This window comes from Proteus sp. G2674, assembly GCF_009915195.1.
Taxonomy (GTDB): Bacteria; Pseudomonadota; Gammaproteobacteria; order Enterobacterales; family Enterobacteriaceae; genus Proteus; species Proteus mirabilis.
The window spans coordinates 1-57,671 of the sequence record NZ_JAABLS010000010.1 but is presented as its reverse complement, the minus strand read 5'-3'; the positions used below and the strand labels follow the sequence as shown (position 1 = coordinate 57,671).

Below are 57,671 nucleotides of genomic sequence, written 5' to 3'. Positions count from 1 at the left end.
TCCATCCCTTCAATAGAAGATAGTCGTTGGCGTGGAAAATAAATAGACTGCTCTTTACTGGCCGTCGCTTTTCTCATCGTATTATTTGAGTTTAAAAAGCCTTGCATCCAACGTTGCATATCTGCAGGCGTAGAATAAACACCACCACTTCCGGCGGCGGCGATAGTCTCAGAACAAGGGCTGGGTCTATAACCAATTAATAATCGCTGACATTGTGTGCTATTTGGCGTTAACGTGGTATCACGCATTCCCGCAGGTTGTGTCACATACTGTTTTAATAGTTGAGGATAGTTTTTACCAGAGGCTTTCACTAATGCATCTGCTAATAAATCATAAGCCAGATTAGAATAAGAGGCAGATTGTCCCGCCGGTGTTGTTAAAGAGGCTTTTTTTAGCCAGTTCCAGCGATCGCCATGGGTTGGCCAAATAAAAACCGGTCTACCCCATTTTCCGCCGGGTTGTTCACGAGGAAAACCACTGGTATGGGTAGCTAAATGATAAAGACGAATAGGAGATTGATTGTTCACTAATGGAATATCGACACCATAATAACTATATTTTTGCAGAGGATCAGTAACCAACAACTTGCCATCATCTTGTAATTTTAACATCACTTCACTCGTCATTAATTTAGTAATAGAAGCAATACGTATTAATGAGTTCATTGACGGGGTTTGACGGCTATCGGGGCTTGTAGTACCAAAAGCACGATTAAGAGATTGCGTATTGTTAATCATGACAATCACCATCCCTTGAGGGTTACTCTTTTGATAAATCTGCTGAGCATACTTATCAAAAATCTCCCGACTATTATTCGCCTTTGGTGATAAGGTGGTTGGCCATTGTGACAATTCAGGCACATTATGTTGATTAAACTTAGCGGGTAACGTTGGCGTTACCGTTGCTCGTTGACTACAGGCATTGAGCGTAAGTAGTGCAACAGGAATGAGGAGATATTTTAGGAGATGTTTTTTCATTTTATGATCAACATAACGAGTAAGGTGAAAGAAAAGAGAACAAAATAAATCAGCCATAACATAAATGGATGATTGTTTTATCGCGTTACTTTTTGTTTTTATTTATCATTTTTAGTACAGCACCTAAAACAAGCCCAATAAAAATACCGGCCATGATCCAGCTAACAATACCCATACCATCCCCTTTATAGCAGATTTAAACCAAATTTTGATTATATTATCAGAAATAAGAATGTCTATCAGAGCAATAGTGGGTTAATGAAAAGTTGATGTAAAATAGGCTGAAGGACTTCTACAAAGAGATTTTTTGTGAAGGACATCATAAAAATCTTATTATTGGTTGTTTTTTGTACATAAAAAGGGTGGAAAAAACAGGAAAGTATTACAAAGGTGTTACAATCCCCCCTAAATTTTGCCTATTTTTACTTTATTATTAGTTTTTCTTTATTATTCGGTTAATAGTTGTTTATCAAGTAAATGTTAATTAATGGATTTATATTCCTTAAATTGATTAGTTTTAGATTTTATATTCTAAATCTATATTTAAATTATCCATTTTTAAGGTTTTTGTAAAGATACTCACTCTGCGTGTTATACTTTGTAATACTTTAATTGTTGTGAAACATACAAATAAAACTTAATATAATCTCATCAAATCGACAGCTAAACACTAAATGCGAGTAAAGACGTATTAACAAAATTAACAAGGGAAAATGGTTAAAGAGAAATAAAACATAACAAGATGAAAGGAAAGCGAATAAATAAAAAGAGAGTAAAATATCGCCGTAATAAAATAATAATGAATTAATCATCAGTATAAATAAATCTATTTTAATAGAGGGCTTTTTATTTAAAGATAAGACTTTTATTTAACTAAGTATTATTATCTTAAAAAATAAAAATAGTTTAAATAACAGTAAGTAAATCAATAGATAGGCAAATAAAGCTATTTATTAACTATATAGTAAAGAAATAGTTAGAGGCTATCTATTTTAAATAACAATATATATTAAATATAACACTCTATTTAGAATAAAAATTCTTCCTTACACCAGGGAAGAAAAGGGCAGTGACATTAAAAAAATAACGATAGTCATAAAAATAAAATTAAGCCCTTAAATTGCAGTACCGTCGGATCAAAACACTAACCCAGTTTTGATCCTTTTTTTATATCTCGTTATATATAATTTAATATATCGATTTTATCTACTGCTCAGTTATAACGATGACAACAGAAGATAATCCATTATGCACAAATAAATGAAGTCAGTGTGCTAAGAGACTTAGGGATTGAGACTTGTTAAATTCAATGTTGCTTATCGATAGATGAATGTTACAAGTTTGCCCCATTCATAGAAGAACGATAAGATAAATGCACTTTTTTTCGCCAATCAAACTGAAAACCAACAATAATTGTTGCGAGGGTTCCTCACGCAAGTATAATGAACCTGTTTTCCAAACACACTTCAGTGCCGGAGTGGCGGAATTGGTAGACGCAGTTGATTCAAAATCAACCGCCTTCGGGTGTGCCGGTTCGAGTCCGGCCTTCGGCACCATAAGAACATCAATGGACGTCAACAGACGTCTTTTTTTGTATCTAAAATCCAGTGTTTGCAAGGTTCCTCTCGCATTTTAACTCTACCAACGTATACTCAACTCAACCGACATCAAGTTAATGATGTGGGTACATTTGCGGGTATATGCCGATTCGATAAAGTTTTGTACCCGCAATTCGGCTGCGAGGATAGTTAAAATGGCACTTTCCGATACTAAGGTTCGTTCTGTAAGATCAATGGTATTGTGAAGATTTATTTTGAATTGTATTAGAAAAAATGTGAGTAATATTTTTAATACACTAAGTGCAAAACAGTAATTAACTATTCTAAAACAAGTAATTAAAGATAAAATCTAAACCTTACCTAAGAGAGCTAGAATCTCTTAACTAACTTAATGACATCTGATGAGAATTCTTGTAAAATAATTCCCATTTCTTATTCTTATTAAATAGTAATAAATAAAATAAAATCAACATGTTAAATATAATTGATACTCTAACTAATGTTCTACAATCCGATGAAAGACTTGTAATTGATGGCAAACTTGCCAAGAATAAAATCGTTGAACTAGCATTGAATCTTGATCCTTCGTTACTGAAACTACTTTTGTCTGATGAGCAACTAAAAAGTTACTTCTTCCAAGATGTTTATGATATGTTGATTTTCGATAAAGTAGCGTTTCAACGGTTTGTTAACAATAAATCTTTTTTACCAGATAGTTACACTCAATTTAAAAACAAAATTGGGATAGCCTCAGATACGCATTACTTATCTGAAAGTAATGATGTTGTAATAGCATGGCCATATAAAGATTGCATTCTTGCAGGAGGTCAGACAAAGGAAGATCAAAAAAGAAATGAAATTTTTTGGAATGAAATACTTGCCCCTGAGCAAGTAGATACCCTATTAGCACCGAAGGTACTAATTAATTTTAAAAAATATGAAAAGAAAGCTCAATACACAGATTTCAATTTAGTCGGGGATGAAAATCTAATATTGAGAGGTAATAATCTCTTAGCATTACATTCTCTTAAAAATAAATTTCGTAACAAAGTTAAACTTATATATATCGATCCACCATATTTTTTTCATGCTCAGAAAAAAGAAGATACCTTCCAGTATAACTCTAATTTTAAACTTTCAACTTGGCTTACATTTATGAAAAACCGCCTCATAGTTGCAAAAGATTTATTGGCGGATGATGGTGCTATTTTTGTGCAAATTAGTGATGATGGTGTGGCAGAATTACACCTTTTAATGAAAGAAATTTTTAACACAGATCAAAATAATTTTATCAATAAAATTACAGTAAGAACTAAGTCTCCATCAGGTTTTGGTAGTGTAAATCCAGGTGTTTTTGAAACTGCTGAGTATATAATTGCATTTGCTAAAAATAAATCTAAATGGACTTATACCAGACAATATGTTCCTTGTTCCTATGATTCCAATTATAAATTTTACATTGACAATGTAGAAGATAATCCAGAAGAATGGATTATTACAGATGTTGCTGATTTTATAGCAAAGGAAAATGGATTTGATAATAAAAAGGAAGCTATTCAGGAATTAGGTGTTGCGAATTTTGATAATCTGATTGCTGATTTTTCAATTAAAAATGCACATAAAGTATTTAGATATACTGAAATAGGAAACAAAGCTGGGAAGTCGTTGGTTGAACTACGTGATTTAAGTAAAAAACAACCAAATAAAGTATTTAAATTTGAGAGGGAATCTCACTATGATGTTTATGTATTAAATGGTCGAGAAATAGCTTTCTATAATAAAAAAGTTCAAGTCTTAGATGGAAAGAAAACACCTGTAATTCAACTTTCAAATATTTGGAGCGATATTGCATATGAAGGAATTGCTAGTGAAGGTAAAGTTACTTTAAAGGGGGGAAAAAAGCCTGAAAAATTACTCAGAAGAATAATTGAAATGTCTACACAAGAAGGTGATTATGTTCTTGACTATCACTTGGGAAGCGGAACAACTACTGCTGCTGCTCATAAACTGAATAGGCGTTATATAGGTATAGAGCAACTCAATTATGGTTCTAATGATTGTCTTGTAAGAATGAATAACGTAGTCAATGGCGATACAACAGGTATTTCCAAAGAGGTTGGTTGGCAAAATGGTGGTTCTTTTGTTTACTGTGAATTAGCGGAATTGTCTTCAAAATATTCTAATCGAGTAGAACAAGCTCACAGTTCAGGTGAATTAATAGCTATTTGGAATGAATTAAAAGAAAGTTCAAACCTTTCCTATAAAATAGATCCTAAACAATTTGATAAAAATATTTCATTATTTAAAAATCTTTCTTTTGTAGATCAACAACGCTTTCTTATTGAAGCGATTGATAAGAATCAACTGTATGTTAATTATTCTGATATTGAAGATGAAAGTAATGCAATTTCAGAACTAGATAAAAAATTCAATAAACAGTTTTACGGAGCATAAAGACTATGGAAATGCTTCACGAGACTTTTAGCGCACTTAAAAGTGCTCTTGGTGAAAACGTTTTTTCTGAGCTTGTGCCAGACTATATCAAAGATAACTTAAATCCTAACTTTGAACTACGTCCATACCAAATGGAGGCATTTGGACGATTAGAGTTCTATCTTGATAAATACCAAAAAAGACCAAAAAATGGGCCAATAAATGTGTTATATCATATGGCGACTGGTTCTGGTAAAACATTGATTATGGCGGGTGAAATACTCACTCTTTATAAACGAGGATATCGTAATTTCCTTTTCTTTGTTAATAGCACCAACATCATTAAAAAAACGAAGGAAAATTTTTTAAAAAAAGGTTCATCGAAATATGTTTTTAACGACACCATTAATATTAATGGTGAACAAATCAATATAAAAGAAGTTGAAAACTTTGCTACAACTAACTCTAGTGATATAAATATTGTTTTTACCACAATTCAAAGTCTTCACGCTATAATTCTTAACCCAAAAGAAAATGCTCTTTCTATTGAAGACTTCGAAGATAACAAAGTAGTTTTGATTTCAGATGAAGCACATCATATAAATGCAGAAACAAAAAAGAAAAAAAGCAAAGAAGAGCAACATTCTGTTGATAGTTGGGAAAACACTATTAGAGGAATTTTTACAGCCAATAGCTCTAATATTATGTTGGAATTTACTGCTACAGCAGATATTGCCGATCCAAAAATAAAAGAAAAATATCAAGATGTTGTTCTTTTTGATTACCCTTTAAAGAACTTTAGGGAAGATCTTTATTCTAAAGAAGTCAAAGTATTACAATCAGATAGTGAACCATTCACCAGATCATTAAGAGCCATTATTTTAAGTCAATATAGACGTAAGGTTTTTGAGAAGCATCAAATTATTATTAAACCTGTTATTTTGTTTAAATCTAAAACAATCTCTGACAGCCAGGCTTTTCATAAAGAATTTCTAGAGAAAATAGAAATAATTGATCAAAATGATTTGGAGGCTATTAAGAATACTTCAATTGAAGGTGATGTGATTTACAAAGCTTTTCAATTTTTTGAAAAGAATAATATCAAGTTGGATTCATTGGCTTTAGAGTTGAAAGAAGACTTTTCTATTGAGAAAACGATTGAAGTAAATAGCAATAAAGGAGAATATTATCAAATAGAACTCAATTCATTAGAAGACTCTGATAATGAAATTCGAGGAATTTTTGCAGTTAATATGCTGAATGAAGGGTGGGACGTTCTTAACCTATTTGATATAGTTCGTCTATATGATACTCGTAATAAATGGGGTAAAACAGCAACGCAAGAAGCACAGTTGATTGGTCGTGGTGCTCGTTACTGTCCATTTAAAGTTGAAGATGAACAGCCTTTATATCAACGTAAATATGATATTTTAGATGATACAGTGGACGCTCACGAATTGAAAATTTGTGAAGAACTTTACTATCATTCTGCACATAACCCTGAATATATTAGTGACTTAAACATTGCTCTTCAAGAAATAGGCATTAAGCCTAAAACTCGAAAAGAATTACCATTAAGAGTAAAAGATAAGTTTAAGGAAACATCACTTTATAAGTCTGGTTTGATTTATGTAAACAGGCGTATTTCATACGACCGTTCTAAAGTTAAAGGTCTAGATAGTTCAATTATTAATACTAATTACTCTTATGCTATTAAAACCGAGCTCTCAAATGAGCTCATTATATTTGAAAATGCCACTGTTAAACATTTAAAAGTTAAACGGAAGCGTGTTAACTTAATTGATATGGGGAAGCAAGTTATAAGAAAGGCAATGGCTACCATTCCTACTTATAAATTTAATGAATTAAAGTTATTGTTTCCCAAATTAAAAACAACAGATGAATTTATTATTTCAAGCGATTATTTAGGCTCAATTTTGGTGGAGATTAGCGGTCGAGAAGATATATTAGAAAATATTCCGCAAATTGAAAAACTAAATTTGTGTAAAAAAGTCCTAAGTAAAATTTCTGAACAGTTAAAAGTTAACCGCATCGACTACGAAGGAACGAAAGAATTCATACCAAAAACTATCAATGAATTGTATAGTAAAGATAAAATATTAAATATTTCAAATGATGGTTTGACAGAGCAAGAATTTGGTATTGCTCAAAGTGAAACAACAAATGATAAACTGTTTTTGGACCTTTCTAAATGTGATTGGTTTGTTTTCAATGAAAATTATGGAACATCAGAAGAAAAGTATTTTGTAAGATACTTAAATACTATGATTGTTGATCTAAAATCAGTTTATGATGATGTTTATCTTTTTAGAAACGAAAAACATTTCAAACTTTATACGTTTGATGATGGCCGAGCTTTTGAACCTGATTTTCTTTTGCTCTTAACAAAACAAGAGCAAGAACTTGAATTGACTTATCAAGTATTTATTGAACCTAAAGGTGCTCATTTATTTGAAGGTGATGCCTGGAAGCAAAAATTTTTACGTGATTTAAAAGCGACACATAAAATAGAACAAGTTTGGAAAAGCAAGGAGTTTATAGTTTGGGGGCTACCATTTTACAACCATAAGTCTTCTAAATCAGATTTTATTCCGGAATTTGAAAAATTATTAAAATAGTAGAGTTTCACAAAAAATGTGTTAATTATAACCTCGATTGACATTTAATCTTAAAGATCAAGCTTATTTTTTAACACGTTATACGGTGCCTTACCAGCATGAGCTGAGTGGGAGCGATGACAATTATACAATACCTCCTATTCAGCTAATTTTTCATGTGAATCGATATCATCCTTATAATTGATTAATTGATAAAAATTCCGGCTTATCTGTTAATTGAGCGCTTACGAAACATTTGTAGAAGTCAGCCTCTAACACCATGCAATAAAAGAGTCTTTTGCAAAAAAGGTTGATATGGTCATTAGATTTTATATATCACAGTTTGTATTGTAATAACCGAGCCAAGATACAGTCTCTTCTTGATAAGAGAGTTGTAAATATTGAGTGATATTGATAAACACTTAACATCAACTCGCTAATTCTATAGCTTAAACACTTGCTCACGATGCCAATGGATAAATGTATCCTTCGGATGTTCTTTTGTGTTTTTAGGTAGGCCAATTACCTTATTTGAAAATTGCCAAAATAATTGCTCTACCATTTGATTACCATTCACACCGCTAGAAACTAATAATTTCATATTATCATCAATACTGATTGCGCCCATATCAAAGGCAGAGTGGTGTAATGCGCATAATGCCAACCCATTATTGATAGTACATGGGCCGCCGAATTGCTTCCATTTTATATGAGCGGCTTCTAGGCCAACCACGGCGCTATCATAACGTAGATTATAACCGCATATAGCACACTGATAATTGTAAGCACGTAAGATATTTTTTCTAAAAGTGGGATCTCGGTTTTGGCGAATTTCTTGTAGGGGAAAATCAAGGCGGTTAGCAATAACTTCTTGTACATTATCAGGGAAGTGTTCACTTAAAATCTGTTGTGCTAGCTTATTGATTAAACTTGGCTTTTTTATAAGAAGCTGATAGCTTTCTTGGTCAAATCCACCTAACACATTTTGCTGAATTAATTTATTTTTCGATGGTTGCTTATTATCTTTTGATAGATCGCTCTCTTTTGGTAGTTGCAACTCCCAAAAACCATCGCGAACTAATCGCCAGAAAGGCAGATTTGGATAATGCTCACGGCGAGATGGGCCAAAATTCATCAATAATTCTAATAACTGTTGATGAATTTCATTACCATAATTAAATAGTCGTGGATGGCCTTTGCGGTACTCGGAAAGCGCTAATAAGAGTAACAGTGGTTTATGGGGCGCTCTGTTATCACCTTTACGCCAGATCGTGATATTAGATATTTTCTGTTGTAGGATTTTTTGAGTATACATGGGTATTTTAGATAATAAGTGAATGGCTGAATGATAGCGAATGCGAAAGTTTATTAATATAGTCGCATAAAATCTTATTTTATAGAAGAAGCACAGAAACATGTTTAATTATTCATAGATGTTATAATAACATTGTTTTTTAATTTCTTTGCAACATCTTGATACTTAACGTAACAATAGTGATTTTAATGCCTCAAACATCTTCCTCACTCTATTAAATACAATATAAAAATAAAATGGTAAAACTTCCTCTAATCGCTAATTTTTTTTGATTTTACCATTAAAAATGGTTTTATCTTTATTTTAAAGATCCTAATAGGTAAATCTGTTTTATTATAGAATAACAACCATTCTTACATTTTGTACTATTTTTAGTCGTATTTAAAAAAAAAGCAAATAATAGACTCAAAATATCTATAAGTAAAAATAGCTAATTATTCTATTCTTTGAAATGCTTATAAGAAAGCATTTTTATGCTATGGTAGTATTATAAGTAATATCATATTTGATATATTTTTATAAATATAGTTATTGGTGGAGATTATTTTTATCTTTAAATTTAAAATATATTTTTATTTATACATGCAAGTATTAATTTTTTAACATTATATTAACTGTAAATTAGGCTTTTGTTTAGATAATAATCTTTATTAAGGTAAATTATTAAAATTTAATACTTAAAAAACGCATTTATAGGTATATCTATCTAAGTATTGTTACTACCGATCAATGCTTGTTTTTTGATAGCTGTTGGCTATCGTAATCTTTTTATTGATCGTTTTTATCAATTTGTACTAGAATCATCATTAGGGTTACCTGTCATTGAGGGGCGTATATGATGATCAATACAGTGGTAGGGAAAAGAATACAAAATAGAAGAAAAGAATTAAATATATCAAGTTCGAAAATTGCATTACAGTTAGGGATGACAGAGCAATATTATCTAAAATTAGAAAATGGTTATACTAAGATAACCGTTGATGAATTAATATGTATTGCGATTATTTTGAAAGTGTCACCACAAAGTTTATTACTAAAATCAACTGTTAGTCAGCAAAATAGGGATAGCCAATTAAATAATTATTATCACTAATAATATTATCACAATAGTGCTTTGTTAAAAAATACTCATATAGTAGTAGTTTATTGAGTAATATAGTAATGATAAGAAATTACTTCTAGGCATCTTTGATATTAAAATATAAGTATATATCTTTATTGAACGTCATAAATCAATAATTTATGATGCATATTTGATCGTTTTAAAATGTTTTCTATTACTACTCTATAGTGTTAAAGCTTTGTTTTTATAGTATAAAATCAGGTCTAATGTTAAATGAAATAGTAATTAAAAGTCGTGATAGATGGCTAATCGTCACTAAAGTGAATTAATAATAACCTTCTATCTTATACTGATGGCATTTAACATCGCTGATGCGTTTTATTTTCGCTATCTACTAAGATGTATAACCGATTTTATTATTTAAGATCACAGTGATGGTTTAATTATTAGATTTATTAGTCAGTTAAGCCACGATTTAATAACGTGGCTTTAGTTTTATATGAGTTATTTCGTTATTGGTAAAAACTCACGTCCATAAAAACAATGAGTTGCATTACCTCGGATCACTCGGTGATGAGCTAGGTGCCGCTGGTTATTAAATGAAGCTTGCTGTTGGGATAGATAATGATTTAGATGCCAAGCAATAAGCTGTTTCGCTAATTTTTTATTAGCATGTTGGCTTCGCTGAGACTGGATCTTGACGCTAATGCCTGTTGCAATATGCGTCGCTCTGACAGCTGAACTCGTTTTATTAACATGTTGTCCTCCGGGGCCATTGGCGCGCATGGTTTCAAATAAAATTTCTGTGTCTTGGATTTCTTGTGGTGGTTCAAAATAAGCGATACCGATAAACCAATTTTTGCGTTTATGTTTAGGTCTTAAAGTACTTGTACATTGCCATTGCACTGTGCCTGACCATTGTTGTGCGATAGCTTTAGCCTCTGCACCTTTAAGCGAGACTAATACTGACTTTAAACCATAACGCGATGGCTCTTGCTCAAGAATTATCACATCAACTTGCCGTTGCTCTGTGACGGTTAGAAAATAATTCAATGTTTTTTCTACCGCTATACAGCATTCTTCGGGGCCTTGTGCTGAAGAAAATTGTAATAACATTATGCTATCTCCCCACTGGTTTTATAAGTAATAACCGGTTTTAAGCGGGCGATAACCTCAATTAAACCAAGACTCCTCATACTTTCTATAACAGTTTCAATTGATTTATACGATTGAGGCGCTTCCTCATAAATTAATTGTTTATTAGCACAAATAATACGGCTACCTAGTGCTGTGCGTGAGAGCTGTAATGGCGTAAATCGATGTGATAAATGGCCTTTACACTCCGTTCGCATCCACTTTCTACCCGCACCATGTGGTAGAGAATGAAGGCTTAATTCAGAGATAATAGGCTTAACGAGATAACTGTGATCACCACGTGAACCAGGAATAACCACAATATCGTGATGAGCGGGAGTCGCCCCTTTGCGATGTAACCATCCCTGTTGATTATATAATTCGCAAGGCTCTACCAGATTATGGTTAACATCAGTAATAACCGTTCCTTGTGTATGAATTTGTTCCATCATTCTATGGCCAATCAAGTGGCGATTGAGCTTAGCATAATTAAGAGCATGGTCATGGGCTTGTAAGTAGTCATTGGCAGCGTCTGTATTCGCGACCAATCCTTGATGGCCAAATTGCTCTGTGTGAGCACGTAAAATAGATTGCCCTAAACCACGTGAACCACTATGCACCAATAGCAATAATTGTTTTTTATTAATACCACTGTTTGTAAACAATGCTTGATTAATAACTTGGTCAATTTGTTGGAATTCAGCAAAATGATTTCCACCACCAATAGAGCCTAATGAGTGAGCAAATGGATGATTTTGCATATCTGCAGGTAAATTATCTATCAACCATTCGATGGGCGCGATATCACTCATTTCGCTCAATTTTTTTTCTATTTTATCTAAATTGAGTTTGCTATGGTTAAATTCTGTTTGAAACAGTGTCATACCACAGCCAATGTCATTACCTACTAAAGCAGGGTAAAAACGGTTAACAGAAAAAAAAGCTGCTCCAATGGGATAACCACGACCGGGGTGTAAGTCTGGCATGCCAGTGACATAAGCCATTTCAGGAAGTTGAGCGGTTGTTACTAGTTGTTGGATTGCTTTACTTTCAATCCAAGTTTTATCTGAGGCGATATAACAAACGCGATCAGATAAATAATGAACACACTTGTCCATATTCCAATCCATATATTGTAAAGGATAAAAAATAACGTGATTGGCGGACAGTAAAAAGAAAGGATTACTTTTGAGATTGTCCGCAAAGAGTATTCATATTTGTTGTTGTCATGGGATACCTCCTTGCAGTTCTGTGAAATGGAAAATAATAAATCACGCAAATAGTAATCACTTTTTTTCACTTTAGCAATTAAAAAAGTAGCGTGATTTTTCTTTCTGTTTACCAAAAAAAGTAAATTAGGGAACAGTGAGATTTTTCTTTTGGGTTAATAAATAATTTTAACTGAGCTTTTTCGGCAATAGGCTTCGTAATCATCTGTTAATTTTCTATCGGTGATCACGACATCAAATTGCGCTAAATCACCCATATTGCCTGTGGCGGTTTCATCGAAGGCGTGGTATTTGGTGAGTAAGATCTTGCGAATCGATTTATCCATCGCTTTTCTCTTCATATGAAGATCATCGATGTTGTAGCAAGAAACACCAAAATCGAGGTGGACACCCTCTGCGGAAATAAAGGCTTTTTTCGGATTTATGTTATCAAGGTAACAAGGCTGGAGGGGATTATAAAATGAGTCGCTTTTAGGGCGATATTCGCCACCACACAGTAGTACGGTCGCATTTTTCTTTCGGCTTAATGCCAGAAAAACGCGGTGCGAATAACAAATACCAGTAAAGTGTAAACTCTCAGGAATAAGCTCAATTAATGTCGGAATAAGTTGGCCATTATCAAAAAATAGTACATCACCTTCAGACACCATGCCCGCAGCAAGATTAGGAATATGTAATTCTTGGGTTTGATCTGGGGTGATAATATCACTAGTCGATGTGATTAGGTTGCTATGAGGTTGTGCCAACGCGACAATATAGCCACCAAGCAGTGACATCGGATAGGGGTTTTCAACATCTGAACTGAGATCACGACGAATGGTCATTTCAGATACTTCAAGGATCCTCGCGGCATCTTTGAGATGGATGCGGCCTGAGCGTTTTATGCATTCGCTAAGGCGACGCAAACGTTCATGCTGTTTGGTCTCTATCACCTAAGGATCCTTCTATTATCGAATAGCGTATCCTATATAACGATACGCTAGGCTATTAGTAATTTGATTCTGGTGCATCTGAATCTGTTACAATCGCAACACTGGCACTTGCACCAATACGTGTTGCCCCCGCTTTGATCATCTTTAAGGCTGTTTGGCGATCACGTACACCACCTGACGCTTTTACGCCCATTTTGTCACCGACAGTTTGACGCATTAAAGCGACATGGTGTTCTGTGGCACCCATTGTACTGTATCCAGTTGATGTTTTAACAAAATCAACACCGACTTCGCAACACATTTCACAAACTAAACGTACTTCGTCGTCAGTTAATAGGCATGTTTCTAGAATAACTTTTAGTGTTGTATTTCCGCAAGCGGCTTTTACCGCGGCAATATCTTGTTTTACAAAATCAAAACGACCACTTTTTAACATGCCAATGTTGATAACCATATCGACTTCTTGAGCACCTTGGCGAATAGCTTCTGCCGCTTCAAATGCTTTGGTTGCTGTTAGGCCTGCACCAAATGGGAAGTCGATAACACAGCATACTTTAACATCACTTCCGGTTAGGCAAGTTCTTGCTAAAGGGATATAAGAAGTGTTAATACACACAGAGAAGAAACCGTGTTCAACAGCTTCAGCACATAATTGTTTGATTTGTGCTTCAGTTGTATCTGCAGCAAGTAGAGTATGATCGATATAATTAGCTAATGGACGCATAATCGTTTCCTTAAGAGAAGATTGTTATTTATCACTCATGTTAGTTTGGCAACATAATAGTGAGCTTTTAACGGGATAACAATCACAAATGATATTTAAATAACATGATATTGTTATATATCTATCTAAATGTAACTATTCTAACATTTTAACTTTTTCATTAGGGTGAGAGGGGCACTATGGATATCGCAGTGATTGGTTCAAATATGGTGGATTTGATCACCTATATAGATAGGATGCCAAAAGAGGGAGAAACCCTTGAGGCGCCAGCATTTAAGATTGGTTGTGGCGGGAAAGGGGCAAATCAAGCGGTTGCCGCTGCAAAATTAAATTCTAAGGTGATGATGTTAACCAAAGTGGGGGATGATATTTTCGCAGATAACACCATCATGAATTTAGAGTCTTATGGTATTAATACTCGTTATGTTGAAAAAGTGCCCGGAACCACCAGCGGTGTTGCACCTATTTTTGTTACCTCTCAATCATCCAATAGTATTTTGATCGTAAAAGGCGCGAATCAGCATCTATCGGCTGAAGATATCGATAGAGCCGCGGTGAGTTTAAAAAAATGTCGTATGATTGTGCTGCAATTAGAAATCCCGCTTGAAACGGTCTATCACGCGATTGAGTTTGGTAATAAACATCATATCCCAGTATTGTTTAACCCGGCACCGGCATCGAAAGCTTTAGATCTCACTATCGCCGCACAATGTGATTTTTTTGTCCCCAATGAGACCGAGCTGGAAATTTTAACGGGTATGCCAATTAATACGTTGGATGAAATTCGAGAAGCAGCCTACTTTTTACTCGAAAAAGGGTTTAAAAATATCATTGTTACATTAGGTGAAAAAGGGGCGTTATGGGTGAATGGGGAAATTGAGAAATATATCCCCGCCATTGAAGTTAATGCCGTTGACACCAGCGGTGCTGGAGATGCTTTTATTGGCTGTTTTTCTCATTACTATGTGCATACCGGCAATATTGAAGAAGCGTTAAATAAAGCGGTTATGTTCTCGGGTTTAAGTGTCACAGGAAAAGGCACTCAATCTTCTTATCCTAGTATTGAAGAATTTAGCGAATTTTTAAGCTCAGCAAAGTAGCCATCAATGAGCCACACCTCTCACAGCTCTCCTGTTTAAAATAAGGAGAGCTTTATTATCAATAAGTTATCTTTTTTACATCGCGTTAAGTTTGTTTTTAGTTGAATGTTTTTACGGTATTGTGATTTTGTTCACAAAATAGTCATCAATAAGATTGAATTAAAATTTCATTGGATGTAATTTTAATTGAAATACTATTTCATTAAGGTTATTACAATGAAAGATGATGCATTGAGTTTATGTCTTCAAAATGAAAGTAACCAAGAGACCACACAATTTTCTGAGCTAAGTACCTTAGCGTTAGTTTCGTTAATTAATAGTGCCGATATCACCGTGGCCTATGCCGTAAAGAAAGAATTACCCGCAATCGCGAAAGCCGTAGACAAAATTTGTGAACGTCTACGTCAAGGGGGACGCATTTTTTATGTCGGCGCAGGAACAAGTGGTCGATTAGCGGTATTAGATAGCGCGGAATGTCCGCCTACTTTTGGCGTTTCTCCCTCACTGGTACAAGCCATTATTGCTGGTGGGCATGATGCTATGCTCCAAGCCGTTGAGAATATTGAAGACAATCAACAAGCTGCTATCGAAGAGTTGCAACGCCGTGAGGTAAATTCTAACGATGTCGTTATTGGTATCGCTGCCAGTGGCCGCACGCCATTTACAGTGGCTGCATTACAGTATGCAAAGCAGATCAATGCATTAACGCTCTCAATTACTACCCGCGGTAAAGGTATGATGAGTGAAATAGCCGATTTATCCATCGCGCCAGATGTCGGCGCCGAAGTGTTAACAGGCTCGACAAGAATGAAAAGTGGCACGGCTCAAAAAATGATCTTAGGTATGCTAAGTACCAGTGTGATGACACGTTTAGGTAAGGTGCATAAAAACCTGATGGTCGATGTCGTGGCCAGTAATGAAAAATTACAGCGACGTGCTGAAGGTATTGTGAGTGAAGTGTGTGGGATCACAACACAAAAAGCGGCGGAGTTATTAAAAATGGTCAATTATCATCCGCGAAAAGCCATTTTAATGTATGAGCTTCATCTGAGTGTAGAGAAGGTTGAGCAAATGACACAACGCTATCCTTACCACTCTTTACAACAACAGTTAGCCCTATTTAATGAATAACAATATCAGTCAATCCTCTGAACTCTAGCAGGCACAATTATGGCTAATAAAATAGAACATCTCGACACCTTAGCATCAGAAATAGAAAAACAGGCTGGTGGGTTCAGCAATATCGCAACCTTAACACATTGCATGACCCGTATTCGTTTGATCTTAAAAGATAGTTCGCTATTTAATACCGAAGCATTAAAACAAGTCGACGGTGTCAAAGGCGTGGTATTTAATGGCGAGCAACATCAAGTCATAGTAGGAATGGGAACGGCCGCCAAAGTTTATTCAATCATGAATAAACGTATGCAAAAAAACACAGATAATAGCGAAGAAACCCCTGCGTCAACACCAGTGAAAAAAGGGTTTTCCATTCGTCGTATGCTAAATACGTTGGCGGCTATTTTTGTTCCTACTATCCCAGCATTAATTGGCTGTGGTTTAATTATGGGGCTAATTAATATTATCCGTTTAGTGGCTCCCGGCTTAGTTGATCAGTTTCCTGAACTCTTTAAGCTATTTAAACTGATCGGAAGCACCGTATTTGCTTATCTCTCTATTATGATAGGTATAAATACGGCTAAAGAGTTAGGGGCTTCAACCTCCATAGGTGCTGTTATGGCGGGATTATTAGCCATGCCGGGACTGGCTGATATCACATTATTTGGTGAGAAATTACAGCCTAATAGTGGTGGGATCTTCGCGGTCTTAATGGTGGTGGTATTCTCTTCAAAATTAGAGCTATGGTTTCGCAGTATTGTAAAAGAGAGTCTTGATCTTATTTTAACCCCCTTTGTCACTATTTTAGTTTCTGCGTTAGTGGCAATTATGGTATTCCAACCTATTGGTCATTATCTGAATCAACTATTAGCGCAAGGCGTCTCCTTATCACTATTAAATCATGGTGGCGGTGCGGTTGTGACAGGCGCAGCGTTAGGGGGCAGTTTCTTATTCTTATTACTAACCGGTCTACACCAAGGTTTAATACCGATCCACACTGAAATTTTAAATACCTTTGGGTTAAATTACCTATTCCCTATTTTAGCAATGGGCGGAATGGGGCAAGTAGGCTCTTGTTTCTGGGTTTATTTACGTACTAAAAACCAACGCTTAAAGAAAACGTTAATGGGTGCATTGCCTGTCGGCATTTTCGGCGTGGGTGAGCCTTTATTATTTGGTGTCTCTTTACCTTTAGGTAAGCCCTTTATTGCAGGTTGTATTGGCGGGGCTGCGGGTGGTGCATTAATGGCTTATTTTCAGGTTGGGATCATTATTCCATTTGGTACTGCTGGGTTATCATTAATTCCACTGGTGGGGGATGGGCAGATCATCAAATTCCTTATCGCAGTATTGGGGGCTTGGGTTGTCGGTTTTATTGCCAGTATATTAATCGGATTTACTGATCCAGAAAAATAAGTCAGAAGAAGAAAAGAAAAAGGATAATAGAATGTCAACACTGACTAAGAAACTTGAAAGTTTGCGCTTACAAGGCAAAGGGACAGAGCAACGTCTCGCCCACTATTTATTAGAAAATAGCGATAATATTGCCAGTATGAATGCCGCAGAATTGGCACAAAAAGCCGGTGTCAGTAGTGCTTCTGTTATCCGTTTTTCCCGCCAAATGGGGTATGGCGGTTATCCTGAATTTAAAATTGATTATCTCTCAGAAGAAAAACAACAAAAAAGCAGTAGTGATATTCTTTATGCCAATTTAGCCAAAACAGACTCGACAGAGCAGATTATTGCTAAAACAGGACATCTATTTACTACCGCCATTCAGGATTCGATAGCGTTACTGGATGCGGCGACGATAGATCTACTCGCTGAGAAAATGATCAGCGCTAAACGGATCGTTTTATTTGGTGTCGGTGCATCTGCGATCGTTGCGAGCGATATCTTCCATAAACTGATCCGAGTGAATAAAAACACCTTATTTAGTGCAGATCTCCATGCGCAACTTGCTTATTCAGCGAATTTATCCGCGGATGATCTGGCGATTGCTGTTACTGCAAGAGGTAATACTGCGGATATTAATCGTATGCTGAAAGCGGCAAATCAAGAAGGCTGTATCACAGTGGCTTTAACACGTTTTGGACAAGATGAAGCTACGCGCTTAGCGAATTACACATTACCTTATTTTTATGATGAGCAACATTCACAATTGGGGGTGATCACACCGCAAGTATTGCAAATGGTCGCTTTTGATGTGCTGTTTTTTAAATATATGACACTGGCAAAAGGCTCAGCGGAAAAAGCGCTATTAAAAGGGCGACAAGCTGTAATGCAAGGAAATCAATAATGTTATTTATCACCATATTAGCTGTTGGTGCGGCGATTGGCTTAATTATTAGCACAACGGGGGTAGGTGGTGGTGTTATTGTTTTACCTATATTAACGTATTTCTTTGGTATGAATGCATTAATGGCGGTGGCAACCGCAAATTTACTTTCAATGTTGATGAAAGTGACATCCTCATATATGCATTTCCGTTTGGGGAATATTCCCTTTAAACGAGCCATGATAGTCCTTGGCATTATGTTGCCAAGTACTTTTTTAGCGAGTTTACTCGTCAATTATTTAGGTTCATTAGCGCAATATCAGCAGCAAGTTGAGTGGGGGATTAATGCGCTGGTGGTGGCTGCCATTATTTTTTCTCTCTTTTTGTTTATTCAAAGAATGTTTTTCTCTTCACCTGTGATAGCTAAACAGATAACCCCATTAGCGCCTCTTAATATTAAGGCACTGTTATTACCGGCGATTGCAGCAGGTGTTGTTTTAGGTGCCACAGGGGTCGGTGGTGGTGTGGTGGTGTTACCTTTATTATTGCGTTACGCCAATCTATCGATAAAACAAGCGATAGGTACTTCGATTTTTACAACCACCCTATTATCAGGCTCTTCTGCATTAGCTTATATGCAAGATGGTCATACCGATATTCATTTAGCATTGCTGCTGTTTCTTGGCTCTTTGATCTCCATTCCTCTATCAAAATGGCTATTAATTAAAATGCCGGATAGGGTATTTCAGTATGCAACGTTGTTTTTAATTTTATGCAGCGCTTTCATGATGTTGGCGAGATTGTTTTAACTGATAGCCATACTATGGCATTGCGTCGATTCTTTATTCTTGGTTGGTGTTTTTTTCTAGTTTTTTATGCTGTTACAACACGGAGTTACTACTTGGATTAACAAGTGATCTAGCTCTCGTTTTGAGTGGTGATAAAAAATAAACTGAAAAAAAAGGTTGTTAATTTATAGAAGTTATGTTTTTTTAGATACAGATAACAGACAAACACATCATTACATTAATTGATAGGTAACCCATGATCATCACTACTCTACTACAAACTCTACGACTAACAGCGCACATCGCGGCTGTGGTTGTTGTGCGTGTGGTGGTGGTCGTCGGCAAAGCGCCGTAACGGGTCCGAATCAACACAGTTTCGCAACCCCGCCGGCGTATTAACCGGGCGGGGTTTTTCATATCTACCGCCCATAAAGTCCGGCTTAGTAAAAAGGACACAGAACAATGGGTGCTCAACAAGATAATGCCACAGGAAAAACTTTCACTGGTGCGCAATTAATTGTTTATTTACTGGAACGGCAAGGTATCACTACGGTTGCGGGGATCCCCGGCGGAGCCGCTCTTCCTTTGTATGATGCATTAAGCCAAAGTCAGTCTATTCGCCATATTTTGACACGCCATGAACAAGGGGCGGGTTTTATTGCCCAAGGTATGGCTAGAGCAAATGGTCAGCCTGCGGTGTGTATTGCCTCAAGTGGACCGGGGGCGACAAACTTAGTTACAGCCATTGCTGATGCAAAATTAGACTCAATTCCTTTGGTTTGCATTACGGGGCAAGTCTCTTCTGCCATGATTGGGACTGATGCGTTTCAAGAAGTTGATACCTATGGGATGTCTATTCCTATTACCAAACACAACTATTTAGTCCGCGATATCGCACAGTTGCCGGAAATTATCTGTGATGCGTTTCGTTTGGCAATGTCAGGTCGCCCTGGACCTGTATGGGTTGATGTACCTAAAGATATTCAACAAGCGACTATCACCTTAGATCAATTGCCACCGATACCACAAAAAGATGCAGCTCCAGCCTTTAATACCGATTTGGTGATCCAAGCCGCGCAAATGATTAACCAAGCGAAAAATCCTGTGCTTTATTTAGGGGGCGGTATTATTAGCTCTGAAGCGTGTAAAGAAGCGATTGAGTTGGCGGAGAAAAATAGCCTACCCACCACGATGACGTTAATGGGATTAGGTTTAATGCCACCAACACACCCGCTATATTTAGGGATGTTAGGTATGCATGCGGCACGGAGTACCAACTTTATTTTAGAAGAAGCCGATCTACTGATCGTATTGGGGGCGCGATTTGATGATAGGGCAATTGGTAAAGCAGAAAAGTTTTGCCCCAATGCGAAGATCATTCATGTTGATATTGATAGGGCAGAGATAAGTAAGATCAAACGTCCTGATATTGCCATTCATGCAGATGCTAAAGCGGTGCTGTCGCTGTTATTACCTTTAATTAATATTAATCAGCGCAACGAATGGATAGATAGAGTCAATACCTTAAAACAAGAATATCCCTTAGAAATGAAAAACTCACACAATATTCTTAGCGGTTACGGCATCGTACTTGCTGCGGCAAATTGTGTTGATGATGAAGCGATTATTACCACCGATGTAGGGCAGCACCAGATGTGGGTTGCTCAAGCTTATCCACTGAATCGACCGCGCCAATGGTTAACATCAGGAGGCTTGGGGACGATGGGATTTGGGTTGCCGGCAGCGATAGGGGCCGCATTGGCAGAGCCAAATAAAAAGATCCTCTGTTTTTCAGGGGATGGTAGCATCATGATGAATATTCAGGAGTTAGCAACAGCCGCTGAGCATCAGTTAGATGTAAAGATTATTTTGATAAATAATCAAGCATTAGGGTTAGTACACCAACAACAAACACTCTTTTTTGATGAGCGTATTTATGCCGCAGCCTACCCTTATCAAACGGATTTTATTCGTATTGCTCAAGGATTTGGGTTGGATACATGTGATTTAAATCAAGAAGCAGATCCTCAGGCGGCGCTACAAGCGGCAATTGCTAAACCTGGGCCTTGTTTAATTCATGCCATGATTGATATTAACGAAAAAGTATTTCCAATGGTTCCGCCGGGGGCGGCAAATATCGAGATGATAGGAGCTTAATTTATGTCACTACAATCACAACCTATCGCACTAGAACTTATTGTTCGTAACCATCCCGGTGTGATGACCCATATTTGTGGGCTATTTGCGCGTCGTGCATTTAACGTCGATGGTATTTTATGTTTACCAATGAAAAACAGCGATAAAAGTCGTATTTGGTTATTAGTACAAAAAGATGAACGCTTAATGCAGATGGTGAGTCAAGTGGAAAAACTTGAGGACGTAAAAGAAGTGCGTTTTAGTGATGATCTGCGCGTTTTTGAACAGATGGAAAGTTATTTAAATTAATCGCACTGTTCTGGCTCTTTTTAGGCACGAGAGAGCCAGAACCTGAATATCTAATGATGATTATCTTCCAGATGTTGTTTATCCTCGCTTTCCATCTGTAAGGTAATATGATTGATATGAAATTGTTCACGTAGTTGCTTATCAATAGTAAGGCGTAATGCTTCACTATCTACATTGGGTTGATAGACAATATGACCACTGAGGATCAACTTGCTTTGCGTCAGTGCCCATAAATGCAAATCATGGGAGCTAGCCACCCCTGCGGTATTATTAATGGTGTCTGTTACCTCAGTTAAATTAATGCCTTTAGGCACGCCTTCTAATAAAATATTCAGGCACTCTTTTAATAAGATCCACGTGCGCGGAAAGACCATAAAGCCGATTAATACCGCAATAATTGAATCAACTAATTGCCAACCGGTTAGCCAAATAATTACCGCCCCAATAATGACGCCCACTGAGCCTAACATATCCGCCCACACTTCAAGATAAGCCCCTTTAACGTTTAAGCTTTCATCTTTTGCACTGGTGAGCATTTTCATTGAGATAAAATTAATGATAAGCCCTGCGATTGCCACAACAAGCATACCCATAGACTGAATGTCAGGAGGGGAAGAAAGTCGTTGATAAGCCTCATAAAGAATATAAAAAGCCACCGCCATTAAGATCAGTGCATTCATCGCAGCAGCCAATATTTCAAAACGAGCATAGCCATAAGTTCTGAATAGATCTGCTGCTTTTCTACCTGCGTGGATCGCGATAAGAGCAAGTAAGAGTGCAAATGCATCTGTCATCATATGCATTGCATCAGAAATCAAGGCTAAACTTTCTGTTAAGTAGCCACCAATAAACTCAATCACCATAAAAGAGCCTGTTAATGCAAAAGCAATTAACAGACGTGATTCAGGTAGCGCTTTGACATCACCGTGCTCGTGGCCTGCACCCATGCTATTTATCCCCGCCATTATTAATAATACTTAGAATAATAGTTTAAATGGCGGTGAAATATAATGGGTATTTGTCTTAAGGGCGATGATGATAGTGTTGTTGATTGGGGCTAGACATGATAACTGATGCACGCATATGGCCTTCCACACAAATATAAGAGTGTGGCGCATTACCATGAAAGGCATAAAAATCGCCGGTTTCTAATAATACGGTTTCATCGTTAGCAAAACGCATCATCAGTTTGCCAGAATAGACCATAATATGCTCTTGGGTGCCGTCGGCATGGGCTGGGCTATTAATAATTGCCCCGTGCTTCATCTCAATATGCCAAATTTCAGTAATATTGCCGATGCCAATACGGAATTTAAATTCTTGTGCATAGTCGCCAACGATAGGCTTATGTCGCTCTAAGCGAGGATATTCTTCGCGGGTAAAACTAAATAAATCACCTAATGGAAATCCAAGGGCTATCGCGATAGCTTCTAAGGTATCGATGCGAGGATTAGAATCGCCAGACTCTAATTTGGACAATGCCGCTTTAGATATGCCTGATTTTCTTGATAACTCATTAAGTGACAAGTTTCGAGATTGTCTTAACTGCTTAACCTTATTACCAAGGTATTCGTTTGTCTTTTTCGGTGATTGTGGGTTCATTGCCAATTCAAAATATTGTCAGTTTAAAAGTATAATTTCCTGTAGATGATAACATCAATTCTTCACAGACGGGAAAAGCACAGACTATTTAGACAATATTTTGTGAACAGGGTGCGCGTATCAGGCGATATTTTAAAGCATGTTTATCTATTTCTTATCCCCTATAATAAGGCAATATTTTCCATTTATTCAATATTTACTATGATGAGGTTTCTACAGCGCGTAGAAACAAAATAATATGTTGCAACAAAATTATCGTCAGTCCGAGCTTTTTGCTATTACTACTATTACAGTCAGTATTGCGGTGATAGGGATTGTTATTGGATTAACTATTCCGATGGTGGCTTTACGGCTAAACTTGGCGGGGATCAGTGAATCTATTATTGGTCTGATTTCAGCCGCACCTGCGATGGGAATGTTAATCATCTCACCCTTTGCACGCTATATTGTGCAATGGCTTGGTAAACGTTTAGCGATGTTATTAGCAACGATTATATCAGCCATTAGTCTATTGCCTTTAATGGGGAGTTTGCCATTAGAATTCCTGTTCCCATTACGACTAATCACCGGGATTGCCAGTGGTGTGATGATCTGTTTGGGGGAGACATGGATCAATGAACTTGTACCGGATAATAAGCGAGGTCGTATTTTAGCGATTTATACGACCGTGTTTACTATCAGCCAGTTGCTAGGCCCTTCAATTATTGCGTTATATGGCGTTGCTGATAAAACACCGATCTTAATTAGCGTACTGCTTCATATTATCTCTATCGTGCTATTTTTAATGATGGATCAGAAAGTGGGCGATAAATTAGCTAAAGACTCAGAAGAGTCGCACTTTTCTATTCTTCGTTTTATTAAAGTGGCGCCTGCGATATGTGGTGGCATTATCTTTTTTGCATTTTTTGATGGCACAGTGTTGTCTATGTTCCCTATTTATGGGCTAAGTGTTGGTCATAGTGAAGCGATTGCCGCCATGATGATCAGTGCTATTTTGGCGGGAGATGCCATAATGCAAATGCCATTTGGTTGGCTTGCTGATCATATGAATAGAACACGGCTATACCGAATTTGTGGTGTCATTACATTATTAGCAAGCTTATTATTGCCCATTGCTATGCCACATATTTTAGTTATTTGGCCACTATTATTAGTGCTTGGTGCAACGGCGGGAGCCATTTATACCATTGCATTGGTACAAATTGGGCAATACTTTTCAGGAAATGATCTGATGATAGCAAATGCTTCAGCGGCGATGTTATGGGGCATTGGTAATCTTTCTGGTCCCATTTTAGCCGGTGCTATGTCTGAAATCTCTCCATCTGCGTTACCTTTTTTATTGGTGGTTATGACGGGATTATTTTTAGTTTCGACGATGGATCGCTTTAACTTGCATGTCGACACTCTAAATCGTCATACATCATAATTGCATGCTCTTTTTTACCTTATTGTAGGTAAAAGAGGGCGCTATTTTCATTAAATTAGACAATAATTTCCTGCTGTTTTATCACCCATTCAATTATTTTTTCTTTTATTATCTTTATTTTAATAATCAATGCGATACATACTATTCAAAGGTTTTTATTAGTGATTTATTAAGAATAATCCAGAAATAATAAAATGAAATAAGAAAGATTTGCCAAATGGCACTATTTTCATCTAGTTTTATCACAAGGAGGTGTATGTTTTTCAAGCAGAGTGTGATGAATACTGAGTCAATATTATCGCCAAACAAGGGAAGATGCTGTTAAAACAGTAAGTTCAAAAATGATAAAAACATAAGAAATATTTAATTAATATTTATAGTATCAAACCAAGCATTGTTAATATAAACATCAATGATATTAATAAAAACAGTTGATTATAAGTACGCTTCACCTTTTAGGGTGATAACGTTGCTAAAACAGTTTAACCAGAGGAGAAATATATCACTATTCTCCTCTTTTCTTTTTTCTGCGAACACTAGAATGTCTTTTTATGACATTTTTGCTAAAAAAGTATTTTTTTTCTTGATTCTTACCCTAAAAGCACCAGATAATCGTTTGCGTCAAATTCTCTCACTCTATCCACATTAATAAACAAACGTTTGCTTTTTCACTCCTCTGATGATTTTTTTACCATTGGAGGTGATAATAATTTTAGACGTAATCGTTTTCGTTGGGGAGGGTGAACTGTTTTTTATGTCAGAGGAATGTAATGTCTGCTAATCAATCAGCAACCACAGGTAAACTGGATAATTATTTTAAGCTTACCGCCCGGGGCACTACGGTTCGTAAAGAGATGATCGCCGGTTTAACAACCTTTTTGGCGATGGTCTATTCCGTTATTGTCGTACCCAGTATGCTAGGACAAGCGGGGTTCCCCCACACGGCGGTATTTATCGCAACCTGTTTAGTGGCAGGATTTGGTTCTCTGTTAATGGGATTGTGGGCAAATCTACCTATGGCGATTGGTTGTGCCATTTCATTAACGGCATTTACCGCCTTTAGTTTGGTACTTGGTCAACATATCTCTGTACCTGTTGCTTTGGGGGCGGTGTTTTTGATGGGGTGTCTATTTACCCTATTTTCTTTAACAGGGATCAGAACGTGGATCTTAAAAAATATTCCGATTGGTATCGCTCATGGCGCCGGGATTGGTATCGGGCTATTTTTACTTTTGATCGCAGCCAATAGTGTTGGGTTAGTGGTGAAAAATCCATTAGCCGGATTACCTGTTGCGATGGGAGAATTTACTTCTTTTTCAGTATTAATGTCATTGGCTGGTCTTGCTGCTATTTTTGGTCTAGAAAAACGTAAAGTTCCCGGTGGTGTGTTATTAGTCATTATTGCGATTTCGATTATTGGATTGATTTTTGATCCTAACGTGAAATATCAAGGGTTCTTTAAAATGCCACAATTAGGCGAAGAGGGCCTTGCACTATTATTTGCCATGGATATTAAAGGCGCATTACAACCACTTGTTTTACCTAGTGTATTAGCTTTAGTGATGACGGCTATTTTTGATGCGACAGGAACCATTCGCGCAGTGGCGGGACAAGCTAATTTACTTGATAAACGAGGACAAATTATCAATGGTGGTAAAGCGTTAACTTCTGATTCCGTGAGCAGTATATTTGCTGGGGCAATTGGTGCAGCACCTGCAGCAGTATATGTTGAGTCTGCAGCGGGTACTGCAGCTGGTGGTAAAACAGGGCTCACCGCAACTGTGGTCGGTATTCTCTTTTTATTGATCCTCTTTTTATCACCACTATCTTATTTAGTTCCCCCCTATGCGACAGCCCCTGCATTAATGTATGTTGGTTTATTGATGTTAGGTAATGTCACTAAGTTAGATTTTAGTGATTTTGTCGATGCGATGTCAGGTATGGTGTGCGCGGTATTTATCGTATTAACGTGTAATATTGTTACAGGCATTATGTTGGGTTTTGGCTGTTTAGTGATTGGCCGTATTTTTGCCGGTGAGTGGCGTAAACTTAATATTGGTACAGTTCTAATTGCTATTGCTTTAGTGGCATTTTATGCCGGACACTGGGCAATTTAATTAAAATCATCAGGTTTAAACATAAAAAGCGGAATATATTTTTATTCCGCTTTTTTGCTATTTATTTATCTAGTTTTATTCGCTATTGTCGAGGTTAAGACTCATTGTTAATTTTTTGGTAAAATAAATGCATCAGATAGAAATACGACATGGTGAGCCTGAAGATGCTATAGCAATACAGCAATTGTATACACATCCAGACTTATATATTTGTACTTGTCAGTTCCCTTATCCATCAGTCACTATGTGGAAAAAAAGGCTAATTGAATTTTCTGAACAAAATATTCCACACTTTGTTGCTTCTTTTGACGGTCAAATCGCAGGTCATTTAGCGTTGATCATCGACAATCATCCTCGTCGTCGGCATATCGTCAGCTTTGGTATTGGTGTTGGTGCTGAGTTTTCAGGAAAAGGTATAGGTAAAGCACTCATTAATACGGCAATTGATTATGCTTTTAATTGGTTGGCTGCAACACGTATCGAGCTAGAAGTTTATGCTGATAATGAAAGAGGCCTTCATTTGTATAAAAAATTAGGTTTTGAAGTGGAAGGCATTCGTCGTAATGCAGCCTTCAGAGAAGGTAAATATTGTGATGTTGTGATGATGGCTCAGCTAAAAAATATCGAATAACTCTGTGGGGGCTTGACGCTGTTTTCATTTTTCAATGATAGAGCCTATTTTACTTTTTGATCCTCTTAAGAGTATGACTAGAACAGAAAACAGCAATAACAGCATACTTTTTCTCTTTCTGATGCCGTTAATAGATAACACTATGCATTAATATGTTAGCTTTTTTGTAAGATACGATTAATCTTAATTTTATATCATTCTTCATTAGTCGATGTGGGTTCAGTTTAAAATAGGAAAGGTAAAGATAGGCATGGTAGATAAACTTTTATGATGCGTTTCTTTATCATTCAGCAAGGGTTCTTTTCATATCAGGAAAGATGGCAGATTCTTAGATAAAAATAAGCATGTAAGGGTAGCATGGAAATTTTCTTTACTATTTTAATTTTAATATTGGTAGTTTCTGTTTCAGGTGTCATTACCAAAGTTATTCCTTTTCGCATTCCATTACCATTAATCCAGATTGTGATCGGGGCACTTTTGGCTTGGCCTCAGTTTGGTTTACATGTCACCTTTGATCCTGAACTCTTCTTAGTTTTACTGATCCCTCCTTTACTTTTTGTTGATGGATGGAAAACCCCCACACGTGAATTTATCCAAAATGGTCGAGAGATCTTTATCCTTGTGCTGGTTTTGGTAATGGTGACAGTAGTAGGTATTGGTTACCTTATTTACTGGATAATGCCTAGTATTCCACTTATTTCTGCTTTCGCGCTCGCCGCGGTTCTCTCGCCAACTGATGCGGTGGCATTATCCTCGATTGTCGGTAAGGGGCGAATACCGAAGCGGATCATGGGGGTTTTAGAAGGCGAAGCCTTAATGAATGATGCTTCGGGTCTGGTGGCGCTGAAATTTGCCGTTGCTGTGGCTATGGGCACGATGATATTTACCGTGGGTGGCGCAACCTTTGAGTTTTTTAAAGTGGCAATAGGCGGTTTATTAGCGGGTATTGCGGTAACGTTAGTCTATAGTAAATCTCTGCGATTGATGAGCCGTTGGAGTGGTGATGATCCTGCCACTCAAATTGTCTTTATGTTGCTGTTGCCTTTTGCTTCTTATTTGATTGCTGAACATATTGGCTTTTCCGGGATCCTTGCTGCCGTGGCTGCAGGTATGACTATCAGTAAATCAGGTGTGATCCGCAATGCACCATTGGCGATGCGCTTGCGTGCAGATAGTGTCTGGTCAATGTTAGAGTTTGTCTTTAACGGACTGGTCTTTATTATGCTGGGTTTACAGCTTCCTGTTATTTGGACAAGCTCGGTTATTCAAGCTGATCTCGATCCTGAAGTTGAAGTATGGATGCTGTTTGCCGCCGTCTTTGTTATCTATTTTGCGTTACTGATTTTACGTTTTACATGGTTATGGCTAATGAAGAAAATCAGCCATCTCTTTATGAAAAAACATCCCCTTGATTTCGCCACTTATACGACGAGAGAATTATGGCTGTCTTCTTTTGCCGGGGTACGTGGTGCTATCACCTTAGCCGGTGCGCTCTCTATACCACTATTTTTAACTGATGGCAGTACTTTCCCTGGGCGCTATCAGATAATCTTTATCGCGGCTGGGGTGATCCTATTATCGATTTTGGTCGGTATTATTTCATTACCTTTCTTACTAAAAGGGATTAAAGCTACCGATAAAGAAGCGGATAAAAATGAAGTACGTTATGCCAAGAAAGTCATGGCAGAAGTCGCTATTGTTAGCCTCAATAAGATGGAAGAGCGTTTAGCTGCAAGTACAGAAGAGCAACTAGATGCGGAAGAAATTAATGAAGTAGCTTCTCGAGTTGCCGGTTATTTAAGACGACGTACCGCGGATCAGGACGAGATGATGCACAATATGTTGGTGGAAGATCTGGAAAGACGTTTTCGCCTAACGGCATTGCGTGCAGAGCGTGGTGAGCTTTATCACTTACGTGCAACGCGTAAAATTAGTAACGAAACACTACAACTTTTGCTTCATGAATTAGATTTAATGGAAGCGCTGTTAGTTGAGAAAGACAGTTAATTATGTGGCTACTGGTTATTACAACGTTGTTATGGGCGGCTTCTTTTAGTCTGATTGGTGAATATCTCGCAGGTCAGGTTGATAGTTGGATCTCAGTATTGATTAGAGTGGTGTTAGCTGCCATTGTCTTTTTGCCTTTCCTACGTTGGAAAGGCATTCGCCTTAAAGTGATTTTATTGTATATGGGAGTAGGCGCATGCCAATTGGGTATTATGTACCTGTTTGTGTTCCACGCTTATAACTATTTAACCGTAGCTGAGTTTTTACTCTTTACTGTATTAACACCACTTTATGTCACCTTAATTTATGATCTACTTGAAAGACAACGTTTACGTTGGGGCTATGCCTTTAGCGCACTACTGGCGGTATTAGGGGCGGCCATTATTCGTTATGATCATCTTAGTGATGACTTCTGGCTGGGATTATTATTGGTTCAGTTAGCCAATATTTTCTTCGCCATAGGACAGGTAGGCTATAAACGATTAATGGAAATGCATCCACTTCCTCAACATCACGCATTCTCTTGGTTTTATATCGGGGCGGTGGTGGTTGTGTTAGTCGGCTCGTTATGTTTTGCCGATTGGCAAAAAATGCCAACCACATCGTTACAGTGGGGGGTATTGCTTTGGTTAGGTATTGGCGCTTCTGGAATAGGCTATTTTATGTGGAACTATGGGGCGACACAGGTAGATGCTGGAACCCTTGCGATTATGAATAATATGATGGTTCCAGCGGGATTATTAGTAAACTTCTCTATTTGGCAACAGCATCCTAATTGGCCAAGTTTCATCATAGGCGCGAGCCTGATTGTTGCATCACTTTGGTTCCATCGGCGTTGGATACACCAACCTGTTTTACAAAAGGCAGATGATTAACGGCATGTTGACCTGCTAAGCGTATAAACTCTCGTATTGCCGGTTGATGTTGCTCACCTGTACGGTTAGCTGCATATAGCCGGCTCCATAATCCTTCTCCTAAGGTCTTTGTGACCACTAATCCTTGTTTTTCAAAATTCTCTACGGCCCAGTGCGGCAGTGCCGCTATACCCATTCCTGCTGCCACCATTTGAATAAGAAGTAAGGTGTTATCTACATGTTTAAAATGTGGTGTGATCCCTGCGGGCTGTAAAAAATGACGCCAAATATCAAAACGCTCTCTTTGGACGGGATAGATAAACAGTGTTTCTGAGATCAAATCTTGTGGTTGAATATGTAAGCGATTAGCCAGCGGGTGATCCGGAGATAACACAAGCTTAACTTCATAATCAAACAACGCGGTATAGTGCAGGCGTTGGTTATCCAAGATATCAGAAGTGAGTACGACATCTAATTCTCGTTGTAATAAAGCCGGTTGTGGATCAAAAGTGACACCTGAATGGAAGTCGACATTCACATCCGGCCATGTTTGGCGATATTGCTGTAATGCGGGTGTTAACCATTGAATACAGCTATGGCATTCAATAGCAATATTTAAATGAGCATTACCCGGCTCATTACACTCTTCTATCGCTCGGCGCACAATGGGTAGGACTTCTTGCGCTAATCTTAATAACACTTCGCCTTGTGGTGTAAATCGTAGTGGTTGGCTTTTACGGACAAAAATACGATAACCAAGACGATGCTCTAATTCACTAAACTGGTGAGAGAGCGCGGATTGTGTTTGATGTAACTGATTTGCCGCATTGGCAAGAGAGCCTGTTTGCTTAAGTGCCAATATCGTTTTTAAGTGTTTTATTTCTATCATGAGAAACCTTCAGGTTGTGAATGAAAAATTTGCGCTTGTGGTTTATACACTACCTGTAGATTATGGATGTGTAAACATCTAGACGGCTAAAAACAGGATTTTTTATTATGACAATTCGCAATCACACATTAGGTTTCCCACGTATTGGCTTAAATAGAGAGCTAAAAAAGGCACAAGAGAGCTATTGGGCTGGTGATCTTTCTCAGGCAGAACTTCTGGCAGTTGGTAAAGAATTACGCGCTCGTCATTGGCAACAGCAAGCTAATGCAGGAGTCGAATTATTACCCGTTGGCGATTTTGCTTGGTACGACCAAGTCTTGGGTACTAGTCTCCTATTAGGCAATATACCGCCACGCCATCGTAATGAAGATGGTCGCCTAGATCTTGATACTCTATTTCGAGTGGCGAGAGGCAGAGCACCAACGGGTAAACCTGCGGCCGCCTCAGAAATGACAAAATGGTTTAATACTAACTATCACTATATCGTGCCAGAATTTCAGCAAGGACAATCATTTACACTGGCGTGGCAACAGCTACTGGATGAAGTCGATGAGGCTTTAGCATTAGGCCATAATGTGAAACCGGTACTTTTGGGGCCGATCACCTACTTATGGTTAGGAAAAGTTAAAGGACCTGAGTTTGATAGATTGTCACTGTTAGACGCTATTTTACCTGTTTATCAGCAAGTATTGAGTCAGTTACAGCAAAAAGGCATCGAGTGGGTACAAATTGATGAGCCTGCACTGGTACTTGATTTACCCATTGAGTGGCAAAATGCTTATCAAGTTGCTTATCAAGCATTGACTGGACAGGTTAAACTATTATTGACTACCTATTTTGATGGTATTACTCATCATCTTGATATTATTAAAAACTTACCGGTAAATGGACTACATATTGATCTATGTGCAGGACAGGACGCATTGCAAGTTATACACCAAGCATTGCCTAAAGACTGGGTGTTATCGTTAGGGGTCATTAATGGTCGCAACGTCTGGAAAGCGGATCTAACTACCCGTTATCAACAAGTAGTTGCATTAAAAGGTAAGCGTCCATTATGGATTGGCACATCATGCTCTTTGCTGCATAGTCCAATTGATTTAAGTGCGGAGACTAAGCTTGATGATGAAGTGAAAAGCTGGTTTGCCTTTGCGGTGCAAAAATGTGCAGAAGTGGCGTTACTCGCAAAAGCATTAAATGCACCAGAAGGTGAATATGACGAACAACTTGCCCAATACAGTGCCCCCATTCGTCAACGTGAACATTCTAGTCGTGTACATAATGCAAAAGTGGCCGCACGCTTGCAGGCGATTAATGCACAAGACAGTGAGAGAACATCGCCTTATCAACAACGAGCTAAAGTGCAACGCGCTCGGTTTAATCTCCCTCTGTGGCCAACGACAACCATAGGTTCATTCCCACAAACTACCGAGATCCGCACAGTACGTTTAGACTTTAAAAAAGGGCGTATTGATACCACTGCTTATCGCACTAATATTAGTGAGCATATTAAGCAAGCCATAGATGAACAAGAGCGCTTAGGGCTTGATGTGTTGGTTCATGGTGAAGCTGAGCGTAATGACATGGTTGAATATTTTGGCGAGCATTTTGAAGGTTATGTCTTTACTCAAAATGGCTGGGTACAAAGCTACGGCTCCCGCTGCGTAAAACCGCCGGTGATCATTGGTGATATTAGCCGTCCTGCACCGATTACGGTAGATTGGGCGACTTATGCTCAATCATTAACCGATAAGCCAGTTAAGGGTATGTTAACTGGGCCGGTGACTATTTTATGTTGGTCTTTCCCGCGTGAGGATGTCAGCCGTGAAACTATCGCTAAACAAATTGCGTTAGCGTTACGTGATGAGGTGGATGATTTACAAAAAGCCGGTATCGGTATTATTCAGATAGATGAGCCTGCATTACGCGAAGGATTACCGTTACGTCGTGATGAGTGGCAAGCATACCTAGATTGGGCTGTTGATGCCTTTAAGCTCAGTGCAGCTATCGCTGATGATGAGACACAAATTCATACACATATGTGTTATTGCGAGTTTAATGACATTATGGAGGCGATTGCCGCATTGGATGCGGATGTGATCACCATTGAAACATCACGCTCAGATATGGAGTTATTAGAAGCCTTTGAACATTTTGATTATCCAAATGAAATTGGTCCTGGGGTATACGATATTCATTCGCCTAATGTACCGAATGTAGAATGGATTGTTGGATTGTTAAGAAAAGCGCAATCGCGTATCCCTGCGGAACGTTTATGGGTAAATCCAGATTGCGGTTTAAAAACGCGGGGATGGAGTGAAACCCGTGCAGCATTGGCAAATATGGTTGAAGCGGCTAAATATTTACGCCAGAACGTATAATAATATTTAAATAATATATTTTAGTAGCCTGTTATTTTGATGTTATCAATATAATAGGCTATTTTTTTCTTATTAATCAAAAATGTTTATTAATAGGTAAATAAAAATAAGAGATAATCTTATTATTGATATTTTTTAATATTGCTATACTGCACAAAACTTAATTTTATGGATATAGATATTGTGCAAAATGGTATTCACCTGTCAGAAAAAATATTAAATGCATTTCCTACTCGAGCCTTAACATTATCTCCATTAAAAGGGGATGGCGGTTTATTCCGTACCTTATTTTTAGTGATTGCAATGTTAGGGATGACAGTATTTAGTGCTTATCAAATTCCTAATATTGTTTATGATTATCAAATTAGTAAAAACCCCGTGTTTATTGATGCCGATGTTGATGGCTCTTGCCGTTCAAAACTATTTGTTTTAACCAATTGTAGTGTTGACTTACGTTATAAAGGTAACGAGGTTTCACGAAATTTTACTTTTCTTGATTTTGGCAATAAAGATATATTGGTTGAGCCAGTAGCAGATGAAAACGATCTGACTAAAATGACCGTCGATGTGGCAATTGATAATATTTGGTTACGCTTAATTAGTGCATTAGTTTTTACTGCATTATTTGCTTTTTGCGTGATCTTTTTCATTTATCGTCAAATGATCAGCAATAAAGTCAAAAAAGCATTGCTTTCAGTAGGCACCAAACCTTTAAAATTAACGGCTATCCCCGCTAAGGTCGTTGTGAGTAATAAACAATTTATTGCTACTTATAAAACCAATGTTGCCGGAAAAGAGACTTCAATTACTTATTCAGGTAATAAGAAAACGCCACCCATTACATTAGAAATGGAAGGCAAAACTTATGTTTTGGCGGTGTACGAGCCTCAACAAAATATTCCTTATGTATTAGATGTTCCTTTAGCTCGAATTCAAGCAACAGAAGAAGAAAAACAACGTTTTCATGAGGCATTAATAGAGGAAGGTATTCTCTAATTACGCTTTAATGCAGTGATGAGAGCGATTGATTATAGAAAGCAAGATGGCTATTGCGCTTGATTGGTTAAGAAACAATAGCGCCATAGCCATCATTCAATTTATTAGCCACCAAAGATTTTTGCTTTAAGCATATCCATACCGGCGCTCATTAAATCAAACTCTTTGGGGATGACGCCTTCTGGCGTGAGTTTATCAACCAATTTTGGCAAATATTGTGCAGCCATATCAGAGGTTTCAGCGGTATTCATATTGATCTTTGCAGCCAATTCATTAATCACTGGCGATGAAAAAACTTGTACGATTTGCTCGGCATTAATAGGTAAATTACTGCCTGTGCTAATCCAAGATTGGATCAGTTCACTTAATCCTGCGCTATTAAACTGTTTAACCAAGCCTTCAATTCCCCCTTGGGTTTCTACCCATTCGAGTACTGTTTTAAATTGATTAATTTTCTCACCGCCCAACAGGCTTGCGATTTGGTTAAATAAGCTCATGCTTGCTCCAATAACTATCAACGCATTATTACGTTATATTGAGATGTTAATTTTAAAGGCGAGTAGTGTACGTGAAGTTAGTATCTTCATCTATACTCAAGTGATATTTATCCGACTAAGCAAGAATAGAATGCAGGATTTTATTACGCCAAAGCGATATTGATAATGCCGCCACGGCGTCGCTATTTGACATTGTTATTTGTGATAATTATCACGTTTTTATGAAATTGTTACTTTTTTTATTACCTGACAGGTGATGTCAGTCACTAAAAAGGTCTAAAAAACTGATAAAGTAACACTTAATTTAATGAACATTGGTTTTGTCCCATTGAGGAGTCCGATATGTCTGATGTATTTCACTTAGGTTTAACCAAAAATGACCTACAGGGTGCCACTTTAGCAATTGTTCCAGGTGATCCTAAGCGTGTTGAAAAAATTGCCAAATTAATGGATAACCCAGTTCATCTGGCCTCTTTACGTGAGTACACCTCATGGCGTGGTGAAATTGATGGAAAAGCAGTGATCGTTTGTTCTACAGGGATCGGTGGTCCATCAACCTCAATTGCAGTGGAAGAATTAGCACAATTAGGTATTCGTACTTTCTTACGTATTGGTACAACGGGCGCTATTCAAGAGCACATCAATGTTGGTGACATCTTAGTAACCACAGCAGCGGTTCGTTTAGATGGGGCAAGTTTGCACTTTGCACCAATGGAATTCCCTGCAGTGTCTGACTTTGAATGTATGAATGCACTGTATAAAGCGGCTAAAGACAATGGTTCAACGGTTCACGTTGGTGTTACAGCCTCTTCTGATACCTTCTACCCAGGCCAAGAGCGTTACGACACTTATACTGGTCGAGTCGTTCGTCGTTTTAAAGGCTCTATGAAAGAGTGGCAAGAAATGGGTGTGATGAACTATGAAATGGAATCCGCTACATTATTAACCATGTGTGCAAGCCAAGGCTTACGTGCAGGTATGGTTGCAGGTGTTATTGTTAACCGTACTCAACAAGAGATCCCCGATGCTGAATTACTGAAGAAAACTGAAAATAATGCATTAGGTATCGTGATTGAAGCTGCTCGCACTTTAATGAAATAAGTTTTCTAAATGAAATACTAAAGCCTTTAATACATTGGTGTATTAAAGGCTTTTTTTGTGCGGTAATTCATCATGTTAATATGTCAACCGTTATAGATTTCTGTTAAGGTCTTAATGGTCTTAACAATACAACAATGAGAAGAGGCATTATGACTGATATCTTACAAACACATCCTTCGGTGTTGCCTTTAACAGGTGGGATTAACTTTCGTGATCTAGGGGGAAAAAAGCTCAGTAATGGCGGTATTATCAAACCCGGCTTACTCTTTCGCTCCGGTTCACTGGATAGATTAACGGATACCGATCAAGCGCTTCTTATTGATAAAAATCTTTTTCAAATCTTAGACTATCGTGACACAGGTGAAATTGTTGATAAGCCGGATCGAGTATGGGAAGGGGCACAATATTACCATGCTCCAGCCAATCCATTATCGAAAGAAGTGTCTGCTAACCTTGAAAAACTCACCCCAGAAATACTGGAACAGTTTGATGCTAAAGCATTTATGTTTCAGCTATATAAATTACTACCTATTAATAATCCGGCTTATAAACAGTTGGCAACGTTGTTGAAGCAACCAGAAAAAGGCGGTGTTATACAACATTGTGCAGTAGGTAAAGATAGAACGGGGGTGGGCTCTGCTTTAGTTTTATTTGCCTTAGGGGCCTCATTAGATGTGGTGATGGAAGATTACTTACTCACCAATGAAACATTAGCGCCTTTCCGCGCTTATCTTTTAGAAGAGCATGCTAAAACACTGAGTGAAAATGTGGTGAATAAATTTGCGTATGTTTATTCAGTACAAGAAGAGTTTCTGCAAACAGCCCTTGCCAGTATTAATCAACACTATGGCAATATCGATACTTGGCTTGAAAAAGATATTGGCTTGGATGCGCAAAGTAGAGAAAGCTTACAAAACTATTTTCTCGAATAGTGAAGTGATTTATATTCGGTTAAAGATGTTGTGCTTTTTTACTGAAATTAACCGAATTTAAGGTCTCTATTGTGACAGTACAAGACATTATTCATACCATCACTCTGTTTGTAAAAGAGCACGAAATATGGGCTGTGCCTATCGTGTTCTTACTCGCATTTGGTGAGTCACTTGCCTTTATCTCGTTATTAATACCTGCCACTGTTATCCTATTAGGCCTAGGAGCATTAATAGGTGAAAGTGGTCTACTCTTTTGGCCGATTTGGCTTGCCGCCGCCCTAGGCGCTTTTTTTGGTGATTGGATCTCCTATTGGGTGGGTTATCACTATAAAGAGGGGGTAAGAAACTTATGGCCGATTTCTCGCTCACCGCAGACCTTGGTAAGAGGGCATCAATTTTTTAATCGCTGGGGTGTTTGGGGGGTATTTATTGGGCGATTTTTTGGGCCTTTTCGGGCAATAGTGCCTTTAGTTGCGGGTATTTGTGCTATGCCACAACGCTATTTTCAGCTGGCGAATTTGGCTTCTGCGATGATCTGGGCATTTGGTATTCTGGCACCAGGAGCGTTTGGCCTGCAATGGCTGGCGAAATGGATAGGATAATTGCGTCCTTTATCGCAAATCAGCGTATGATGTAAATTGTTGCTAGACAATGTTACTGATGCGTTTTAACGTAGCCCGCTAGAAAATAAAAAGGTTACTTGAGTGGATATTCAGTTGTTATACGGGATCATTGGTTTATTAGGCGGTGTTTTGGTGGGGGGGATCGCCGTTTGGTGGCTTATCCAACAACGCTTAGCCGAAAAAGAAAACCTATTACGTGAAAATTATACTCAGCTTGCGGTTGCACAACAAAAAGCATTGGTGATCCCTTCTTTACAACAACAGATAGCGCACTTAGAGCAAGAGTTACGTGCACAACGTGAAATAATTACTTCTCAAGAGGCCGAATTAAGGGAAGTGACCACGCGTTGGGAAGAGAGCCGAATATCCGCTGAAGAGAAACAGCGTTTACTGCTTAATAGTGAACAACGACTAGCCACTCAGTTTGAAAATCTGGCTAACCGCATTTTTGAGCAAAGTGGACGTAAAGCGCAAGAGCTTAATCGTCAAGGTTTAACCCATCTCCTTTCTCCATTTCGAGAGCAACTAGAGAGTTTTCGTCGGCAGGTACAAGAAGGTTTTGGACAAGAAGCGCGAGAAAGGCATACACTGGTACATGAAATTCGCCAACTGCAACAACTCAATGTCAAAATGGCGCAAGAAGCCGTTAATCTGACTAATGCCTTAAAAGGGGATAATAAAATCCAAGGCAACTGGGGAGAAACGGTATTAGCGCGGATCTTAGAGTCATCTGGTTTACGCGAAGGGCACGAGTTTGAAACTCAAGTCAGTATTCGCCATGAAAATGGCAGTCGTTATCAACCCGATGTGATTGTGCATTTACCGCATCGTCGAGATGTGATTATTGATGCTAAAATGTCGCTGATTGCTTATGAAAGATACTTTAATAGCAGTGATGAGAATGAACAAAAACAAGCGCTGCATGCTCATGTGAACTCTATCAGAGCGCACATTAAAGGCTTAAGTCTCAAAGATTATCATAAGCTACCGGGAGTGACTTCGTTAGACTACGTTTTAATGTTTATACCGATAGAGCCTGCTTACCTCGTTGCTATTGGTCATTCTCCAGATTTATTAGAAGAAGCATTGAAAAATAATATAATGTTGGTTGGGCCATCTACTTTACTTGTTGCTTTGCGTACAATAGCCGCATTGTGGCGTTATGAATACCAAAGCCAAAATGCGCAAGAAATTGCTGATAGAGCGGCTAAAATGTATGACAAATTAAGGCTTTTCGTTGATGATATGCAAGGGCTAGGTAATAGCATTCAAAAAGCGCAATCGGGCTATCTATTAGCGATGAAAAAACTCTCTGAAGGTCGTGGAAACCTTATCAGCCAAGCAGAAGGCTTTAAATCCTTAGGGGTTGAGATAAAAAAGACCATTGATAATGATCTGGTTGAAAAATCAGCTTCTGATTGATTTACATAAATAAAAATAGCGGTTTCCGGGCAAGAAATGTACTGAATTTACTAAATTTTGATTAATTAGCGGGCAAATAATATGACTCAACAATCTAAGGAAACAACAGATTTTGGTTTCCAAACCGTTGACAAAGATGAAAAACAAACCATGGTGGCCAAGGTTTTTCACTCTGTTGCATCTAAATACGATTTAATGAATGACTTAATGTCTTTTGGCATCCATCGTGTCTGGAAACGCTATACCATTGAGGCAAGTGGTGTAAGACGTAATCAACGTGTACTTGACTTGGCAGGTGGAACCGGCGATTTAACGGCAAAATTCTCTCGTTTAGTAGGAGAGAATGGTGAAGTGGTTTTAGCTGATATCAATGACTCCATGTTAAAAATGGGACGTGAGAAACTGCGTGATCACGGTATTGTTGGTAATGTCAGTTATGTACAAGCGAATGCAGAAGAGCTGCCATTCCCTGATGATTACTTTGACTGTATCACTATCTCGTTCGGTTTACGTAATGTGACTGATAAAGCCAAAGCGTTACGTTCTATGTTCCGTGTGCTAAAACCCGGTGGGCGTCTATTAGTCCTTGAATTCTCTAAACCCGTTCTTGATCCGCTAAGTAAGATTTATGATGCTTACTCTTTCCATATATTACCAAGAATTGGTCAAGTGATTGTGAATGATGCAGATAGCTATCGCTATTTAACCGAATCTATTCGCATGCACCCAGACCAAGAAACATTAAAAGGAATGATGGAAGAAGCTGGGTTTGATCAGGTTTCCTATACCAATATGACTGGAGGTATAGTTGCATTACACAAAGGGTTTAAATTCTAAGATGGAAAAAGCCACTTTTTCTCATGATATTGCTTCTCAAGTGCTCTATCCACTGATAACTGCATCGATGGAAACGGCACTTAATCATGTTTTATATCAGGAAAATGTGCTTAAACCTGCCCGCAATCGCCTTGCGGGCAAAGTCTTGGCGCTTTCTATTAATGAGTTTCCTCAATCTATCTATTTAATTTTCAGCGAACAGCAAGTTGATGTGTTAACTCAATGGAATGATGAGACTGATTGCACGATAAAAACTAAATTATTAACCTTAATTAAACTCACTGACCGACAAAAGTTGTCTGAATTAATTAATCGTGGTGATATTACCATTGAAGGCGATATGCAGGTGGTACAAAACTGGTCTGCCTTGCTGGATATGGCACCCTGGGAGCCTGCGCAATATTTAGCGCCTTATATTGGTGATTTGGCTGCAGAAGGATTATCGCTTGCAGCAAGTAAAGGGCTCAAATTATTCACTACACTATTTGGCCGACAAAAAGCTTATTTAAGAGACGCTTTGATTGAAGAGTGGAAAACCGCCCCCTCAACATTAGAGACTGTCCATTTTTATGATGAAATAGAACAACTGGCACAGCAAACAGCCGAGTTAGAAAAACGGTTAAGCACCTTGGAGAAAAAATAATGCTCCTCAGTGAGTTAAAGCGCCTTTATCATATTATTAAAGTCTTCTTATCTTATGGGCTTGATGAGCTAATTCCTAAACATCGAATTACCTTGCCTGCAAGATTGGGGTGCCGAGCACTATTTTGGATCAAAAATCAGCATGCCGATAAACCATTAGGTGAGCGCTTACGACTTGCATTACAAACATTAGGGCCTGTTTGGATAAAACTGGGTCAAATGTTATCGACTCGACGTGATCTTTTTCCTCCTCATATCGCTGATCAGTTGGCGTTACTGCAAGATAAAGTAGCTCCTTTTGATGGTAAAAAAGCGCGACAATATATTGAAAAATCATTTGGTGGCCCTATCGATAAATGGTTTGATGATTTTGACGAAACACCTCTTGCTTCTGCGTCTATTGCACAAGTCCATACCGCTACATTGAAAGAAAATGGTAAAGAAGTGGTATTAAAGGTGATCCGTCCTGATATTCAGCCTGTTATTAAAGCGGATATTCGTTTGATGTATCGGTTAGCGAATTTATTGCCATTTTTACCCGATGGGCGTCGGTTACGGCCTAAAGAAGTGATCCGCGAATATGAAAAAACATTACTTGATGAGCTAAACCTATTACGTGAAGCGGCAAATGCCATTCAATTGCGTCGTAACTTTGAAAATAGCTCTATGCTTTATATTCCGGAAGTGTATTCGGATTATTGCCATGAAAATGTAATGGTGATGGAGCGTATTTATGGTATTCCTGTTTCAGATATTGATGCGTTAAATGCCCAAAATACCAATATGAAGCTATTGGCAGAGCGTGGGGTTAAAGTCTTTTTTACTCAAGTATTTAGAGACAGTTTCTTCCATGCAGATATGCATCCGGGTAATGTATTTATCAGTTATGATCATCCGGAAAATCCATACTATATTGGCATTGACTGTGGTATTGTCGGCTCACTGAATAAAGAAGATAAACGTTATTTAGCGGAAAACTTCTTAGCATTCTTTAATCGTGACTATCGTCGTGTGGCTGAGTTACACGTTGATTCTGGTTGGGTACCTGCTGATACCAATGTAGAAGATTTTGAATTTGCTATTCGCACAGTGTGTGAGCCCATCTTTGAAAAACCCTTGTCAGAAATTTCTTTTGGGCATGTGCTACTGAATCTTTTTAATACGGCTCGTCGTTTTAATATGGAAGTACAACCGCAATTGGTTTTACTGCAAAAAACTTTGTTGTATGTTGAAGGCTTAGGTCGTCAGCTTTATCCACAGCTGGATCTTTGGAAAACGGCAAAACCTTTCTTAGAAGATTGGCTACATAGTCAAATTGGTATTACTGCGTTGGTAAATGGTATCAAAAGTAAGGCGCCTTACTGGATTGAAAAGATGCCTGAATTGCCTGAATTGGTTTATGATAGCCTGAAACAACACAAAAATATGAAGTTAACGCTAGAAAAATTGACGGAACAAATAAGTTCACAGAGAGTCAAACAAAGACAGTCCTATTTTTTATTGGGTATGGGAACAACGCTATTTTTATGCGGTAGCCTGTTTTTTGTTTCTGGTTTTAAAACATTATTTAGTGTTTTTATCAGTTTAGGCCTTCTCGCATGGATTTGGGGCTGGTTTAAATCAGGTAATGCACAATAAAAACACATCAAAGTTTGTCTTTGAACAATTTATAATATGAATTCGAGATTCCCGAAAATTGAATTCGATGTATATAATGGGCACTGTTGTAAAGTATAACTCCTAAAATAGTTGAGGAACATAAAATGGGCGGTATTAGCATTTGGCAATTACTCATCATCGCTGTCATCGTAGTCTTATTATTTGGTACTAATAAACTGCGCACTTTAGGCTCAGATTTGGGTGCTTCAGTCAAAGGCTTTAAAAAAGCGATGGGTGACGACAACCAAAAAGAGACCAACAACGCAGAAAAAACCACGAACGACGCAGATTTTGATACTAAAAATTTAGCGCAGAAGACTTCGACAGAAGAGAAGTCAACCACTGAGAGCAAAAATAAAGAGCAGGTGTAAACCGTGTTTGACATTGGTTTTAGTCAGCTGCTATTGGTCATGGTGATAGGTCTTGTTTTTCTGGGGCCAGAACGATTGCCCGTAGCAGTAAAAACAATTGCTGGCTGGGTAAGGGCATTACGCTCTTTGGCGGCGAATGTGCAAAATGAGCTAACTCAAGAACTAAAACTTCAAGAGCTTCAAGAGAGCCTGAAGAAAGTGGAAGAGAAAGCGAATTTGCAAACATTATCCCCTGAGCTAAAAGCGTCGATGGATGAGTTAAAAGAGGCTGCACAGTCTTTAAAAGAAACTTATCAAGCACCTACAACGCCAGGATCTACAGAGACAGAGCAGTCTGTAAAAACCGACTCTACGGAACCTACGCCTTCTGATTTAGCGGCACTGGCTGAAGCGAATGACGATGTTCAACACAGTTCCAAAACGGTAACCGAAAATACAGAACATGTTATTAAGCCAGATGTTCCTGTTACCAAAACAGTAACAGTAGAGAAGAAAACAACTGATCAGGCAAATGGTGAGCACTAAAACATGGCAGTAAATGATACCCAACCGCTGATCAGCCATTTAATAGAACTGCGTAAGCGTCTAATGTACAGCTTAATTTCAGTTCTAGTGGTTTTTCTGGCTTTGGTTTATTTTTCTAACGATATCTATCAATTAATCTCGGCACCTTTACTTGATAAGTTGCCACAGGGGTCAAATATGAGTGCGACTGATGTTGCCTCAACTTTTTTGACACCGATTAAATTGACTATTATGGTATCCGTTTTTGCTTCTGTTCCTGTGATCCTTTATCAGGTATGGGCTTTTATCGCACCAGCACTGTATAAACATGAACGCCGCTTAATGTTACCGTTACTGGTTTCAAGTACCGTATTATTTTATCTCGGTATGGCGTTTGCGTATTTTGTTGTGTTTCCACTTGCATTTGGTTTCTTTGTGAATACTACCCCAGAAGGGGTTAACTTTATTCCAGATATCAGTAAGTATTTAAGTTTCGTAATGACGCTGTTTATGGCGTTTGGGGCCGCATTTGAAGTTCCTATTGCGATCATCTTGCTGTGTTGGAGTGGTGTCACAACACCTGATGCATTAAAGAAAAAACGTCCTTATATCTTAGTGGGTGCTTTTGTTATTGGCATGGTATTAACGCCACCTGATGTTTTTTCTCAAACATTATTAGCAATACCGATGTATTTATTGTTTGAGATTGGTGTCTTGGTGTCCCGTTTTTATGTCAATAATGGCAGAAGAAAAACACCAGAAGAAGAAGCTGAAGAAGCTGAAGAGGCTGAGGCGCAAGCAACAGAACAGCAGAAATAATTTTAGGAAGTGAGTTTTCTAAAAACATAATTTATTAACCCAGCTAAGGCTGGGTTAACTTTTTAGAAAGGCTCTTTTTTAAACTCTTTATTATCAACGGATTTTTTCACTTCATTATTTAATATTTTTAATAGCAAAATAGAGCGAGTTTCGCCGTCTGGCTCTTGGTATATCGCTTTGATCCCCTGAAAAACACCTTCCGTAATTAATACATAATCACCACTATGCGGCACATTTTCTTCACTGTAGATAACCGAAGACGGCGTCGGCGATTGTAAGGTATCTATAACCTCTTGTGGCACTGTGACAGGATAGCGTCCAAAGCGCACAAAGGCATTAACACCACGGGTAGAATTTATCGTAGTGGTATGAATGACCTCTGGATCAAATTGAATAAATAGATAATTCGGGAACAAAGGCTCGGTGACCAAAGTTCTTTTATTTCTTATTAACTTTTCTATTGTCACCATCGGCGTAAAGCAGATCACCTGCTGACGTTCTAAGTGTTCGATCGCCCGAGCGATTTGTCCGCGTTTACAATACAGAAGGTGCCAGTTTTTCATAATAGAGACAAAGGGTTAGTTGATTCTAATTAGGAGGATAATAGCAAATTTATGATAAAGGTAACAGTAATCTGTCGGTAAATGTAACAAGTGAAATGCAATTTTATACTAGAAAATGATCACTGAAACCGTGTTCAGACGCAATAAATGCAGTGGTTTTGAGAAGTTTCAATCTTATCTCAGATAGAGGTAACAAGTTGACAAAAAAATGATGGCAAAAACAAGAAAAAACTCCCAAGATAATTATCTTAGATCCTGATCCATAATTATAAAGAGGTTTTCAAATGGAAGTTTTTTTATTGAGTAATGGGAAGATTGCCGGGGACCCACAATGGTTAAGTTACGCCAAAGATAATATCGACAGCATGATTAAAAAGCGTGGTATTCGTTCTGCCGTGCTTATTGCATATGCGGTTATTCGTTCTGATCACGACCAACGTGCTCGTGAATTATCAGAAGTATTAGGTATTGAAGTGACTTGTATTGAACATTTTGATTCAGAAGTGGAAGCCATTAACAATGCTGAGTGTATTTTAGTTAGTGGGGGGAATACGTGGTTATTAAACCAAATGCTGCATGAGAAAGGACTAGTGGTTCCTATCCAGCGTGCAGTTCGTGAACGTAATATCCCTTATATTGGTTGGAGTGCGGGTTGTAATGTTGCTACTCCGACTATCCGTACTACAAATGATATGCCTGTGCGCTGTTCTGTTGTTATGCCTTCACTGGGATTATTCCCTGTACAAATTAACCCGCACTATATTGATGCCACCATTAGTGGACATATGGGCGAAACTCGAGATGAGCGTATTGCGGAGTTTTGTGCGATGAACCCAGAGGAGATAGTGGTTGCCATTCGTGAAGGTAGTTACTTATATATTCAGGGTGAAGAGTTACGTTATTACAGCGCTAAAAATGAAGGCTTTAAAATTTTCCAACATGGAAAAACTTTTCCAGAACAGTTTGATACAAAAATGTTGGCAAAATGGGTTCCATTTCGCTGTTTATAATAATAATTTGCAATCTCATATAAAAGGCATTGCTTTTTAGTGAGTTATGCGTTTAGCTTATAGTGTTTCAAAGAGGGCTTTGCCCTCTTTTCTCTCACTCACTGGCTCGTAAGATTATGATGAAATACCGCGATTTAAGAGATTTCCTTTCATTACTCGAAGAAAAAGGTGAATTAAAACGCATCACCTTTGAAATAGATCCCTACCTTGAAATGACCGAAATAGCGGACAGAACATTACGTGCTGGTGGGCCTGCACTGTTATTTGAAAATCCTAAAGGGTTTGATATGCCAGTGCTATGTAATTTATTTGGTACACCTGAGCGTGTTGCTATGGGGATGGGGCAAGATGATGTTAAAGCCTTACATGAAGTGGGTAAGCTATTAGCATTTTTAAAAGAGCCAGATCCTCCGAAAGGATTTCGTGATCTTTTTGATAAGTTACCTAAATTTAAGCAAGTTTTAAATATGCCAACTAAGCGCCTGAGCAAAGCCCCTTGTCAGGAGGTTGTGTTAACTGGCGATGATGTTGATTTAACTAAGATCCCTGTGATGCATTGTTGGCCTGAAGATGCAGCACCTTTGATTACATGGGGACTTACAGTAACGCGAGGGCCTTTTAAAGAGCGCCAGAATTTAGGTATTTATCGCCAACAAGTGCTTGGTAAAAATAAAGTGATTATGCGTTGGCTATCTCATCGCGGTGGCGCGTTAGATTTCCAAGAATGGTGTCAAAAACACCCAGGAGAACGCTTTCCCGTTTCTGTTGCATTAGGGGCTGATCCTGCGACAATTTTAGGTGCCGTAACGCCAGTACCAGATACATTATCTGAATATGCCTTTGCTGGATTATTGCGAGGTAATAAAACAGAAGTCGTTAAATGCCTTTCCAATGACTTGGAAGTCCCGGCAAGTGCCGAAATTATTCTCGAAGGGTATATCGAACCCGGTGAGCTTGCACCAGAAGGGCCATATGGTGATCATACTGGTTATTATAATGAGATTGACTCTTTTCCAGTATTTACCATAACACATCTAACACGTCGTAAAGATGCTATCTATCACTCTACTTATACAGGGCGTCCACCGGATGAGCCGGCAGTATTAGGCGTTGCGCTTAATGAAGTATTAGTACCGATATTACAAAAACAATTTCCTGAGATTGTCGATTTTTATTTACCTCCTGAAGGTTGCTCTTATCGTTTAGCGGTTGTGACCATGAAAAAGCAGTATGCAGGTCACGCTAAACGCGTAATGATGGGAGTTTGGTCTTATTTGCGACAATTTATGTATACTAAATTTGTGATTGTTTGCGATGATGATGTGAATGCAAGAGATTGGAAAGATGTGATTTGGGCTATCACAACTAGGATGGATCCCGCAAGAGATACCATTATGATGGAAAATACGCCAATTGATTATCTTGATTTTGCTTCACCTGTTTCAGGTTTAGGCTCCAAAATGGGGTTAGATGCGACCAATAAATGGCCCGGTGAAACAGAGAGAGAGTGGGGGCGACCTATCGTAATGACGGATGAAATAAAACAGCGGGTCGATACTATTTGGGAACAGCTCGATATTGTTAAATAATAATAGAGGAACAACATGGCGATACTGAACTGTAAAGTCTCACTCGTTGAGCCGATAACAGATACGGTGTATCGGGTAAGATTATTACCTGATGGCCCATTTGATTTTCAGGCTGGACAATACCTTTTAGCGGTTATGGATGAGCGAGATAAGCGCCCATTCTCTATTGCCTCTATTCCCGAAAATAAAGACTTTATTGAGCTTCATATTGGCGCGTCAGATCTGAATCTTTACGCAATGGCTGTGCTCGATCTTATTTTAGAAACTCAACAATTAAAGATTGATATTCCCCATGGTAATGCGTGGTTTAGACAACAGAGCCAACGTCCTTTGTTGCTTATCGCAGGAGGAACAGGATTTTCTTATACTCACTCTATCTTGCTAGCGGCATTACAAGAAAATCCTCAACGTGCGATAACGCTTTATTGGGGAGGACGAGAGCAGGTACATCTTTATGATCTTAATGAGTTGCAAGATTTAACGGAAAAGTATCCCTCATTATCAGTCGTACCTGTTGTTGAACAACCTGATGATGCTTGGCGTGGTAGAAAAGGGACTGTATTAACGGCAATTAGTGAAGATTTTGGCGATTTATCATCCTATGATATTTATATCGCAGGACGTTTTGAAATGGCTAAAATAGCGCGAGATCGTTTTTGTAATGAGCGTAATGCTGATAGAGAACGCTTATTTAGTGATGCTTTTGAGTTTATTTAATAAACAATAACGATAAAAAAACCATAAAAAAACCCGCCCCTGACGGCGGGAAAATGGTTAAAAAACCAAGCAATCAAACATGTCAACCAAGTGATATTACTCAAAATGAAAAATCATCTTGATTAAACTCGCTCAATAATGGTTGCTATCCCTTGGCCTAATCCAATACACATTGTCGCTAATCCTAATTGTGCATCTTTACGCTCCATAATATTTAATAGCGTGGTGGTTATTCTGGCACCAGAACAACCTAATGGATGCCCAAGTGCAATAGCACCACCATTAAGATTGATTTTGTCATCAATGCTATCGAGTAAATTCATTTTTTTCATGCAAGCTAAGGATTGCGCTGCAAAGGCTTCGTTAAGTTCAAAGATATCAATATCACTGAGGGTTAACCCTGCTTTCTTTAGTGCTATTTCAGTGGCAGGAACGGGACCATACCCCATGATTGCCGGATCACAACCTGTTACCGCCATCGAACGAATAATTGCACGGGGTTTTAAATGATGTTGCTTAGCATAACTTTCGCTCGTGATAAACATCGCGGATGCCCCATCAGAGACGGCCGATGAATTCCCCGCAGTGACGGAGCCTGTGACGGGATCAAATACGGGTCTAAGTTGTGCTAATTCATCAAGGCTTGGGTTATAACGGATAACTTCATCCGTGCTGACGCGTATAAAATCTCCTGCTGCATCATGACCATTAATGGCAACAAGTTCGTTGTCAAAATAGCCTTTTTGGGTCGCGAGGGCGGCTAAATGGTGTGAGCGATAGGCGAATTTGTCTTGTTCTTCACGAGATATTTGAAATGATTTTGCTAACATTTCTGCAGTTAACCCCATTGAGAATGAGGCCTTTGCCACAGAAAGATTTAATGCTGGGTTAAAGTCAGCATTATAGGTCATCGGTACATGACCCATATGTTCAACGCCACCAATTAAGGCAACTTGGCTCTCTCCTAACATAATTTGGCGAGCACCATCATGCAAGGCTTGCATCGAAGAGCCACATAAACGATTGACGGTTACCGCCGGAACTTTATGCGGTAATTCTGCTAATAGTGCGGCATTACGTGCAATATTAAAGCCTTGCTCTAAAGTTTGTTGCACACAGCCCCAAATCACATCGCCAATATCATTGGGATCAATATCAGGGTTACGCTTAAGCAAAGCTTGCATTAATTGCGCAGAGAGATTTTCAGCTCTTACATGGCGAAATGCCCCGCCTTTTGAACGTCCCATTGGGGTGCGAACACCATCAATTATGACAACCTTTTCCATTTCTTCTCTCCTTAAGCGAGTTCTCTGATGTTAACATCTACTTTTGCAGGCTTTGGATAGTAGGTTTCGTTACGTAATGCTTTTTGTTTTAAGCTCTCAGGAATTTGGTAAAGTGGCCCTAATTCTGAGTATTGCCCTGCATTTGCAACAAATTGTGCTAATCCAATGGTATCGAGGTAACGGAAGACACCACCACGGAAAGGAGGGAAGCCTAAACCATACACTAATGCAATATCGGCTTCTGCAGGTGAGGCGATAATGCCTTCATCTAAGCAGCGAATAACTTCATTGATCATTGGGATCATCATACGAGCAATAATAGTGTCTTGGTTAAATTCCTGTTTTTTGCCGACATGATGTTCAATAAGGCTGTGAATATCGTTATCTACCTGCTTTTGTTTTTTACCACGCTTATCAATAGTGTAGTCATAGAAACCATGATTATTTTTCTGACCATAGCGTTGTTGTTGATATAAAAGCGCAATAACGTCTTTATCAATACTGCCCATTCTGTCTGGGAAACCTTGAGCCATCACTGCTTGAGCATGATTCGCTGTATCGATACCGACAACATCCAGTAAATAAGCCGGACCCATTGGCCAGCCAAAGGCTTTTTCCATCACTTTATCTACAGCAATAAAATCAGCACCATCTCTTAATAAAAGAGAAAATCCGGCGAAATAAGGGAAGAGCACACGATTGACAAAGAACCCCGGACAGTCATTAACAATGATTGGCGTTTTACCCATTTTGCTAGCATAACTGACAATGCGATTAATCGTCTCTTCGCTGGTTTTTTCACCTTTAATGATCTCAACTAAAGGCATGCGGTGAACGGGATTAAAGAAGTGCATTCCACAGAAATTTTCAGGGCGTGTTAGGGATTTGGCAAGTAGCGAAATGGGGATTGTTGAGGTATTCGAAGCAAGTACAGCATGATCAGCAAGGAGCGCTTCGGTTTCAGCAAGTACAGAGGCTTTTACTTTAGGGTTTTCAACCACAGCTTCGACCACAATTTGTGCATCAGCTACACTGGCATAGTTTAGGGTAGGATGAATAGAGGCGAGGGTTTTTGCCATATCAACGGCACTCATACGTCCTTTTTCTTGACGTTTTTGTAACAGACTGAGTGCTTCTGTCATACCCAATTCAAGGGAGTTGGCATTAATATCTTTCATGGTAACAGGAATGCCTTTTAGTGCAGATTGATAGGCAATTCCGCCACCCATGATCCCCGCGCCTAATACTGCCGCTTGTTTTGGCAAGCTAGCATGACGTTTTTTAGTAATACCTTTCACATATTGGTCATTAAGAAAAATACCCACTAATGCTTTGGCAACATCGGTGCGGGTCAGTTTGACAAAGTTTTCTGTTTCCAATTCAAGTGCTGCTTTTCTATCTAGAAATGCGGCTTTTTCTATCGTATTAACGGCGGTCATTGGGGCTGGATAATGAGGGCCTGCGACTTTCATCACCATGCCTTTTGCCACAGTAAATGACATTTTATGTTCAAGTTCCGTTAATCTTAATGCCACAGTTTTAGGTTGACGAGCAGCTTGCCAGTCAAATTTGCCATCAATGGCTTGCTCTATCAGTGAAATGGCACTTTCTTTTAGCTTATCAACAGGGACAATAGCTTGAATTAAGCCATTCTTAAGTGCTGTTTCGGCATTAATATCTTTACCTGCGGTAATAATTTCTAAGGCATTATCAACGCCAATAAGGCGAGGTAGCCGAACAGAGCCACCAAAACCCGGCATAATACCAAGTTTTGTTTCGGGTAAACCAATGCGTAAATCCGGTGATGCAATACGAAAATCCGTTGCTAATACACATTCACAGCCACCGCCTAGGGCGTAGCCATTAATGGCAGAAACAGTAGGAACGGGGAGATCTTCTAATCGATTGAAAATATGATTAGCAAAATGTAGCCATTGTGTCAGTTCTTCAACGGGTGCATCAAAAAGTGATAAAAATTCGGTAATATCGGCACCAACAATAAAGGCGGGTTTTTCTGAACGTAAAATAACCCCTTTTAGATCAGATGTGTTTTCTAATACTGTTAACGCTTCGCTTAACATTGCCACCGTTTTTGTATCTAATTTATTAATAGAACCGCTAGCATTGAAAACGAGCTCAACAATACCTTGCTTCACCCAATCGGCTTGAATATTTTCGCTTTGATAGAGCATTTGTATTCTCCCTAAAGTATAAACTGGTATGACCAGATAATTAGAGTGTGAATACAATGTTAATTAATTGCAAATATTTGATTAAGGAAATGTAGGTCTGATCACAATGAAATTATCTAATGTATTGATTTTTATATGATTGGTTTAAATGAATAAATTAGCATAATTAAGGATCGTAAAAACATAGTAATAAGTCATGGTAAGCTATTTTTGCTATGGTGTTACCCTGTAAAAGAGTTGGCGTGTTAAGCTGAATAATTAACAATAAATAAAGATAGGTGATTAGTAATGGAAAAATTGCTTTCTCTGTATCAAGAACATATCAAAACACTACAAAATCGTACTCGTGATGCTTTATCTAGACACCACCTTGATAATGTCTTGATTCACTCTGGTGAACCTATTGGTGTTTTCCTTGATGATAGTGATTACCCTTTTAAAGTGAATGCACACTTTAAAGCGGGGGTGCCAGTAACTGATGTGCCACATTGTTGGTTATTGGTTGATGGTGTCAATAAACCAAAACTCTGGTTCTATTCACCTGTTGATTATTGGCATAGTGTTGAAGCTTTACCAAGTAGCTACTGGACCCATGAAATTGAGCTGATCCATTTAAAAAATGTCGATGATATTCAAAAAGAGCTAGCACCTTTTATTAATAAAAATACTGCTTATATTGGGCCAAATACACAACGGGCTGATTCATTAGGTGTCAGTCTTGATAATGTTAATAACCAATCTCTTCTTAACTATTATCATTATTATCGTGCTTATAAAACGGGTTATGAACTGGCATGTATGCGCGAAGCGCAGAAAATGGCAGTCAATGGACATATCGCCGCTCGTGAGGCATTCCAAGCTGAGTTAAGTGAATTTGATATTAATATGGCTTATTTAATGGCAACAGGACATCGGGACACAGATGTACCTTATGGCAATATTGTTGCATTAAATGAACATGCTGCTGTTTTGCATTACACCAAATTAGATCATCAATCGCCAGATGAATATCGTAGTTTCCTCATTGATGCGGGAGCAGAGTATAATGGGTATGCTGCGGATATTACGCGTACTTATTCAGCGAAAGAAAATCATGAATTTACTGCTTTAGTCAAAGATATGAATGATGCGCAACAGGCATTGATAGCGACAATGAAAGCGGGAGTACGCTACAGCGAATATCATATTCAAATGCATCAACGTATTGCCGGATTATTACATAAATACGGTATTGTTAAGGGAATTAGCGAAGAAGAGATGGTGAGTGAAGGATTAACAACTCCCTTCTTACCACATGGATTAGGCCATGCGCTAGGTTTACAAGTTCATGATGCGGGTGGATTTATGCAAGATGATAAAGGGACTCATTTAGCTGCACCAGCCATGTATCCTTTCTTACGTTGTACACGTATTGTAGAGCCGGGAATGGTACTTACCATTGAGCCAGGATTCTATTTTATTGATTCGTTATTAGCACCTTGGCGTGAAGGGAAATATCGTAGTCATTTTGATTGGCATTTGATTGAACACTTCAAGCCTTTTGGTGGCATTCGTATTGAAGATAATATTATTATCCACGATAACAAAATTGAAAATATGACAAGAGACTTACATTTAGCCTGATGAAAGCTTATTTGATCCCCGCTGAAACGGTAGAATTCAGTGAAGAAATAAAGAAGAGCCGTTTTATTACATTTATTGCTCATACTGAAGGGATTGAGGCTGCCAAAGCGTATATCCAATCAATTAAAGCGCAGTTTCCCGATGCTCGGCATCATTGTTGGGCATTTGTTGCTGGAAGACCTGATGATTCACAACAGTTAGGATTTTCTGATGATGGTGAACCAACAGGTACGGCGGGAAAACCTATTCTAGCACCCCTGTTAGGGAGTGGTATGGGAGAGGTGACTGCGGTTGTGGTACGTTATTTCGGCGGGATCAAATTAGGCACTGGCGGATTAGTTCGTGCTTATGGCAATGGGGTACAGCAGGCATTAAAACTTTTGCCAACGAAAACCAAAGTACCTCAGCGCCGATTTCTTGTGGAGTGTGAATATTCCTTGGTGTCATTACTTGAGCAAGTTGTTGCAGAATATCAAGGGAAGATCCTCTCTAGTGAATATACTGATAAAGTCACTTTTGAACTATCATTGCCAGCAGTAGAGAGTGAAAAAGTTGAAAGTAAACTACGCGATATCAGTCGTGGCAGTATGCAATTAATATGTTTAGAACCGAATGAATAATCGTTGCTACCAAGGAAATCGCTAAATGCATTTTCGTTCAATAACCCGAATTGTTGGGCTACTTGTTATTTTATTCTCTGTCACGATGATCATCCCCGGTATCGTTGCGTTGATCTATCGGGATGGTGCAGGACGAGCATTTAGTCAGACATTTATTGTCGCTCTTATTATTGGGCTAATGTTGTGGATCCCCAATCGAAACAATAAAAGTGATCTAAAACCCAAAGAAGGTTTTCTTATTGTGGTTTTATTTTGGACTGTGTTAGGCAGCGTAGGGGCATTGCCTTTTATTTTTTCGGAACAACCTCATCTATCGATTACCGATGCCTTTTTTGAATCTTTTTCCGGATTAACAACCACAGGGGCTACGACACTTGTTGGGTTGGATAGCTTACCTAAAGCGATTTTATTTTATCGCCAAATGCTGCAATGGTTAGGGGGAATGGGGATCATCGTATTAGCGGTGGCAATTCTTCCACTGTTAGGCGTTGGGGGAATGCAGCTTTATCGGGCAGAAATGCCCGGGCCTTTGAAAGACAATAAAATGCGCCCAAGGATCGCAGAAACTGCGAAAGCATTGTGGCTGATTTATGTCTTACTCACTATTATTTGTGCCCTTGCGTTGTGGATTGCGGGTATGGACGTGTTTGATGCTATCTCGCATAGTTTTTCTACCATTGCAATCGGTGGATTTTCTACCCATGATGCAAGCATTGGCTATTTTAATAGTCCAACAATTAACGTCATTATTGGTGTTTTTCTATTAATTTCAGGGTGTAACTTTGCTTTACACTTTTCGGTTTTAACAGGGCGAAGCCTCAATATTTATTGGCGAGATCCTGAATTTCGCATGTTTATCTTTATACAGCTCGGATTAGTGATTATTTGTAGCCTTATTCTATGGCTCTATTCGGTATATGACTCTGGATGGACAACAATTAATCAAGCTTTTTTCCAAGTTGTTTCAATGGCAACAACCGCAGGGTTTGCAACAGATAGTTTTGCCCAGTGGCCAACTTTTTTACCTCTGTTACTGTTGTGCTCTGCCTTTATCGGGGGCTGTGCTGGTTCAACGGGGGGGGGATTAAAAGTAATCCGCATCTTACTGCTATTTTTACAAGGCTCTCGTGAATTAAAACGTCTTGTACACCCTAATGCGGTTTATACGATTAAACTAGGACATCGAGCATTACCAGAGCGTATTATAGAAGCGGTTTGGGGTTTTTTCTCAGCATATGCTTTAGTGTTTATTATTAGCTTAATGCTATTAATAGCGACAGGCGTTGATGAGTTTTCTGCTTTTTCTGCTATTGCTACAACACTTAATAATTTGGGTCCAGGATTAGGTATTGTTGCTGATAACTTTACAACAATGAATCCAGCCGCTAAGTGGATACTTGTTGTCACCATGTTATTTGGCCGATTAGAAGTTTTCACATTATTGGTTTTATTTACACCAACATTTTGGCGTGATTAACCAAAAACAAGGAGTGATGTATGAGCGCGCTGTTGCTGTACTGCAGTACAGATGGTCAAACTAAAAAAATAATGACGCACATAGCTAATGAACTAAGACAACAGGGCTATGAATGTGATGTAAGAGATTTAACTGCTGTTCACCATAGCCTTAATTTATCTGCTTATAATAAAGTGTTAGTTGGGGCATCAATTAGATATGGCTATTTTAATAAAGTACTGGATAAATTTATTACCCAACACCTTTCTCAATTAAATAGTATGCCATCCGCCTTTTTTGGGGTGAACCTTACGGCAAGAAAAGCTGAAAAGAGTACGCCAGAAACCAATGCTTATATGCGTAAGTTTTTAGATAAGACTCCATGGAAGCCTAGATTAACAGGTGTTTTTGCAGGCGCGCTTCTTTACCCACGTTATAAATGGATTGATAGAGTGATGATCCAGCTTATTATGAAGATGACTAAGGGTGAAACCGATCCAACAAAAGAAATCGAATATACTGATTGGAATAAAGTTAGCGAATTTGCGACAAAATTTTCCAAAATTGAGTGATATCTGTTCGTTGTGACCTGTTTTTTGTACGTATTGTTGGGGTTTTAATCGAACGGTGAATTTTTTTCAAAAAACACTTGCGCTAATCTGAGAAGCCCCTATAATGCGCACCCACTGACCGACGATGAGCTGACAACAGCAACGACGGAAAGGGAAGAGAAAAGAAAAAAGTTTGAAAAAACTCTTGACTCTTCAGAGGAATAGCGTAATATACGCCTCCTCGCAACAACGCAGAAGACCGGAAACGGCAGCGATAGTTGCATTGCTCTTTAACAAATTATCAGACAATCTGTGTGGGCACTCGCAGAGACGATATCTTCTAAAAAATTAGATGTATCAAGTCTTGAAGAGTGACTAACAAGTTAATTCATATAATGAATAAGCTAAGTTTTCGATTTCTTTGAGCATCAAACACTTTTAATTGAAGAGTTTGATCATGGCTCAGATTGAACGCTGGCGGCAGGCCTAACACATGCAAGTCGAGCGGTAACAGGAGAAAGCTTGCTTTCTTGCTGACGAGCGGCGGACGGGTGAGTAATGTATGGGGATCTGCCCGATAGAGGGGGATAACTACTGGAAACGGTGGCTAATACCGCATAATGTCTACGGACCAAAGCAGGGGCTCTTCGGACCTTGCACTATCGGATGAACCCATATGGGATTAGCTAGTAGGTGGGGTAAAGGCTCACCTAGGCGACGATCTCTAGCTGGTCTGAGAGGATGATCAGCCACACTGGGACTGAGACACGGCCCAGACTCCTACGGGAGGCAGCAGTGGGGAATATTGCACAATGGGCGCAAGCCTGATGCAGCCATGCCGCGTGTATGAAGAAGGCCTTAGGGTTGTAAAGTACTTTCAGCGGGGAGGAAGGTGATAAGGTTAATACCCTTGTCAATTGACGTTACCCGCAGAAGAAGCACCGGCTAACTCCGTGCCAGCAGCCGCGGTAATACGGAGGGTGCAAGCGTTAATCGGAATTACTGGGCGTAAAGCGCACGCAGGCGGTCAATTAAGTCAGATGTGAAAGCCCCGAGCTTAACTTGGGAATTGCATCTGAAACTGGTTGGCTAGAGTCTTGTAGAGGGGGGTAGAATTCCATGTGTAGCGGTGAAATGCGTAGAGATGTGGAGGAATACCGGTGGCGAAGGCGGCCCCCTGGACAAAGACTGACGCTCAGGTGCGAAAGCGTGGGGAGCAAACAGGATTAGATACCCTGGTAGTCCACGCTGTAAACGATGTCGATTTAGAGGTTGTGGTCTTGAACCGTGGCTTCTGGAGCTAACGCGTTAAATCGACCGCCTGGGGAGTACGGCCGCAAGGTTAAAACTCAAATGAATTGACGGGGGCCCGCACAAGCGGTGGAGCATGTGGTTTAATTCGATGCAACGCGAAGAACCTTACCTACTCTTGACATCCAGCGAATCCTTTAGAGATAGAGGAGTGCCTTCGGGAACGCTGAGACAGGTGCTGCATGGCTGTCGTCAGCTCGTGTTGTGAAATGTTGGGTTAAGTCCCGCAACGAGCGCAACCCTTATCCTTTGTTGCCAGCACGTGATGGTGGGAACTCAAAGGAGACTGCCGGTGATAAACCGGAGGAAGGTGGGGATGACGTCAAGTCATCATGGCCCTTACGAGTAGGGCTACACACGTGCTACAATGGCAGATACAAAGAGAAGCGACCTCGCGAGAGCAAGCGGAACTCATAAAGTCTGTCGTAGTCCGGATTGGAGTCTGCAACTCGACTCCATGAAGTCGGAATCGCTAGTAATCGTAGATCAGAATGCTACGGTGAATACGTTCCCGGGCCTTGTACACACCGCCCGTCACACCATGGGAGTGGGTTGCAAAAGAAGTAGGTAGCTTAACCTTCGGGAGGGCGCTTACCACTTTGTGATTCATGACTGGGGTGAAGTCGTAACAAGGTAACCGTAGGGGAACCTGCGGTTGGATCACCTCCTTACCTAAGAGATACGTGTTATGTGCAGTGCTCACACAGATTGTCTGATGAAGAACGAGCA

At 38.7% G+C, this 57,671-nt stretch carries 48 protein-coding genes, 1 tRNA gene and 1 rRNA gene (1 of these 50 running past the window's edge); 37 read left to right on the top strand and 13 right to left on the bottom strand.

Translation table 11 applies throughout. The features are described 5' to 3' along the window. Nucleotides 1-977: the 5' portion of a D-alanyl-D-alanine-carboxypeptidase/endopeptidase AmpH gene (gene ampH / locus GWI58_RS02695; RefSeq protein ID WP_017628755.1), read on the bottom strand. It extends 241 nt beyond the left edge of the window; only the first 977 of its 1,218 coding nucleotides appear in the window; it begins with the start codon at nucleotides 975-977; its stop codon lies beyond the left edge, outside the window. A 1,471-nt stretch (nucleotides 978-2,448) separates the two neighbouring features. Between ampH and GWI58_RS02690 the strand changes: the two genes are divergently transcribed. The 3 genes from GWI58_RS02690 (at nucleotide 2,449) to GWI58_RS02680 (ending at nucleotide 7,608) form a co-directional block, all read left to right on the top strand. Continuing rightward, nucleotides 2,449-2,533: transfer RNA gene (locus GWI58_RS02690), tRNA-Leu, on the top strand. 474 nt (nucleotides 2,534-3,007) lie between these two features. Next, nucleotides 3,008-4,990: a DNA methyltransferase gene (locus GWI58_RS02685; protein WP_202608513.1), complete on the top strand. Its 1,983-nt coding sequence runs from the start codon at nucleotides 3,008-3,010 to the stop codon at nucleotides 4,988-4,990. Nucleotides 4,991-4,995: 5 nt separating this feature from the next. Next, on the top strand, nucleotides 4,996-7,608 hold the full coding sequence (locus GWI58_RS02680) for a DEAD/DEAH box helicase family protein (protein ID WP_161768875.1): 2,613 nt from the start codon (nucleotides 4,996-4,998) through the stop codon (nucleotides 7,606-7,608). 421 nt (nucleotides 7,609-8,029) lie between these two features. Here the strand turns inward: GWI58_RS02680 and GWI58_RS02675 are convergent, their stop codons facing one another. Further along, complete coding sequence (locus GWI58_RS02675; protein WP_161768874.1) at nucleotides 8,030-8,902, bottom strand: phosphorothioated DNA-binding restriction endonuclease; 873 nt, start codon at nucleotides 8,900-8,902, stop codon at nucleotides 8,030-8,032. Between the two features lie 835 nt (nucleotides 8,903-9,737). Between GWI58_RS02675 and GWI58_RS02670 the strand changes: the two genes are divergently transcribed. Further along, nucleotides 9,738-9,995: a helix-turn-helix domain-containing protein gene (locus tag GWI58_RS02670; protein WP_012368780.1), complete on the top strand. Its 258-nt coding sequence runs from the start codon at nucleotides 9,738-9,740 to the stop codon at nucleotides 9,993-9,995. Nucleotides 9,996-10,469: 474 nt separating this feature from the next. Here the strand turns inward: GWI58_RS02670 and prfH are convergent, their stop codons facing one another. The 4 genes from prfH to deoC form a co-directional block, all read right to left on the bottom strand. Beyond that, entirely contained in the window at nucleotides 10,470-11,081 is a 612-nt protein-coding gene (gene prfH / locus GWI58_RS02665; RefSeq protein ID WP_004246152.1) for a peptide chain release factor H, read from the bottom strand. After that, nucleotides 11,081-12,217: an RNA ligase RtcB family protein gene (locus tag GWI58_RS02660; protein ID WP_237611661.1), complete on the bottom strand. Its 1,137-nt coding sequence runs from the start codon at nucleotides 12,215-12,217 to the stop codon at nucleotides 11,081-11,083. Before GWI58_RS02660 ends, prfH begins: the two co-directional genes overlap by 1 nt. Nucleotides 12,218-12,483: 266 nt before the next feature. Further along, nucleotides 12,484-13,260, bottom strand: coding sequence for a DeoR family transcriptional regulator (locus tag GWI58_RS02655; RefSeq protein ID WP_004246149.1), 777 nt, complete (start codon nucleotides 13,258-13,260; stop codon nucleotides 12,484-12,486). A 55-nt stretch (nucleotides 13,261-13,315) separates the two neighbouring features. Continuing rightward, nucleotides 13,316-13,984, bottom strand: coding sequence for a deoxyribose-phosphate aldolase (deoC, locus tag GWI58_RS02650; RefSeq protein WP_004246148.1), 669 nt, complete (start codon nucleotides 13,982-13,984; stop codon nucleotides 13,316-13,318). 179 nt (nucleotides 13,985-14,163) lie between these two features. On the opposite strand from deoC, the gene rbsK reads away from it, so the two are divergent. The 8 genes from rbsK to ilvN all read left to right on the top strand — a co-directional run bounded on the left by rbsK (nucleotide 14,164) and on the right by ilvN (nucleotide 21,714). Further along, nucleotides 14,164-15,084: a ribokinase gene (gene rbsK / locus GWI58_RS02645; protein WP_004249546.1), complete on the top strand. Its 921-nt coding sequence runs from the start codon at nucleotides 14,164-14,166 to the stop codon at nucleotides 15,082-15,084. Nucleotides 15,085-15,300: 216 nt separating this feature from the next. Next, nucleotides 15,301-16,215 carry an N-acetylmuramic acid 6-phosphate etherase gene (gene murQ, locus GWI58_RS02640; RefSeq protein WP_004249544.1) on the top strand — a complete coding sequence of 305 codons (915 nt, stop codon included), beginning with the start codon at nucleotides 15,301-15,303 and terminating at the stop codon, nucleotides 16,213-16,215. 39 nt (nucleotides 16,216-16,254) lie between these two features. Continuing rightward, nucleotides 16,255-17,619, top strand: a complete 1,365-nt coding sequence (locus tag GWI58_RS02635; RefSeq protein WP_046335042.1) for a PTS transporter subunit EIIC — start codon at nucleotides 16,255-16,257, stop codon at nucleotides 17,617-17,619. A 31-nt stretch (nucleotides 17,620-17,650) separates the two neighbouring features. After that, entirely contained in the window at nucleotides 17,651-18,502 is an 852-nt protein-coding gene (locus GWI58_RS02630) for a MurR/RpiR family transcriptional regulator (protein WP_161768872.1), read from the top strand. Continuing rightward, entirely contained in the window at nucleotides 18,502-19,290 is a 789-nt protein-coding gene (locus GWI58_RS02625; RefSeq protein WP_049211290.1) for a sulfite exporter TauE/SafE family protein, read from the top strand. Before GWI58_RS02630 ends, GWI58_RS02625 begins: the two co-directional genes overlap by 1 nt. Nucleotides 19,291-19,525: 235 nt before the next feature. Further along, complete coding sequence (gene ivbL / locus GWI58_RS02620; RefSeq protein WP_004249539.1) at nucleotides 19,526-19,624, top strand: ilvB operon leader peptide IvbL; 99 nt, start codon at nucleotides 19,526-19,528, stop codon at nucleotides 19,622-19,624. 107 nt (nucleotides 19,625-19,731) lie between these two features. Beyond that, nucleotides 19,732-21,426, top strand: a complete 1,695-nt coding sequence (gene ilvB / locus GWI58_RS02615) for an acetolactate synthase large subunit (protein WP_004249538.1) — start codon at nucleotides 19,732-19,734, stop codon at nucleotides 21,424-21,426. A 3-nt stretch (nucleotides 21,427-21,429) separates the two neighbouring features. Next, nucleotides 21,430-21,714, top strand: a complete 285-nt coding sequence (ilvN, locus tag GWI58_RS02610) for an acetolactate synthase small subunit (RefSeq protein ID WP_004246140.1) — start codon at nucleotides 21,430-21,432, stop codon at nucleotides 21,712-21,714. A 50-nt stretch (nucleotides 21,715-21,764) separates the two neighbouring features. On the opposite strand, the gene GWI58_RS02605 is transcribed toward ilvN, so the two are convergent. Continuing rightward, the gene (locus tag GWI58_RS02605) at nucleotides 21,765-22,661 is read right to left on the bottom strand and encodes a cation diffusion facilitator family transporter (protein WP_041701548.1); all 897 of its coding nucleotides are present in this window, start codon (nucleotides 22,659-22,661) and stop codon (nucleotides 21,765-21,767) included. Nucleotides 22,662-22,737: 76 nt separating this feature from the next. Beyond that, complete coding sequence (locus GWI58_RS02600) at nucleotides 22,738-23,316, bottom strand: helix-turn-helix domain-containing protein (RefSeq protein ID WP_004246138.1); 579 nt, start codon at nucleotides 23,314-23,316, stop codon at nucleotides 22,738-22,740. A gap of 238 nt (nucleotides 23,317-23,554) precedes the next feature. On the opposite strand from GWI58_RS02600, the gene GWI58_RS02595 reads away from it, so the two are divergent. The 5 genes from GWI58_RS02595 (at nucleotide 23,555) to GWI58_RS02575 (ending at nucleotide 30,372) form a co-directional block, all read left to right on the top strand. Beyond that, nucleotides 23,555-24,742, top strand: coding sequence for an MFS transporter (locus tag GWI58_RS02595; RefSeq protein WP_094960159.1), 1,188 nt, complete (start codon nucleotides 23,555-23,557; stop codon nucleotides 24,740-24,742). Between the two features lie 770 nt (nucleotides 24,743-25,512). Then, nucleotides 25,513-26,859, top strand: a complete 1,347-nt coding sequence (locus GWI58_RS02590) for an NCS2 family permease (protein WP_004246136.1) — start codon at nucleotides 25,513-25,515, stop codon at nucleotides 26,857-26,859. A gap of 127 nt (nucleotides 26,860-26,986) precedes the next feature. After that, nucleotides 26,987-27,490, top strand: coding sequence for a GNAT family N-acetyltransferase (locus GWI58_RS02585; protein ID WP_004246135.1), 504 nt, complete (start codon nucleotides 26,987-26,989; stop codon nucleotides 27,488-27,490). Between the two features lie 357 nt (nucleotides 27,491-27,847). Continuing rightward, nucleotides 27,848-29,497 carry a Na+/H+ antiporter gene (locus tag GWI58_RS02580; RefSeq protein WP_004246134.1) on the top strand — a complete coding sequence of 550 codons (1,650 nt, stop codon included), beginning with the start codon at nucleotides 27,848-27,850 and terminating at the stop codon, nucleotides 29,495-29,497. Between the two features lie 2 nt (nucleotides 29,498-29,499). Next, nucleotides 29,500-30,372 carry a carboxylate/amino acid/amine transporter gene (locus tag GWI58_RS02575; RefSeq protein WP_004246133.1) on the top strand — a complete coding sequence of 291 codons (873 nt, stop codon included), beginning with the start codon at nucleotides 29,500-29,502 and terminating at the stop codon, nucleotides 30,370-30,372. Here GWI58_RS02575 and metR read toward each other — a convergent pair. Continuing rightward, entirely contained in the window at nucleotides 30,287-31,240 is a 954-nt protein-coding gene (gene metR / locus GWI58_RS02570; protein WP_004246132.1) for an HTH-type transcriptional regulator MetR, read from the bottom strand. The genes GWI58_RS02575 and metR overlap by 86 nt on opposite strands. A 107-nt stretch (nucleotides 31,241-31,347) precedes the next feature. Here metR and metE point away from each other — a divergent pair, with 107 nt between their 5' ends. Then, nucleotides 31,348-33,621: a 5-methyltetrahydropteroyltriglutamate--homocysteine S-methyltransferase gene (gene metE, locus GWI58_RS02565; protein ID WP_004246131.1), complete on the top strand. Its 2,274-nt coding sequence runs from the start codon at nucleotides 31,348-31,350 to the stop codon at nucleotides 33,619-33,621. A 168-nt stretch (nucleotides 33,622-33,789) separates the two neighbouring features. Next, a complete protein-coding gene (locus GWI58_RS02560) occupies nucleotides 33,790-34,617 on the top strand; it encodes a hypothetical protein (RefSeq protein ID WP_004246130.1) in 828 nt (275 codons plus the stop codon). 104 nt (nucleotides 34,618-34,721) lie between these two features. Here the strand turns inward: GWI58_RS02560 and GWI58_RS02555 are convergent, their stop codons facing one another. Next, a complete protein-coding gene (locus tag GWI58_RS02555) occupies nucleotides 34,722-35,114 on the bottom strand; it encodes a YidB family protein (RefSeq protein WP_161768871.1) in 393 nt (130 codons plus the stop codon). A 342-nt stretch (nucleotides 35,115-35,456) separates the two neighbouring features. Here GWI58_RS02555 and udp point away from each other — a divergent pair, with 342 nt between their 5' ends. The 10 genes from udp (at nucleotide 35,457) to tatC (ending at nucleotide 44,024) form a co-directional block, all read left to right on the top strand. Beyond that, on the top strand, nucleotides 35,457-36,215 hold the full coding sequence (gene udp, locus GWI58_RS02550; protein WP_004246127.1) for a uridine phosphorylase: 759 nt from the start codon (nucleotides 35,457-35,459) through the stop codon (nucleotides 36,213-36,215). Between the two features lie 149 nt (nucleotides 36,216-36,364). Continuing rightward, a complete protein-coding gene (locus tag GWI58_RS02545) occupies nucleotides 36,365-37,147 on the top strand; it encodes a tyrosine-protein phosphatase (RefSeq protein ID WP_004249528.1) in 783 nt (260 codons plus the stop codon). A 71-nt stretch (nucleotides 37,148-37,218) separates the two neighbouring features. Then, nucleotides 37,219-37,749, top strand: a complete 531-nt coding sequence (locus GWI58_RS02540) for a DedA family protein (protein WP_004246124.1) — start codon at nucleotides 37,219-37,221, stop codon at nucleotides 37,747-37,749. Nucleotides 37,750-37,851: 102 nt separating this feature from the next. Then, complete coding sequence (gene rmuC / locus GWI58_RS02535; protein ID WP_004246122.1) at nucleotides 37,852-39,192, top strand: DNA recombination protein RmuC; 1,341 nt, start codon at nucleotides 37,852-37,854, stop codon at nucleotides 39,190-39,192. Nucleotides 39,193-39,273: 81 nt separating this feature from the next. After that, on the top strand, nucleotides 39,274-40,029 hold the full coding sequence (gene ubiE, locus GWI58_RS02530; protein ID WP_004246121.1) for a bifunctional demethylmenaquinone methyltransferase/2-methoxy-6-polyprenyl-1,4-benzoquinol methylase UbiE: 756 nt from the start codon (nucleotides 39,274-39,276) through the stop codon (nucleotides 40,027-40,029). 1 nt (nucleotide 40,030) lies between these two features. Further along, nucleotides 40,031-40,672 (top strand): ubiquinone biosynthesis accessory factor UbiJ, encoded by a 642-nt coding sequence (locus GWI58_RS02525; protein ID WP_004246120.1) that lies wholly within the window; start codon nucleotides 40,031-40,033, stop codon nucleotides 40,670-40,672. Then, nucleotides 40,672-42,309 (top strand): ubiquinone biosynthesis regulatory protein kinase UbiB, encoded by a 1,638-nt coding sequence (gene ubiB / locus GWI58_RS02520; RefSeq protein WP_004246119.1) that lies wholly within the window; start codon nucleotides 40,672-40,674, stop codon nucleotides 42,307-42,309. The genes GWI58_RS02525 and ubiB overlap by 1 nt, the downstream gene beginning before the upstream one ends. 125 nt (nucleotides 42,310-42,434) lie before the next feature. Continuing rightward, complete coding sequence (tatA, locus tag GWI58_RS02515) at nucleotides 42,435-42,701, top strand: Sec-independent protein translocase subunit TatA (RefSeq protein WP_094960161.1); 267 nt, start codon at nucleotides 42,435-42,437, stop codon at nucleotides 42,699-42,701. 3 nt (nucleotides 42,702-42,704) lie between these two features. Continuing rightward, nucleotides 42,705-43,226 carry a Sec-independent protein translocase protein TatB gene (gene tatB / locus GWI58_RS02510; protein ID WP_060961168.1) on the top strand — a complete coding sequence of 174 codons (522 nt, stop codon included), beginning with the start codon at nucleotides 42,705-42,707 and terminating at the stop codon, nucleotides 43,224-43,226. A 3-nt stretch (nucleotides 43,227-43,229) separates the two neighbouring features. Further along, entirely contained in the window at nucleotides 43,230-44,024 is a 795-nt protein-coding gene (gene tatC, locus GWI58_RS02505) for a Sec-independent protein translocase subunit TatC (RefSeq protein ID WP_094960162.1), read from the top strand. A gap of 62 nt (nucleotides 44,025-44,086) precedes the next feature. Here tatC and rfaH read toward each other — a convergent pair whose 3' ends face one another. After that, complete coding sequence (gene rfaH, locus GWI58_RS02500; protein WP_004246114.1) at nucleotides 44,087-44,587, bottom strand: transcription/translation regulatory transformer protein RfaH; 501 nt, start codon at nucleotides 44,585-44,587, stop codon at nucleotides 44,087-44,089. 284 nt (nucleotides 44,588-44,871) lie between these two features. Between rfaH and pepE the strand changes: the two genes are divergently transcribed. The 3 genes from pepE to fre all read left to right on the top strand — a co-directional run bounded on the left by pepE (nucleotide 44,872) and on the right by fre (nucleotide 47,903). After that, nucleotides 44,872-45,597, top strand: a complete 726-nt coding sequence (gene pepE / locus GWI58_RS02495; protein ID WP_036970467.1) for a dipeptidase PepE — start codon at nucleotides 44,872-44,874, stop codon at nucleotides 45,595-45,597. A gap of 119 nt (nucleotides 45,598-45,716) precedes the next feature. After that, a complete protein-coding gene (gene ubiD / locus GWI58_RS02490; protein WP_012368791.1) occupies nucleotides 45,717-47,186 on the top strand; it encodes a 4-hydroxy-3-polyprenylbenzoate decarboxylase in 1,470 nt (489 codons plus the stop codon). Nucleotides 47,187-47,201: 15 nt separating this feature from the next. Beyond that, a complete protein-coding gene (gene fre, locus GWI58_RS02485) occupies nucleotides 47,202-47,903 on the top strand; it encodes an NAD(P)H-flavin reductase (protein ID WP_004246107.1) in 702 nt (233 codons plus the stop codon). Between the two features lie 122 nt (nucleotides 47,904-48,025). Here the strand turns inward: fre and fadA are convergent, their stop codons facing one another. Beyond that, nucleotides 48,026-49,189 carry an acetyl-CoA C-acyltransferase FadA gene (gene fadA / locus GWI58_RS02480; protein ID WP_161768870.1) on the bottom strand — a complete coding sequence of 388 codons (1,164 nt, stop codon included), beginning with the start codon at nucleotides 49,187-49,189 and terminating at the stop codon, nucleotides 48,026-48,028. Nucleotides 49,190-49,200: 11 nt separating this feature from the next. Then, a complete protein-coding gene (fadB, locus tag GWI58_RS02475) occupies nucleotides 49,201-51,381 on the bottom strand; it encodes a fatty acid oxidation complex subunit alpha FadB (RefSeq protein ID WP_161768869.1) in 2,181 nt (726 codons plus the stop codon). A 288-nt stretch (nucleotides 51,382-51,669) separates the two neighbouring features. On the opposite strand from fadB, the gene pepQ reads away from it, so the two are divergent. From pepQ to GWI58_RS02450, 5 genes are all read left to right on the top strand, one after another. Further along, nucleotides 51,670-53,004, top strand: a complete 1,335-nt coding sequence (gene pepQ / locus GWI58_RS02470) for a Xaa-Pro dipeptidase (RefSeq protein ID WP_161680102.1) — start codon at nucleotides 51,670-51,672, stop codon at nucleotides 53,002-53,004. Beyond that, the gene (locus GWI58_RS02465) at nucleotides 53,004-53,624 is read left to right on the top strand and encodes an IMPACT family protein (RefSeq protein ID WP_017827623.1); all 621 of its coding nucleotides are present in this window, start codon (nucleotides 53,004-53,006) and stop codon (nucleotides 53,622-53,624) included. Before pepQ ends, GWI58_RS02465 begins: the two co-directional genes overlap by 1 nt. A gap of 25 nt (nucleotides 53,625-53,649) precedes the next feature. Next, nucleotides 53,650-55,101 carry a Trk system potassium transporter TrkH gene (gene trkH / locus GWI58_RS02460; protein WP_004252906.1) on the top strand — a complete coding sequence of 484 codons (1,452 nt, stop codon included), beginning with the start codon at nucleotides 53,650-53,652 and terminating at the stop codon, nucleotides 55,099-55,101. A gap of 20 nt (nucleotides 55,102-55,121) precedes the next feature. Beyond that, nucleotides 55,122-55,652 carry a menaquinone-dependent protoporphyrinogen IX dehydrogenase gene (gene hemG / locus GWI58_RS02455; RefSeq protein WP_004246101.1) on the top strand — a complete coding sequence of 177 codons (531 nt, stop codon included), beginning with the start codon at nucleotides 55,122-55,124 and terminating at the stop codon, nucleotides 55,650-55,652. Nucleotides 55,653-56,070: 418 nt separating this feature from the next. Then, nucleotides 56,071-57,613: ribosomal RNA gene (locus GWI58_RS02450) — 16S ribosomal RNA — on the top strand. Nucleotides 57,614-57,671: the final 58 nt, after the last annotated feature.

Coding starts and splice junctions, on each gene's coding strand:
- murQ (WP_004249544.1), top strand. CDS start 15,301: ATGAAAGATGATGCATTGAGTTTATGTCTTCAAAATGAAAGTAACCAA.
- ilvN (WP_004246140.1), top strand. CDS start 21,430: ATGTCACTACAATCACAACCTATCGCACTAGAACTTATTGTTCGTAAC.
- GWI58_RS02625 (WP_049211290.1), top strand. CDS start 18,502: ATGTTATTTATCACCATATTAGCTGTTGGTGCGGCGATTGGCTTAATT.
- GWI58_RS02605 (WP_041701548.1), bottom strand. CDS start 22,661: ATGGGTGCAGGCCACGAGCACGGTGATGTCAAAGCGCTACCTGAATCA.
- GWI58_RS02555 (WP_161768871.1), bottom strand. CDS start 35,114: ATGAGCTTATTTAACCAAATCGCAAGCCTGTTGGGCGGTGAGAAAATT.
- ubiE (WP_004246121.1), top strand. CDS start 39,274: ATGACTCAACAATCTAAGGAAACAACAGATTTTGGTTTCCAAACCGTT.
- GWI58_RS02635 (WP_046335042.1), top strand. CDS start 16,255: ATGGCTAATAAAATAGAACATCTCGACACCTTAGCATCAGAAATAGAA.
- trkH (WP_004252906.1), top strand. CDS start 53,650: ATGCATTTTCGTTCAATAACCCGAATTGTTGGGCTACTTGTTATTTTA.
- tatC (WP_094960162.1), top strand. CDS start 43,230: ATGGCAGTAAATGATACCCAACCGCTGATCAGCCATTTAATAGAACTG.
- GWI58_RS02660 (WP_237611661.1), bottom strand. CDS start 12,217: ATGGACAAGTGTGTTCATTATTTATCTGATCGCGTTTGTTATATCGCC.
- tatA (WP_094960161.1), top strand. CDS start 42,435: ATGGGCGGTATTAGCATTTGGCAATTACTCATCATCGCTGTCATCGTA.
- hemG (WP_004246101.1), top strand. CDS start 55,122: ATGAGCGCGCTGTTGCTGTACTGCAGTACAGATGGTCAAACTAAAAAA.
- GWI58_RS02560 (WP_004246130.1), top strand. CDS start 33,790: ATGGATATAGATATTGTGCAAAATGGTATTCACCTGTCAGAAAAAATA.
- GWI58_RS02545 (WP_004249528.1), top strand. CDS start 36,365: ATGACTGATATCTTACAAACACATCCTTCGGTGTTGCCTTTAACAGGT.
- GWI58_RS02580 (WP_004246134.1), top strand. CDS start 27,848: ATGGAAATTTTCTTTACTATTTTAATTTTAATATTGGTAGTTTCTGTT.
- ilvB (WP_004249538.1), top strand. CDS start 19,732: ATGGGTGCTCAACAAGATAATGCCACAGGAAAAACTTTCACTGGTGCG.
- GWI58_RS02585 (WP_004246135.1), top strand. CDS start 26,987: ATGCATCAGATAGAAATACGACATGGTGAGCCTGAAGATGCTATAGCA.
- ubiB (WP_004246119.1), top strand. CDS start 40,672: ATGCTCCTCAGTGAGTTAAAGCGCCTTTATCATATTATTAAAGTCTTC.
- GWI58_RS02590 (WP_004246136.1), top strand. CDS start 25,513: ATGTCTGCTAATCAATCAGCAACCACAGGTAAACTGGATAATTATTTT.
- rfaH (WP_004246114.1), bottom strand. CDS start 44,587: ATGAAAAACTGGCACCTTCTGTATTGTAAACGCGGACAAATCGCTCGG.
- GWI58_RS02630 (WP_161768872.1), top strand. CDS start 17,651: ATGTCAACACTGACTAAGAAACTTGAAAGTTTGCGCTTACAAGGCAAA.
- rbsK (WP_004249546.1), top strand. CDS start 14,164: ATGGATATCGCAGTGATTGGTTCAAATATGGTGGATTTGATCACCTAT.
- metR (WP_004246132.1), bottom strand. CDS start 31,240: ATGATAGAAATAAAACACTTAAAAACGATATTGGCACTTAAGCAAACA.
- GWI58_RS02670 (WP_012368780.1), top strand. CDS start 9,738: ATGATGATCAATACAGTGGTAGGGAAAAGAATACAAAATAGAAGAAAA.
- GWI58_RS02465 (WP_017827623.1), top strand. CDS start 53,004: ATGAAAGCTTATTTGATCCCCGCTGAAACGGTAGAATTCAGTGAAGAA.
- GWI58_RS02575 (WP_004246133.1), top strand. CDS start 29,500: ATGTGGCTACTGGTTATTACAACGTTGTTATGGGCGGCTTCTTTTAGT.
- fadA (WP_161768870.1), bottom strand. CDS start 49,189: ATGGAAAAGGTTGTCATAATTGATGGTGTTCGCACCCCAATGGGACGT.
- deoC (WP_004246148.1), bottom strand. CDS start 13,984: ATGCGTCCATTAGCTAATTATATCGATCATACTCTACTTGCTGCAGAT.
- prfH (WP_004246152.1), bottom strand. CDS start 11,081: ATGTTATTACAATTTTCTTCAGCACAAGGCCCCGAAGAATGCTGTATA.
- udp (WP_004246127.1), top strand. CDS start 35,457: ATGTCTGATGTATTTCACTTAGGTTTAACCAAAAATGACCTACAGGGT.
- GWI58_RS02525 (WP_004246120.1), top strand. CDS start 40,031: ATGGAAAAAGCCACTTTTTCTCATGATATTGCTTCTCAAGTGCTCTAT.
- ivbL (WP_004249539.1), top strand. CDS start 19,526: ATGATCATCACTACTCTACTACAAACTCTACGACTAACAGCGCACATC.
- fadB (WP_161768869.1), bottom strand. CDS start 51,381: ATGCTCTATCAAAGCGAAAATATTCAAGCCGATTGGGTGAAGCAAGGT.
- ubiD (WP_012368791.1), top strand. CDS start 45,717: ATGAAATACCGCGATTTAAGAGATTTCCTTTCATTACTCGAAGAAAAA.
- GWI58_RS02680 (WP_161768875.1), top strand. CDS start 4,996: ATGGAAATGCTTCACGAGACTTTTAGCGCACTTAAAAGTGCTCTTGGT.
- metE (WP_004246131.1), top strand. CDS start 31,348: ATGACAATTCGCAATCACACATTAGGTTTCCCACGTATTGGCTTAAAT.
- pepE (WP_036970467.1), top strand. CDS start 44,872: ATGGAAGTTTTTTTATTGAGTAATGGGAAGATTGCCGGGGACCCACAA.
- GWI58_RS02600 (WP_004246138.1), bottom strand. CDS start 23,316: ATGAACCCACAATCACCGAAAAAGACAAACGAATACCTTGGTAATAAG.
- fre (WP_004246107.1), top strand. CDS start 47,202: ATGGCGATACTGAACTGTAAAGTCTCACTCGTTGAGCCGATAACAGAT.
- GWI58_RS02685 (WP_202608513.1), top strand. CDS start 3,008: ATGTTAAATATAATTGATACTCTAACTAATGTTCTACAATCCGATGAA.
- GWI58_RS02595 (WP_094960159.1), top strand. CDS start 23,555: ATGTTGCAACAAAATTATCGTCAGTCCGAGCTTTTTGCTATTACTACT.
- pepQ (WP_161680102.1), top strand. CDS start 51,670: ATGGAAAAATTGCTTTCTCTGTATCAAGAACATATCAAAACACTACAA.
- GWI58_RS02675 (WP_161768874.1), bottom strand. CDS start 8,902: ATGTATACTCAAAAAATCCTACAACAGAAAATATCTAATATCACGATC.